The organism is Carboxylicivirga sp. M1479 (genome assembly GCF_007097485.1).
GTDB lineage: Bacteria > Bacteroidota > Bacteroidia > Bacteroidales > Marinilabiliaceae > Carboxylicivirga.
This window is the reverse complement of record NZ_VKDE01000038.1, coordinates 1-57,671: the sequence shown is the minus strand read 5'-3', so window position 1 is coordinate 57,671 and position 57,671 is coordinate 1. Positions and strand designations below refer to the sequence as shown.

The 57,671-nt window shown below is 38.7% G+C and carries 48 protein-coding genes (1 of these 48 running past the window's edge); 26 read left to right on the top strand and 22 right to left on the bottom strand.

Features of this window, described 5'->3' with window-relative positions; genetic code table 11:
• Positions 1-996, top strand: partial view of a DUF5723 family protein gene (locus FNN09_RS18780; RefSeq protein ID WP_143304028.1) — the 3' portion only. The gene continues 384 nt to the left of window position 1, outside the view; the window shows 996 of its 1,380 coding nt (coding positions 385-1,380); its start codon lies off the left edge, out of view; it ends in the stop codon at positions 994-996.
• Positions 997-1,074: 78 nt separating this feature from the next.
• Here the strand turns inward: FNN09_RS18780 and FNN09_RS18775 are convergent, their stop codons facing one another.
• From FNN09_RS18775 to FNN09_RS18745, 7 genes are all read right to left on the bottom strand, one after another.
• Positions 1,075-1,839 carry a hypothetical protein gene (locus tag FNN09_RS18775; RefSeq protein ID WP_143304027.1) on the bottom strand — a complete coding sequence of 255 codons (765 nt, stop codon included), beginning with the start codon at positions 1,837-1,839 and terminating at the stop codon, positions 1,075-1,077.
• Positions 1,840-1,873: 34 nt separating this feature from the next.
• Complete coding sequence (locus FNN09_RS18770) at positions 1,874-2,905, bottom strand: hypothetical protein (RefSeq protein WP_143304026.1); 1,032 nt, start codon at positions 2,903-2,905, stop codon at positions 1,874-1,876.
• A gap of 20 nt (positions 2,906-2,925) precedes the next feature.
• A complete protein-coding gene (locus FNN09_RS18765) occupies positions 2,926-3,978 on the bottom strand; it encodes a BamA/TamA family outer membrane protein (protein ID WP_143304025.1) in 1,053 nt (350 codons plus the stop codon).
• 74 nt (positions 3,979-4,052) lie between these two features.
• On the bottom strand, positions 4,053-4,367 hold the full coding sequence (locus FNN09_RS18760) for a hypothetical protein (RefSeq protein ID WP_143304024.1): 315 nt from the start codon (positions 4,365-4,367) through the stop codon (positions 4,053-4,055).
• Between the two features lie 180 nt (positions 4,368-4,547).
• Positions 4,548-5,375: a BamA/TamA family outer membrane protein gene (locus FNN09_RS18755; protein WP_143304023.1), complete on the bottom strand. Its 828-nt coding sequence runs from the start codon at positions 5,373-5,375 to the stop codon at positions 4,548-4,550.
• A gap of 344 nt (positions 5,376-5,719) precedes the next feature.
• On the bottom strand, positions 5,720-5,908 hold the full coding sequence (locus tag FNN09_RS18750) for a cold-shock protein (RefSeq protein ID WP_143304022.1): 189 nt from the start codon (positions 5,906-5,908) through the stop codon (positions 5,720-5,722).
• A gap of 342 nt (positions 5,909-6,250) precedes the next feature.
• Entirely contained in the window at positions 6,251-7,420 is a 1,170-nt protein-coding gene (locus tag FNN09_RS18745; RefSeq protein ID WP_143304021.1) for an aldo/keto reductase, read from the bottom strand.
• Between the two features lie 167 nt (positions 7,421-7,587).
• Between FNN09_RS18745 and FNN09_RS18740 the strand changes: the two genes are divergently transcribed.
• Together FNN09_RS18740 and FNN09_RS18735 are read left to right on the top strand one after the other, a co-directional pair.
• Positions 7,588-7,896, top strand: coding sequence for a hypothetical protein (locus tag FNN09_RS18740; RefSeq protein WP_143304020.1), 309 nt, complete (start codon positions 7,588-7,590; stop codon positions 7,894-7,896).
• Between the two features lie 121 nt (positions 7,897-8,017).
• Positions 8,018-8,575 (top strand): WcaF family extracellular polysaccharide biosynthesis acetyltransferase, encoded by a 558-nt coding sequence (locus FNN09_RS18735; RefSeq protein ID WP_143304019.1) that lies wholly within the window; start codon positions 8,018-8,020, stop codon positions 8,573-8,575.
• On the opposite strand, the gene FNN09_RS18730 is transcribed toward FNN09_RS18735, so the two are convergent.
• The 3 genes from FNN09_RS18730 to FNN09_RS18720 all read right to left on the bottom strand — a co-directional run bounded on the left by FNN09_RS18730 (position 8,572) and on the right by FNN09_RS18720 (position 11,613).
• Positions 8,572-9,921, bottom strand: coding sequence for a 4Fe-4S dicluster domain-containing protein (locus FNN09_RS18730; protein WP_143304018.1), 1,350 nt, complete (start codon positions 9,919-9,921; stop codon positions 8,572-8,574). The genes FNN09_RS18735 and FNN09_RS18730 overlap by 4 nt on opposite strands.
• Positions 9,922-9,956: 35 nt before the next feature.
• Positions 9,957-10,901: a carbohydrate kinase family protein gene (locus FNN09_RS18725; RefSeq protein WP_143304017.1), complete on the bottom strand. Its 945-nt coding sequence runs from the start codon at positions 10,899-10,901 to the stop codon at positions 9,957-9,959.
• A gap of 97 nt (positions 10,902-10,998) precedes the next feature.
• Complete coding sequence (locus FNN09_RS18720; protein ID WP_143304016.1) at positions 10,999-11,613, bottom strand: YigZ family protein; 615 nt, start codon at positions 11,611-11,613, stop codon at positions 10,999-11,001.
• Between the two features lie 207 nt (positions 11,614-11,820).
• Here FNN09_RS18720 and FNN09_RS18715 point away from each other — a divergent pair, with 207 nt between their 5' ends.
• From FNN09_RS18715 to FNN09_RS18675, 9 genes are all read left to right on the top strand, one after another.
• Positions 11,821-13,053, top strand: coding sequence for a porin (locus FNN09_RS18715; RefSeq protein WP_143304015.1), 1,233 nt, complete (start codon positions 11,821-11,823; stop codon positions 13,051-13,053).
• Between the two features lie 20 nt (positions 13,054-13,073).
• Positions 13,074-13,526 carry a DUF4440 domain-containing protein gene (locus tag FNN09_RS18710; RefSeq protein ID WP_143304014.1) on the top strand — a complete coding sequence of 151 codons (453 nt, stop codon included), beginning with the start codon at positions 13,074-13,076 and terminating at the stop codon, positions 13,524-13,526.
• Positions 13,527-13,916: 390 nt separating this feature from the next.
• The gene (locus FNN09_RS18705) at positions 13,917-14,432 is read left to right on the top strand and encodes an HAD family hydrolase (RefSeq protein WP_143304013.1); all 516 of its coding nucleotides are present in this window, start codon (positions 13,917-13,919) and stop codon (positions 14,430-14,432) included.
• 25 nt (positions 14,433-14,457) lie between these two features.
• Positions 14,458-15,399 (top strand): geranylgeranylglycerol-phosphate geranylgeranyltransferase, encoded by a 942-nt coding sequence (locus FNN09_RS18700; protein ID WP_143304012.1) that lies wholly within the window; start codon positions 14,458-14,460, stop codon positions 15,397-15,399.
• Positions 15,400-15,493: 94 nt separating this feature from the next.
• Positions 15,494-16,066: a Maf family nucleotide pyrophosphatase gene (locus FNN09_RS18695; protein WP_143304011.1), complete on the top strand. Its 573-nt coding sequence runs from the start codon at positions 15,494-15,496 to the stop codon at positions 16,064-16,066.
• A 19-nt stretch (positions 16,067-16,085) separates the two neighbouring features.
• Positions 16,086-18,245, top strand: coding sequence for a S46 family peptidase (locus FNN09_RS18690; RefSeq protein WP_143304010.1), 2,160 nt, complete (start codon positions 16,086-16,088; stop codon positions 18,243-18,245).
• 723 nt (positions 18,246-18,968) lie between these two features.
• The gene (locus tag FNN09_RS18685) at positions 18,969-19,688 is read left to right on the top strand and encodes a hypothetical protein (protein ID WP_143304009.1); all 720 of its coding nucleotides are present in this window, start codon (positions 18,969-18,971) and stop codon (positions 19,686-19,688) included.
• Between the two features lie 229 nt (positions 19,689-19,917).
• On the top strand, positions 19,918-20,436 hold the full coding sequence (locus FNN09_RS18680; protein WP_143304008.1) for a hypothetical protein: 519 nt from the start codon (positions 19,918-19,920) through the stop codon (positions 20,434-20,436).
• A 175-nt stretch (positions 20,437-20,611) separates the two neighbouring features.
• Complete coding sequence (locus FNN09_RS18675) at positions 20,612-21,775, top strand: PD40 domain-containing protein (protein ID WP_185969065.1); 1,164 nt, start codon at positions 20,612-20,614, stop codon at positions 21,773-21,775.
• Between the two features lie 87 nt (positions 21,776-21,862).
• Here the strand turns inward: FNN09_RS18675 and FNN09_RS18670 are convergent, their stop codons facing one another.
• The gene (locus tag FNN09_RS18670; RefSeq protein WP_143304006.1) at positions 21,863-24,835 is read right to left on the bottom strand and encodes a DNA polymerase III subunit alpha; all 2,973 of its coding nucleotides are present in this window, start codon (positions 24,833-24,835) and stop codon (positions 21,863-21,865) included.
• An 83-nt stretch (positions 24,836-24,918) separates the two neighbouring features.
• A complete protein-coding gene (gene dinB / locus FNN09_RS18665; RefSeq protein ID WP_143304005.1) occupies positions 24,919-26,145 on the bottom strand; it encodes a DNA polymerase IV in 1,227 nt (408 codons plus the stop codon).
• Positions 26,146-26,799: 654 nt separating this feature from the next.
• Here dinB and tnpA point away from each other — a divergent pair.
• The 4 genes from tnpA to FNN09_RS18645 all read left to right on the top strand — a co-directional run bounded on the left by tnpA (position 26,800) and on the right by FNN09_RS18645 (position 30,217).
• Positions 26,800-27,240, top strand: coding sequence for an IS200/IS605 family transposase (gene tnpA, locus FNN09_RS18660; protein ID WP_143304004.1), 441 nt, complete (start codon positions 26,800-26,802; stop codon positions 27,238-27,240).
• Between the two features lie 705 nt (positions 27,241-27,945).
• On the top strand, positions 27,946-28,662 hold the full coding sequence (locus tag FNN09_RS18655; protein WP_185969064.1) for a helix-turn-helix domain-containing protein: 717 nt from the start codon (positions 27,946-27,948) through the stop codon (positions 28,660-28,662).
• 65 nt (positions 28,663-28,727) lie between these two features.
• A complete protein-coding gene (locus tag FNN09_RS18650) occupies positions 28,728-29,195 on the top strand; it encodes a hypothetical protein (RefSeq protein WP_143304002.1) in 468 nt (155 codons plus the stop codon).
• A 98-nt stretch (positions 29,196-29,293) separates the two neighbouring features.
• Positions 29,294-30,217, top strand: a complete 924-nt coding sequence (locus tag FNN09_RS18645; protein ID WP_143304001.1) for a DUF6263 family protein — start codon at positions 29,294-29,296, stop codon at positions 30,215-30,217.
• Positions 30,218-30,271: 54 nt separating this feature from the next.
• On the opposite strand, the gene FNN09_RS18640 is transcribed toward FNN09_RS18645, so the two are convergent.
• The 3 genes from FNN09_RS18640 to sfsA form a co-directional block, all read right to left on the bottom strand.
• Entirely contained in the window at positions 30,272-32,191 is a 1,920-nt protein-coding gene (locus tag FNN09_RS18640) for a DUF3857 domain-containing transglutaminase family protein (protein ID WP_143304000.1), read from the bottom strand.
• Positions 32,175-34,055 (bottom strand): hypothetical protein, encoded by a 1,881-nt coding sequence (locus FNN09_RS18635; protein WP_143303999.1) that lies wholly within the window; start codon positions 34,053-34,055, stop codon positions 32,175-32,177. The genes FNN09_RS18640 and FNN09_RS18635 overlap by 17 nt, the downstream gene beginning before the upstream one ends.
• Positions 34,056-34,203: 148 nt before the next feature.
• Positions 34,204-34,902 carry a DNA/RNA nuclease SfsA gene (sfsA, locus tag FNN09_RS18630; RefSeq protein WP_143303998.1) on the bottom strand — a complete coding sequence of 233 codons (699 nt, stop codon included), beginning with the start codon at positions 34,900-34,902 and terminating at the stop codon, positions 34,204-34,206.
• Between the two features lie 79 nt (positions 34,903-34,981).
• Between sfsA and FNN09_RS18625 the strand changes: the two genes are divergently transcribed.
• Positions 34,982-35,245 (top strand): YkgJ family cysteine cluster protein, encoded by a 264-nt coding sequence (locus tag FNN09_RS18625; RefSeq protein ID WP_143303997.1) that lies wholly within the window; start codon positions 34,982-34,984, stop codon positions 35,243-35,245.
• Positions 35,246-35,254: 9 nt separating this feature from the next.
• Here the strand turns inward: FNN09_RS18625 and FNN09_RS18620 are convergent, their stop codons facing one another.
• A complete protein-coding gene (locus FNN09_RS18620; RefSeq protein ID WP_143303996.1) occupies positions 35,255-36,088 on the bottom strand; it encodes a nitroreductase family protein in 834 nt (277 codons plus the stop codon).
• Between the two features lie 384 nt (positions 36,089-36,472).
• On the opposite strand from FNN09_RS18620, the gene FNN09_RS18615 reads away from it, so the two are divergent.
• Entirely contained in the window at positions 36,473-38,431 is a 1,959-nt protein-coding gene (locus FNN09_RS18615; protein ID WP_143303995.1) for an OmpA family protein, read from the top strand.
• A 25-nt stretch (positions 38,432-38,456) separates the two neighbouring features.
• On the opposite strand, the gene FNN09_RS18610 is transcribed toward FNN09_RS18615, so the two are convergent.
• Positions 38,457-38,897 carry a response regulator gene (locus FNN09_RS18610; protein WP_255434179.1) on the bottom strand — a complete coding sequence of 147 codons (441 nt, stop codon included), beginning with the start codon at positions 38,895-38,897 and terminating at the stop codon, positions 38,457-38,459.
• 233 nt (positions 38,898-39,130) lie between these two features.
• Here FNN09_RS18610 and FNN09_RS18605 point away from each other — a divergent pair, with 233 nt between their 5' ends.
• Both FNN09_RS18605 and FNN09_RS18600 read left to right on the top strand, forming a co-directional pair.
• Entirely contained in the window at positions 39,131-41,629 is a 2,499-nt protein-coding gene (locus tag FNN09_RS18605; protein ID WP_185969063.1) for a serine hydrolase, read from the top strand.
• Between the two features lie 252 nt (positions 41,630-41,881).
• Positions 41,882-43,864: a glucosamine-6-phosphate deaminase gene (locus FNN09_RS18600; RefSeq protein ID WP_143303993.1), complete on the top strand. Its 1,983-nt coding sequence runs from the start codon at positions 41,882-41,884 to the stop codon at positions 43,862-43,864.
• 963 nt (positions 43,865-44,827) lie between these two features.
• On the opposite strand, the gene FNN09_RS18595 is transcribed toward FNN09_RS18600, so the two are convergent.
• The 5 genes from FNN09_RS18595 to murB form a co-directional block, all read right to left on the bottom strand.
• A complete protein-coding gene (locus FNN09_RS18595; protein ID WP_143303992.1) occupies positions 44,828-46,024 on the bottom strand; it encodes an FprA family A-type flavoprotein in 1,197 nt (398 codons plus the stop codon).
• A gap of 382 nt (positions 46,025-46,406) precedes the next feature.
• Complete coding sequence (locus FNN09_RS18590; RefSeq protein WP_143303991.1) at positions 46,407-46,856, bottom strand: SPOR domain-containing protein; 450 nt, start codon at positions 46,854-46,856, stop codon at positions 46,407-46,409.
• An 18-nt stretch (positions 46,857-46,874) separates the two neighbouring features.
• Positions 46,875-47,507, bottom strand: coding sequence for a hypothetical protein (locus tag FNN09_RS18585; RefSeq protein WP_143303990.1), 633 nt, complete (start codon positions 47,505-47,507; stop codon positions 46,875-46,877).
• A gap of 223 nt (positions 47,508-47,730) precedes the next feature.
• On the bottom strand, positions 47,731-48,798 hold the full coding sequence (mltG, locus tag FNN09_RS18580) for an endolytic transglycosylase MltG (RefSeq protein ID WP_143303989.1): 1,068 nt from the start codon (positions 48,796-48,798) through the stop codon (positions 47,731-47,733).
• 42 nt (positions 48,799-48,840) lie between these two features.
• Positions 48,841-49,854 (bottom strand): UDP-N-acetylmuramate dehydrogenase, encoded by a 1,014-nt coding sequence (murB, locus tag FNN09_RS18575; RefSeq protein ID WP_143303988.1) that lies wholly within the window; start codon positions 49,852-49,854, stop codon positions 48,841-48,843.
• A 232-nt stretch (positions 49,855-50,086) separates the two neighbouring features.
• On the opposite strand from murB, the gene FNN09_RS18570 reads away from it, so the two are divergent.
• From FNN09_RS18570 to FNN09_RS18545, 6 genes are all read left to right on the top strand, one after another.
• Positions 50,087-50,611, top strand: coding sequence for a hypothetical protein (locus tag FNN09_RS18570; protein ID WP_143303987.1), 525 nt, complete (start codon positions 50,087-50,089; stop codon positions 50,609-50,611).
• Positions 50,612-50,865: 254 nt separating this feature from the next.
• Positions 50,866-51,771 (top strand): 1,4-dihydroxy-2-naphthoate polyprenyltransferase, encoded by a 906-nt coding sequence (locus FNN09_RS18565; protein ID WP_143303986.1) that lies wholly within the window; start codon positions 50,866-50,868, stop codon positions 51,769-51,771.
• Between the two features lie 3 nt (positions 51,772-51,774).
• Positions 51,775-52,818 carry an o-succinylbenzoate synthase gene (locus tag FNN09_RS18560; RefSeq protein ID WP_143303985.1) on the top strand — a complete coding sequence of 348 codons (1,044 nt, stop codon included), beginning with the start codon at positions 51,775-51,777 and terminating at the stop codon, positions 52,816-52,818.
• 7 nt (positions 52,819-52,825) lie between these two features.
• Positions 52,826-53,893 carry an AMP-binding protein gene (locus FNN09_RS18555; protein ID WP_143303984.1) on the top strand — a complete coding sequence of 356 codons (1,068 nt, stop codon included), beginning with the start codon at positions 52,826-52,828 and terminating at the stop codon, positions 53,891-53,893.
• A gap of 164 nt (positions 53,894-54,057) precedes the next feature.
• Positions 54,058-55,830 (top strand): DUF4091 domain-containing protein, encoded by a 1,773-nt coding sequence (locus FNN09_RS18550; protein ID WP_185969062.1) that lies wholly within the window; start codon positions 54,058-54,060, stop codon positions 55,828-55,830.
• A gap of 255 nt (positions 55,831-56,085) precedes the next feature.
• Positions 56,086-57,270 carry an aminopeptidase C gene (locus FNN09_RS18545; RefSeq protein ID WP_143303982.1) on the top strand — a complete coding sequence of 395 codons (1,185 nt, stop codon included), beginning with the start codon at positions 56,086-56,088 and terminating at the stop codon, positions 57,268-57,270.
• The last annotated feature ends 401 nt before the right edge of the window (positions 57,271-57,671 follow it).

Genomic DNA, 57,671 nt, shown 5'->3' with positions numbered 1-57,671 from the left:
GCTAGAGCTAATTACCCGAAAGCCTTATTTGATTTGAGAAATGGTAATTGGAATTACGAGGGTAATGCGCCCATTAACCACGACTTATCGGATATGTACGTGCATGGGGTCGATTATAATGAAATCGCTTTCGGGTGGTCGCGCATTTTGAATTCAAAATTTACGATTGGCGCCCGTGCCAAAATTATTTTAGGTGTTGCTCATGTAGAATCGGAGTATGTAGATGCCAAGTTTATTACGGAAGAAAATAGTTTGGTATCCTTGCAGTCTAGTATGGCTGTGCGTACCAACTTACCACTTGATATTGGATACGATGATGAGGGATATGTGAGCAGTGTTGAGTTAAGTGATTCTTTTGGAGCAGATGATTTTTTATCAACCAAAAATAAAGGATTTGCTTTTGATTTTGGGGTGACGTATCAGGCAACAGAAAAGCTATTGCTGGGAGCTTCGGTAATAGATGTAGGATCTATCTCGTGGACCACTGAAACCACCCAGTTGTCAACGTCGGGGACATTTTTATTCGAAGGTGTAGATGTGTCTGATGAAATAACTGGTGAGGAAGGTGGTGAGGATGATTACTGGGCACAATTAGAGGCGGATTTTAAGGAAGCTTTTAAGGTGGAGGATGCAAATGAAGTCTATTCCACTGGTTTAATGGGGAATTTTAATGTGAGTGCTTTCTATCAATTCCAGCCATGGCTTAATTTTGGTGTTCTATCTAAAAATTATGTAATCGATGAATTATTTTTACCTGAAGCATCCTTTTCGGTCGGACTTTCTCATCGTAAAGTGATATCATCAGCGATTACGTATACCATGAAGAAAAATGCACCTTCCAATCTAGGAACAGGTATCTCTGTTAGGGCAGGAGCCTTTCAGTTTTATGCTGTAACTGATAATTTACTGTCTTTATTTGACCCCGAAAATGCACAGTATGTGAATGGACGTATAGGTATTAACCTAATTTTCGACAAAAAGAAAGAAGAGTTGTAATGCTCTTCTTAATTGAAATTGTTTTCTCAGTTGATTAATTGTTTTTTATGACAAAAAAGAGGTGGTTTTTTGCTGCCATTAAATGATGATAATCTTTTTTAAATTGTAACGTATTTTTTGCCATTGTTTTTGGGTAACAGCTTTTTGAGTTACTTCAATCAATTCAATAAAACTTTGCCTAACAGCTTGGCGATGTTTGCTTTGTTCATTATAAAAAGCGTTGATGTCCGCACGGCTGCAAGTTTGATCTCTTAATATTTTTGTAGAATTGAAATTATTGTTGGCAATGTTATGTAACATGGCAATGTTACTATCCTTGAACTTTTGAAAGAGCTTGTTAATATTTGCCAAGTCCTCTTTGTTGGTATCTCCTTCTTTTAGAATCTTCTCAATATTTTTGAAATGCTTCTGAGCAGTACTAAGCATTTTTATATCAGTTTTCAGCTTTTTACGAACCATCTTGGGTTTAGGGTGGATACTTGGTTCTATAATTAACTGCCATTCCTCAGTAGTTAAAAGCTCCTGTAGTTTTAATCTATTTTCAATCAACATACTTTGAAGCTCTTTCTCTTTGGCATTGTGATTATCCAAATGCTGTTTTATCATTGTAAAATCGCATGGATAATCTTTTAAATCTTTATAGAAGTCTTTTGCTTTCCGTTCACTATTTTTAGTTTCTTTTTCTATTGTTTTCCGACTTGTTTTGATGATTTGGATAATTTCTTTTTTGCGTTCTTTATCATCAACGTGTTGCCTGACTTCCTTTTGTAAGCCTTTGATCATAAATACTTGCTCAGGGCCAGAGAGAAGCATGATGATGAGTGTAATAAGTCCTATTAGCATAGTATCTGGTATTTAGTATTTGAAAAGGTTTGTGTTATAGACCAAATCTATAGTTGGCAGAAAACATAAGGGTTTTTTTCGATTTCAAAAAGCCGTATTCGGTTCGGAATTGGAAATGCCTGTTCAACTGAAAGTTTCCTCCTAGTAACATGTTCCACTTGTACTCCAAAGACTTGTTAAATTGGTATTTAATAACTGTGTCTTCAATGCCTCTGGCTTTATTGTAAAGGGCCTCAATGGTTTCTTGCTCACCCGCAGAAAACTGGTTCCAGTCGTTTGATGTAGTGAGTTCCTGCCACTGCTCCTGCAAGGCTGTTTGGTTAACAGCACCTGCGCTGCGGCCCAGATCGCCCAATACTATTTCACCATCAGTTAAGGCCCCCAATTTATTAAATTGAGCACCAGTCCATACTCCTAAGAACATATCTGGTTTTTTACCAACTTTAAAGTTTTTAATAACGCGGATGCCACTTACATCTACCCGAACAGGTTTGTTCAATAATTCATTTTGCGACCAAGACCAGGAATAATCAACGGCTAAGTTTACTGGTCCGGCAGGTATAATACCCAGTACGTTAAAACCCCAATAGGCACCGTCGGCATCTGAAAAAGTTTCAATGGGAAACAAAGCTTCCAATATGGGTTCGCCAACAGAATTTTTTAAACCCTCAAGTCTAACAGAGGTGGTTCCTTTGTATTGACCATAGTATCCGCCTACTGATAAGAATGGAAATATCCATGTGTCTGCTCTAAAATTGAAGGTTTTAATATCAGCCGACGAAGGCCCAAATATTATGTTATCGGCTAAATCAATAAAATCACCATCATTAATCGCCATTTTAAAGTTTTCTAACAATATATTCTGTTCATTATAAATTGAGTTAACCATGATGCCATGTGGTAGCTGAAATTTATACCCTCGGGTATATGCCTTGTTACCTAAAATGGGCAAGAGGTAAGGGTACTCTTTTCCAATTTGGGTGCTGTCGAACCCTTGTGCATTACTAACGCTTGTAATTGTCGTTAGTATCACTATTATTCCTATTAATTTGGAGAGTGTTTTCATGATCAAATAATTTAGCTTGGTTAAAAGGCTTCGCCTATTCTAAAGTAAATGCCCCAGTCATCTATACCAACAGCTGCCTCCATCCCAATGTTCATATGATTCTTAGGAAATACATTATAACGAAAGCCTGTTCCTATTGATGGTAGTATTTTTCCATTGTTATCGTCAATCTCTGCACCCCAAATTGTAGCCAAACCAGCAAAGCCTACAAAACCAATTTTTTTGTATGGATTCCAACGGTACTCTCCTTGCAGTGTGGCAATACTCTCGCCCCGGTATTCACCTTGTGTATATCCTCTTAAATCATTTCGGCCAACAATAAATTGGCGTTCAAATGCAGTGCTTCCAATGCTAAAGCCAGTCATTAAGCGCCAAGCGAAAACATCTCTTTTATTATTAAAGGGAAAATATTGATTGTGATCAATCTCAATTCGCTGCCCCACAAATTCATTATCTAAAAAATCGGGTGTTGAAGTCCATTGGAAATTATCATTCAGTCCTTCGCTTGGGTAATAAACATTGTTTCGCAAATCCACCGAGAACTTTGTTCCTATTGTATTAAAATACGTCCGTTTGCTGTTAGAATCGTTATCAAACTCTGTATCAGTAACGCTACTGATAATGACCAATCCACCGTATAGCTTTTTATAGATTCGCCGTTGAATCTCCATGTAAGCAAATGCTGCGGTGGTTGTATAGTCTATAGGTATCTCTCCATTTATTTCAGAATAATATTGAAAACCATTGGAAGCCATTCCCGCCGCAAAAACCAAGCGCCAGTTGTTCTGCTTCCAATACATGCGCTGAAAAGCTATAATAACCCAGTTGCCTTCAGTTGAGTATTTGCCCACTAAACCAGTCATTGACGGCGGTGAAATACTATCTTTACTATTTAATTGGTACATAGCCATTGGTACACCCCCAAATTCAAAACCACCTGTTCTGTTATAATTAATGTATGGAACGGGCACAAAATCGACCTTTTTATCTGTACTATCCTTTTTAGATAATGCATTGGCATATGGCAAGGATAGTATCAGAAGTAGAAAGATGAGGATTATTCTTATGGTCATGTATGCTTTTTTAATGTAAAAACTACTATACCCTTATTAACAGATAGTAATGTGGTATTGTTTGTCTTGTTTTTTTAGAAAGCTTCATTAAAATTAAAATAGAAACCAAATGTTTCAAGTCCGAAACCAAAATCTACACGCAAGTTCATACGGGGTTGAACCTCTAGGCGGTAGCCCACTCCTAAACTGGGCAGGTATTGCTCAAACTCGGTGGTGTCGGAGCCAATAGAACCAGCACCCAACCAAGTAGTGAAGCCGTGCTTACTTATGGTGTCATCATTTTTGTAAAACATATGGCGGTATTCGGCAAGTGCGTAATACATGGAGTTATTACGGTAGCGCCCCCAGGTATAACCTCTTAAATCAAACGGGGTTCCTAGTTGTGACATCTCCCCAAACGGAACATCGCCATATCCAAAACGGCCTTTTAACTAGGGAATTCGCTTTTAAGCATATTAACCACCTCCCCACTTCGTGGTACTCCTCCTTGGCAAGGAGGAGAAGGATGAAAAACCGTCCCCTCCTGAATTTTAGGAGGGGTGCCGACAGGCGGGGTGGTATAATTAGTTTTAAAAGCAATTTCCCTGGCCTTTTAACTGAGTTGCTATGGTTCTGCCTTGTTTTTTTATTGTCCAGTATTTCCTGAAGTCGGCAATAATAATCTCATAATTATTATCTCCTCCAAATGCGGTGTTGTAGCTGGTGGCAGAAAACTCTGCGAACATGCCTGACCAGGCATTAACAGGTACATCTCTGCTATCAAACTGAAAGATTAATCCAAAGCCACCATTTAACGGGCGATCTTTATCCTGTTGGTAATATGGATCTTCAGCAACCCCTTTACTTGCTTCACTACCTTGGGTGTAATTGTAATCAATTACCAGGCCGGCAAAATAATTAGGTTTAAACTGCCATAAAATTCTGGGATTTATTTGCCACCATGTGCGCGTATAGGCAGTTGTTGAATCCGATTTTTCGGTATAGCGACCTTCATCATAGCCAACGCCCCAATAGTTATCGGGCATGTGTTTGAAATTAAAGTCGCCATAAATGCGAATTTTGTCTTGCAACCAAAATGATGTTAGCTTGGTGCCAATAAAGTAGGCACCTGAAGTACTTAATCCAAGCATAATTGGGGCAGAACTACGTTGTATTAAACTATCTTTTTTATTGGTCATAAAAGAGGTCATAACGCCACCTGCAAAACTTAGTTTCAGTTCGGGGGTGTAAGCCGGGCCAGCAAGGGGCATTACCATTAGGCTACCATTGGCCTCTTTACGTTCTTTTTTAACTTTTATGCTATCTGCCCATTCCTTTGATAAAAACCGCTGAGCCGATAGATGAGCGCTATTGCTTAATATAATTGCGCAGAGAAAGACGAAGATAGATATTCGCATCTGATTAGGTATTGCTTGGTGTTATAAAGATAACACAATTAACAGTTTAATGTTTTTATGCCAATAGCGAAGCGCTCATGTATTACCTATTATTTTAGCTCCAAAAGGACAGTACGAAAGAAGGCATAGGGGATTTTGCTAGAAAGTAGCACAAGCAGAAGGGGAAGCCTTATGGTAATTAATGATATGATTTGACTCTAAATGTGACAAATCTATTGTCTTGGGGCTTTCATGAAACAATGATGAAGAAGCACGGTGGGGGGTATTGTACTTTTATAGGCAAAAAAAAAGCTCATCAATAATGATGAGCTCCTTTTGGTACAGTAATAAAAAAGTTATATCGATTATACTACTTTTACGTTCACAGCGTTTAAACCTTTTCTTCCTTCTTGAAGATCAAATTCAACTTCGTCACCTTCACGAACTTCGTCGATTAATCCAGTAACGTGTACAAAATGTTCTTTACCGTTTTCCTCAGTAATGAAACCGAAACCTTTTGCATCATTGAAGAATTTTACTTTTCCTTTATTCATCTTAATAATATTGAAATTGTTATTTGTTGATACAAATGTAGATTAATAATCTGAATTACAATCGATATTAATTAAATCCTATAAATTTCAACATTAATTAACACTAAATAAAATCACTGAAGCAGCTGATTTGTAGTCTTTTGGCGTGTTGGAAAAATATTATTTTTTTTTACTCAGGATTGCGATTTTTTTTCATCAGAGAGCTAAAATCAACTATTGAAACACTATAAATTGGCTTAGGGTGAATGATTATTGGAGTATTATTCAACAACATATTTAATCTACTTGAAGAGATAATGCCACAATTATGCATGATTTAATAAAGCTAAAAGAATAGATGCTCTATACGACACTTAACTTCAATGGGTCAATAAGTTTTGGTTCATCCGGGTTTTGATACAGTGCCAAGTGTAGCTCTGATAATAGCTCTTTTAAAGGCAGGTTTGCAGGCACTTTGGAAAAATCAATTTTATTAATTTCTTCAGAAGTAGCAAAAGCGCCAGGTACCCAATGGTTAGGGGTTTTTAATTCTTTGTAGCGATACTTTGCAAAGTCTAATAAATCGTAACATTTCCATAGTTTGCGCCAATGAAGAAGTAAGGGGATGTCTAGATTTGTGCTGTGATCCAAATCGTAAGCATCATACCAACTGTGAGAATCATCCTTAAGCATTAGATCTAATTGATGTTTAGCTGCCTGGTCGTTTGTATTGGTACTCGGAAATATGCCGTTCATCTCATTAAAATGAGCAAGTTCCGTCATGCCAAAAGATAGAGTGTGTACATTAGGATGACTCAAACAAAAGCGTGCATTCCATTGAATAGGTGTAGCATGAGGAATGGCCTTTTTAATTTTTTCAGGTGCTTGGTATAGCTGACCGCCTTTATCGTTGGGCGAGATGATGAATATGCCAAGATCTTTCTTTTGTGCTAGGTCAATGGCTGCTCTATTACGCTGATAAAAGTAATAATAATGGAGGTTGACAAACTCAAACAGGTCGGTGTTGATGGCTTTGGTAATCGTGTCGAGCGAACCATGAGTGCTAAATCCAACATGTTTAATAATGCCCTCTTCCTTCATTTTAAGTAACTCTTCAACCGCACCACCTGTTTGGCAAGCATCCTTAATCAAGCCATTAGTATTGATGCCATGCCATGCATAGAAATCAAAATAATCGGTTTGTAAAGTCGTTAACTGCTCTTCCACCAGGCGCCGTGTATCATCAGCTGTGGCAGGATTACCTTTAGTCATTAAGTAATATGATGAACGGTCGATTTTTAGCTCTTGATTAAAGCTTCGTCCAAAAGCAGTTTCGCTTTTAACATAGCCATGGGCTGTTTCAAAGTGGTTGATGCCATTTTTGATGGCTAAGTCAATCATGTGATTGCAATGATCTTGCGTTTGCCTTGGTATTTCATGGCGAGGATTATCCCATCCTTGCTTAAAGCGCATGCCACCCAATGTGATGGTACTTATTTTTTTATTGGTTTTACCAAATCGCCTGTATTCCATTGCTTCGTTGCTATTGTAAATTGTAAAAGAGATGCAAAACTACTTCAAAAATCAACAAAACAAATCAAACAAAGGTTCATGGTTCCGCGCATTAGTATTTGATGACCTGCTTAACAATGATGATAAAAGATGTTTATTATAATCGAGAATAGTTCTACTTTTGCTGGATGAACAAACAAACAGGTGATTTAGCAGATTTAATTAGAGAGCATGTGCAGGCCTTAGATCCTTATGCAGATGTTATTCTTCTATTTCCCCAAGGAACAGAGATGCACCAAGATATTCAATTGTATATCTTAACACCTGAAAAAGTTGATTTTAGTGTTGAGCAGCAATATTTAGATGCTAAATATAAAGTAGAGCTGGATGCAAGCCAAAGCCTTTCGTTATACGTTTACTCCAAAGAAGATTGGCATAAGCAGTTTGTAGAAACGCCTATTTACAAACAGGTACAACTGGAGGGTATTTACCTGTAGTTTGATAGCATTACTTTTCCCATTTTGAAACTCTCCAAAGCAGGTTCTTTTTTCACTTTCCTAAATTGATATTTGTGTTGGTGTGCGAAAGATATTACTTTCGGAAACAAACGTATTAATTATGAGTAAAACCGACTTATCTCGATACGACAATTCATGGTTTAACACAGGAGGGGGCTTTATCAAGCGCACAGCCTGGTTCGTTATCAATGTCTTGTTTTTTATTAATCCAATAAATCCTATTTCTTCGATTAAAGTAATGCTATTGCGTTTGTTTGGCGCACAAATAGGGAAGGGTGTTGTTATTAAGCCGGGTGTTAATATTAAGTACCCTTGGAAATTAAGTATTGGAGATTACTCTTGGATAGGTGAAAAAGTGTGGATTGATAACCTCGATCAGGTGACCATTGGTCGTCACTGTTGTCTTTCGCAAGAAGCCATGTTGCTGATAGGTAATCATAACTACAAGTTGCCAACCTTTGATTTAATGGTAGCACCAATTACGCTGGAAGATGGCGTTTGGATTGGCGCACGTAGTATCGTTACCGGAGGTGTTACTTGCCAAAGCCATTCGGTATTGGCGATTAATAGTGTGGCGTCCCTTAACCTTCATCAAAATGGAATATACCGCGGTAATCCAGCAGAAAAGGTAAAGGAACGGCTTATTGCTGCTGATTAGTGTTTTAACCAGCCTGGTAATGCTTCTGATTTAGTTTTTCTCCCATAAAAGAAATCATCCATCTTTACTGCCCAATACCTAAAATTAGGAAATTGATTAATGCTCCATCGTACAATATTATGCAGTAAGTTGTTGGGGTGCGAATACGGACATGTGCTCATGCAACGACCGCAATCGGTACCTGCAGTACACCAATAATTAAAACACTTTTCCGAATTGATTTGCCACCTGTTTACATCCTTAATCATCTCTTTTGGCTGATCGGAGATGGCACTGGCAGGGCAATTTGTAGCACATTTCAGGCACTTATCACAAAAATCTTCAAAGCTATTGTTATATGCACGTTCAACAGTATCCAATGGCATGTTGGTTGTTACTACGCCAACGCGCACCCTGGGACCAAGTTTTTCAGTCATCAACAATCCCATTCGGCCAATCTCACCTAAATTAGCATCTCGTGCTACCAAAGGTGCTACCACCTGGTAGTTACCATCGATATGTGCTCTGGCTTCGAAACCACTGTTGCGAATGAACTGGGCTAACTGGGTGGCAATAATACCTGCTTGTAAATATTGAGTGGCCGACTCCATGATGATGGAACTCTTAGGTGCTGGTTTTACCATTTCGTGATCCATCTCCACCGTGAATGCGATGCCAACCGTGTGCTTTTGTTCTATCGGTTTGCCATAACGTTCACCTCTGCCACCCACCGAGTACCAGTGGTAATCTTTCATTTTTGTAAAGCCAACTGATTTAGCTCCCGATTTTTTGGTCCACTCTGTTATAAATTTTTGATAGTCTTTTGGATCAATAGATTTGGCTTGCTCTTTAACATCGCCTTCTACATGTTTATGCAGGCTATCCACAATGTGAAAGATAGCATCGGAAGCTTCGTATGCCAATGGGTTGTAAAAGGTTGAATGTTTACTAAGCAAGCCAGGTAGTTGCCTGAAGTTATCATCATTTTCTTTTAGATCAGGATGTTCCTTGTAAAATGAATCGTATCGTTCGGTATTGGGTTTAATCTCATTGCGCGCAAACATAACCGTTCGTTCATCTATGTTCCCTTTCGGTAAATCTTCTTTAGGGATTGAGAATAGGAGCCTGGGAACGAGCAAATAGGCTCCAAATGCCAGAACAAGGATATCAAAAGCCGCAATCACCCAGTCGAAGTAAGATGAAAGATATTGGGCAGCCAATAGTAATAACAGGCCTGGGAGTAGTAGAATGCAGGCTTTTAAGGCAGCACCTTTTCTCTTTTCGATAATGGATGTGAAAAGCATTAAAAGCATCAGTAAGATGATTCCAATGGCTATGATGGCTAATGTTAATCGGAAGAATTGCATAGTTGTGGTGTGATTTGGGGAGTTATGGTTTGTTTTTAGTGTTTAATCTTTTTAATGTTAGCATTTGCGAATAGTTGCTCAAAATGGGCACGTGAATGATAAGCTACGCTACCGCCTGTAAAAGTGGTGGATAGTGCACCTGATCGACATCCCATTTCAACAGCATTCGTGTTATCTTGCCCATCAATTTTAGCACTTAAAAAGCCGGCAGTAAAAGCATCGCCTGCACCAATACAGTCCTGGGGTTGCTCGTTGATATAGCTATTCATTTGTTTAGTCAGGCCATTTTCAGTGATTGCCACGCCCTGATTGCCATGAGTGCAAACAATGGTATTCGGAAACTTCTGCACGTCTTCAGTTTGCAGCTTATTTCCTTTCAAAAGCAGTTGTAATTCGGTTTTATTAGGGAGGAAAACATCAACATAAGGCAAAAGCTCATTGAGGTCGGTATTCCATTTTTCCTCTACATCCCATTGCGGGTCAAGAGATGTGTGAATGGGGTGCTTTTTTAAGCTCTTGTAAAATGTGGGTAAAACGTTTCTAAAATGTGGTAATACATAGGGGTTCGAAAGGTGAAAGAACGGTGTTGCTTCTAGTAGCTGTGCTGGAATATCGGCAGGGCAGAGTTGCTCCATAGCACCGGCATGCGTGATGTTAGCTCGTTCTTCACCTTTGCTTAATACAGCTGTACATCCTGTGCTAAAACCGGCTTTATCAACCATGTAATCGGTATTAACGCCGGCAGCATTCATTAATTCTTTAAACTGCTTGCCAAAAGTATCCTCGCCAATGGCACCAATATAGGCTACTTTCATGCCCAAAGCCGCCAGATGAGCCGCTGTAATACCAGCTGAGCTGCCAAGTGTTATATTGAATTGCTCTGCCAATACCTCTTCACCAAAGGCAGGCAGGTGGTCAAACCCATTGAATAGTAAATCGATGTTGCAATCACCCGTTACTATTATATCGAACTTTTTCATTTGTTATTTTTTGCTTTCTATTGCCACTACTTGTCCCGATTTATCGGGATGGAACTCGCCAAAATCAATCATGCTCCTGTATGTTTGTTTCATCCGTTTAGATGGTTTTTAAGAAGTCAACAGTGACTGATTCTATTTTCTCTAGTCGTGACTTAATGCGATCAACATCAGCTTGTCGACAGCTCCATTCAATCATACATCTTAGATTAAAATCTTGTTTGATTATATTGGGATTTTCCTCTTTCATTATTTTCATGATGTCATTCATCACGCCATAATCAAAGCTTAGTTGGTACACATCATCAACTGTTTTCTCAACAATGGTCGCATTATTAATGGCATCAATGGTTGCTTCGCGGTAGGCATTAATCAGTCCGCTTGTTCCGAGTTTTGTGCCGCCAAAATAGCGAATAACAACTACCAGGATATTGCTTAATCCATTTGATTTCAATTGGCCATGTATGGGTTTTCCGGCCGTGCCCGATGGTTCACCATCGTCGTTGGCTCTAAATTGTTTGCCCGATGTGCCTAGTTGCCAGGCATAGCAATGGTGTCGGGCGTCGTAATATTCTTTTTTTAGGGCAGCTATTTTTTCTTTAATGGCCTCTTCGTCGTAAACGGGGTAAGCATAGCTAATAAACTTGCTTCCTTTATCTTTGAATATGCCTGTTGACGGGCTGTCTATGGTTTTATACTGATCAGTTTCTTCCATGCGTTTGAGCAATCTCTTTTTCGTGAGTGAAAATAGTAAAAAATCAGGAACTTGATTGATTAGTCACATGACATGTTGTACGACATTTTAGTAAAGCAAATAAGGGGCTTTGTGTATATTTGGTAATTGAAAAATATTATGTAGCATTCGTTGATTTTCACTACATTGATGTCATTAAATAACTAAACGTTAAGTAACAAACCCAAAATGAAGCCCACTATTTTTTTATTGTTATTTGCTTTATGCAGTCATTTAGCAACGGCGCAAGAAGAGTCCTCTTCGATTAAAGTACCCCAATGGTTCGATAAAATTAAGATAAATGGTTATATGCAGTTGCGATATAACGATTTATACAAGACCAATCCAGAGATGGAAAACCCTCAAGGCGATCGTACCTATGGTGGTTATGATGGCTTTTCACTTCGAAGAATGCGTTTTAAGGTAAGTGGTCAGATTCACCCTCGTTTATACTTTTACTTTCAGGCTGATTTTGCCTCTGATGGTAAGAACCTGGGGCAGTTAAGAGATGCTTATTTCGATTATTTCCTTGATCCTGCAGGGCAGTGGAAAGTAAGAGGAGGGCAGAGTAAAATTCCTTTTGGTTTTGAAAACTTACAATCATCGCAAAATAGATTAGCCTTAGATCGAAATGATCCCTTGAACAGTGCCGTAAAAGATGAACGCGATATGAATATTGGTATTCATTATGCGCCTACGCTCATTCGAAATCGCTTTAAAACCATTAAAAGCAAAGGCCTTAAGGGATCTGGAGATTACGGGATGGCTTACGTCATGTTTTATAACGGACAAAGGGGAAATAGCCTTGTTCCTGACGAAAAGAAGTTTCCGCACGTTGCTATGCGTTTTGCCTACCCATTTGAGTTTTCTTCAGGACAATATTTCGAGTTGGGCATACAAGGGTATTTTGGGCACTATGTAATGGCATCGGTATCTGATGGTGTGGTAATCCGTAACGACGATGGCTCATTAACCAACCGTTCGCCTTTTGATGAGCCCTTTGAAGATCGCCGTATTGCCGGCACAGTGTTGTATTACCCACAGCCCTTTGGCTTTCAGGCCGAATATAACATGGGCGTTGGGCCTGAGTTTGCATACGATGAAGGCAGCGGAATTGGTTCCATAGGTAAGGAAAATCTACACGGTGGCTATGCCCAGGTAATGTACCGTATACAGCATAATAAACAAGAGATTATTCCTTTTGTAAAAGGGATGTACTACCAGGGTGGTAAAAAGTTTGAATTAGACGCCCGTAGTTATGATATGAAAGAGTTGGAGATTGGTATTGAGTGGCAGCCCATTAAGGCTTTTGAGATAGTGGCTATTTATACGATTGCCGATCGTCGTTATGAGGACATGGAAATGCCCATTAACCGTCAAACAGGGCAGTTGTTACGTTTGCAGTTTCAGGTAAATTACTAATTTGCATAAAAGAATTAGAAGTGAGGAAAGTATTATTATTAGTCGGCATGAGCATTTTACTTTTTGCTTGTGCTCCAAAGCAGAATGAGCAAGTATTAAGACCAGTAGATGAATTGGTCAGGCAGGATATATTATCGCAAATGGAGGCGTCGAGCCAGTGTTGGAATAAGGGCGATTTTGAAGGTTATATGCAAGTGTATTGGCAATCCGACTCCTTGCAATTTATGGGTTTGAACAACATAACCCATGGATGGCAACAAACATTAGATAACTACAAGCGAGGATACCCAACGGCCGCTCACCGAGGGGTTTTAAGCTATGCATTTAAGCATTTTAATCAGGTAGCTGATGATTGTGTGATAGTAGTAGGTAGTTACCATCTGGAGCGCGAGATGAGTAATGCCGAGGGCAATTTCTCTTTGGTTTGGAAGCGCATTGATGGTCAGTGGAAAATAATACTGGACCACACATAATTAAGGATTGAGACCAATAGCGTTGTAAATGTTTTCATTCAATGTTTGTAAAGTGTTTATTTCAAACGGCCTCAGCCGGTGAGCCAAAAAGCAAGGTTGAAATGACGGTTAAAAATTGATTTCTGTTTGAGGCTTTTGGAGGTACGGAAAAAGGCGAGTTTAATCAATTTCAGTCAATCAGACGTAGTCTTTTTGAGTAAAGCGGGTGTAGCCTTGATGTTTTTTCCTTAGTTTTTGTCATTAAGAACAAAAAGTAAGTCGGGTTTGGGCGAAGCGCCACTTTATTAGGATAATATTGGATTGAGACCTAAAATATATCAGCTGAAAGGCTCTTCATTGTAATGGTGAAGAGCCTTTTTCTTATCTTCGCACTAAAAGCAAAATACAAGCATGAGTAATTTCAAAGAAGACTTAATGAAGGTGAAGGCGTTTGTCTTCGATGTGGATGGCGTCTTATCGTCGCAAATGATTTCCTTGTATCCCAATGGAGAACCAATGCGAACAGCCAATATTAAAGACGGCTTTGCCTTGCAGCTGGCTGTTAAGTTAGGTTATCAGGTGGCCATTATTTCAGGTGGAAATACCGAAGCTGTTAAAAAGCGCTATGAAGGACTGGGGCTTCAGCATGTGCACATGGGCATTAGTGATAAATGGCCATGTTTTGAAAAGTGGATGGCTGAAACGGGTATTGATGCCAGTGAGGTAATGTACATGGGCGACGATTTACCCGATTATCCGGTGATGAAACGCGTTGGTATTCCAGTTTGTCCGGCTGATGCAGTGGAAGAGATAAAGTCGCTTTGTAAATATATTTCTGATAAAAATGGTGGTCAGGGAGCTGTGCGCGATGTGATGGAACAAGTATTAAGGGCACATGGTAAATGGGCTTTAGATTATATTTGGTAAGATTTTAATAAATAAGAACTCAAGAATGGATTATCTCAAGCTAATCAGGTATAAGAACTTGTTGCTGATTGCAACGATGCAATGTTTACTGCGTTATGGTTTGATATTACCCATTCTGAGCCACTATGGTGTCGATCCTGTTTTATCGCACCTACGTTTTGCTTTGGTTGTTTTAGCAACGGTATTATTGGCAGCATCCGGTTATATTATTAACGATTATTTCGATATACGCATTGATCGCATTAATAAGCCTGATAAGGTGTTGCTTGGCAAGCGCATTACAAGGCGTACGGCCCTCTTCTTACACGTGTTATTAACCATTTCGGGCATTCTTATCGGATTATTTATTGCCTACGTGGCACGCAAAGAGAGCTATGCCCTCATGTTTATTGGCGTACCCATACTGCTATGGTACTACAGTACCACTTTTAAACGCCATATTGTTATTGGTAACCTGGTTATTTCCTTTTTAACCGGCATTGTTGTGTTGCTGGTTGTGTCGGTAGAGTTTGCCATGCTCACCAAAATACACGGACAAGCCATTGTACGAACCGAGGCCTGTTCAACAGCCTGGTTTTGGACTACCGGCTTTGCTATTTTTGCTTTTCTGGCCAATTTTATTCGTGAAATAATTAAGGATGCCGAAGATGTAAAAGGAGATAAGGCTGTTGGATGCAAAACTTTACCAATAGCCCTGGGCATACCTTTAGCCAAAGTGTTTGTGCTCATTCTTGAGTTGGTATCACTCATTGTTATGTGGGCTATCTATTTTTATATAGATGATTTTGATACCATTCCGTATGTATTGCCCTATTATATTATTGGGCTCACCTTGCCTCATCTGTTGTTAATATATAAATGGATGAAAGCCCAATCGCCCAAAGAATTTCATCAGGCAAGTAGCATTAGTAAACTCATTATACTTATGGGAGTGCTGTTTATACTGTTGGCGGGTCAGATGTTTTAAAACACTTCTCTTACTGTTCCTTATTTTCTGCTTGCGAAGCGAAATGTTATATATTTGCTTTTCCTTTTAAAACTATTAATTGCATACACTAAATATGCTGAATCATAAAATAATATTGGCCTCTCAATCACCTCGTAGGAATGAATTGTTATCGCAATTACAACTTGCCTTTGAAGTGGTTTTGAAAGAAGAGGTGGATGAGGTATTTCCGGATGATATGGAAGCCTTGAAAGTGCCGGTTTACCTGGCCCAACAAAAGGCAGTTCCCTATCATGAAGATTTAAAGAAGGAGCCCACCATTGTTATCACTGCCGATACCATTGTATTGTGCGATGAGCAAATACTGGGTAAGCCAGCCGATAGAAAAGAAGCCGTAAAGATGCTGCAAATGCTGTCGGGCAAGGAGCACGAAGTAATTACGGGTGTGGCATTAACAGCGGCTGATAAGCAGAAAACCTTTACCGTTTCTACCAAAGTGTTTTTCAAGCAGCTAAGCATCCAGGAAATAGATTTTTACATTGATAATTACCAACCTTTCGATAAAGCGGGTGCCTATGGTATTCAGGAGTGGATTGGTATGATTGGCATTGAGCGCATTGAGGGTTCGTACTTCAATGTGGTGGGCTTGCCTGTGCAAAAGTTATATACTGAATTAAACGAATTTTAAATCCAATAAATCAACAAATATGTATAGGAAACTATTATTGATACTAGTCGCTGCATTGTTATTGCAGCCATTGGCAAAAGCCGATGAGGGTATGTGGATACCGATGTTGTTGAAGAAATACAACATTGAGCGCATGCAAGAGTTGGGCTTTAAGCTAACAGCCGAAGATGTGTACAGCGTTAACGAGGCTTGTTTAAAAGATGCAGTCGTGATATTTGGTCGCGGTTGTACTGGTGAACTGATTTCTGATAAGGGCTTAATTGTTACCAACCACCACTGTGGTTATGGTCAAATTCAATACCATAGCTCTGTTGAAAACGATTACTTAACCAATGGTTTCTGGGCTATGTCGCAGGACGAAGAGTTGGTTAATCCAGGTTTATCGGTAACCTTTTTAAAGCGCATGGACGATGTGACTGAGCGTGTATTGGAAGGCGTAAATGATGATATGGAAACGGCTGAACGTAAAAAAGTAATTGATGCCAACATCAAAGCAATTAAGGAAGAAGCGATTAAAGACACGCATTACAAAGCTGTGTTAAAGCCATTTTTCCAGGGCAACCAGTACTTTTTATTTATTAACGAAGTATTTACCGACGTGCGTTTAGTTGGAGCTCCTCCATCGGCCATTGGTAAATTCGGTGGCGATACCGATAACTGGATGTGGCCCCGTCACACTGGTGATTTCTCTATGTTTCGTATTTATGCCAACAAGGATAATGAGCCTGCCGACTATTCAAAAGACAATGTGCCATATCAGCCAGCACAGCATTTCCCGGTATCATTAAAAGGTGTTAATGAGGGTGATTTTACCATGGTGTTTGGTTACCCGGGTAGCACCTACCAGTATGTACCATCGTACCACTTAGAAATGTTAACCGAAACGGTAAACCCTAAGTTGATTGATGTACGTACGCAGAAGTTAGGCATTATGAACCGCTACCAGGGTGCTGATCCGGCGGTACGTATTAAATATGCAGCTAAAAATGCCCGTATCTCCAATAGCTGGAAGCGTTGGATTGGCGAGAATCGTGGTTTAGAAATTTTAGATGCCATCAACAAAAAGCAGCAGTACGAAGCTGATTTTACGGCTTGGGCCAAGGCGCAGAAGCCTGAGTATGCCGATCTGTTGACCAAGTATAAAGCCATTTATAAAGACTATACGAACTACAACTTAACGTATGGTTACTACCGCGAAATGATTCCGTCGAACGGCATGGAAATAGCTTACTTGGCTAATCAGATGAATGCTTTAAAAGACATTTATACAGCCAAAGAGTTGAATGAGGAAGCAGCACAAAAGTTGAAAGAAAAGTTAACTGAGCGTGTTGAGCTTTTCTTTAAAAACTACTACGAGCCAATAGACATGGAGCTTTCGGTAAAGCTTTTAACCATGTATGCCGAAAACATTGATGCCGCTTTCCAACCAGATGTGTATGCATCGATTAATGGAAAATACAAAGGCAACGTGGCTAAGTACGTTGACTACGTGTTTGGCAAGTCAATTTTTGATGATAAAGCAGCTGTTTTGGCATTTATCAATGAGTTCTCAGCCAAGTCGCTTAAGAAGTTGGAAAAAGATCCGGCTTACCATTTAAACGAGAGCTTTGCTGCGGTTTATAAAGATAAAGTATATCCTCAGCTTAAGAAGTTTAAGCTTCAGTTGAGTGCTTTGGATAAAGACTACATGGCTGCTCAAATGCAATTTAAAGCCGACAAAGTATTTTATCCGGATGCCAACTTTACCTTGCGAGTATCTTACGGTCAGGTAAAAGGTTATACGGCACGCGATGCTGTTGAGTACAAGCACTTCACTACCTTGGAGGGTATTATGGAAAAGGATAATCCAGATATTTATGATTACCGTGTGCCAGCTAAGCTGAAAGAGCTGTATAAAACCAAAGATTATGGTCGTTATGAAGTTGACGGAACAGTACCTGTGTGTTTTGTAGCTACTAACCACACAACAGGTGGTAACTCGGGTAGTCCGGTATTAAACGCCGATGGACACCTGATTGGTATTAACTTTGACCGTGCCTGGGAAGGTGTAATGAGTGACTTGATGTACAACCCGGAGCAGTGTCGTAATATTTCGTTAGACATGCGTTATGTGTTGTTCATTGTTGATAAAATGGCCGGAGCTGGTTATTTATTAGACGAAATGACGATTGTAGAGTAAATACTATCAGATATTATAACAACAGAGGCTGCTTCACACGAGGCAGCCTTTGTTGTATAGTGACTTGCAGACTAGGGAGCACGGATGTCATCTCTATTGCGATATGCATTAAAGAGATGACATCCGTTTTTTCATTACAGGATCGCACCATGCAATAGTGGCTTTTATCAAGGAGGCTTCCTCCAGTGTGATTGAACCATAACTGCTACATTGGCAATTCCATTGGTATGTTTATAAATTTTCTAAAGCATTAACATGATGAAGTATGCTTATGTTTTTATCTTATAACTAGTGTAAAAATAATTATTAACACTAGTTAAAAGATTACTATAACACTAGTTAAAAATGAAAAATGTGCTTTTAGAAAACCATATGGATGCTGTAAGAAATTCATGAATATGCTGAAGAGAAGGGGATCTTGTTTGATTAGTTGCGACGTTTTGGTTCATCTCTGAGTGATTAACTATAATTGCCAACACACGGATGTCATCTCTATTATAGCATGTGTTAAAGAGATGACATCCGTTTTTGGTCTTATTTAATAAAATAATTCTATTTTTAGAGGGACTAACTGGCCAACAATGCCCACAGAACGATGATTCAAAACACGGTAATTCATTAATGAGTGATACATGTGTAGGTACAAGGGTGGAAATACCGTTTTGTAGATAGGGTTAGGGATGAGATGACCGCAAGAAAAATAAAAACTGAATTCAATAATATATGATTAACAAAGAAGATTCTCCCCTTTATAATCTTCCTGTAGGATTAAAAAGGAAAGATTTATTGATCCTTGACTCCATAAGATTCACAATAGAACTGATTGAGGAAAACTATTCTTCTTTGGATAAAGAACTTAAAGGATTATCATATAAGCATGGTAATAAAAAGAAGAACTTAATACCAACATTCAATTTTTGCTGGAGTATTATTGACAATATTCAAAGATTTATAAAGCTTTACAAGCTGCTGCCAACTAACAATAATCACGAGTTAATTAAAGAATTGTCGAAAGTAACTCCTTTGAGAAATACCTTTCAACATATGGATGAAAGAGTAGAGGAATGTTTACTTGAATATGATATGCCGTTTTATGGAACGGTTTCATGGTTAATTAATTTTGGGAAAGATAATTTTCTTCATAAGTTTTATGCACTTAGTGGCCTTTATATTCCAGTTAAGGAAAAGCAATTAAGAATAGAGAAACGTGATCTTCCAATAGATGAATTACATAAGATTACGCTTCAAACCTTCATAAGAAAAGGGCGGAAATCTACGGTGATTTATGAAAAAAAAGAAATTGATTTATCAGAATTGTATGTTAATTTTAAGTCAATTATTCACCAATTAGAAGTGAATTTAAGCGAACAATTTATTAAACAGAAAGCACAAGGTTTGGATTGGAAAAAAAGAAGAGATATCATTATAAAAATTGCTTTTTAAGTATTGAAGTGTCATTAGTTATTTATAGTCGCGAGACTGAAAATACGGTTGAAGTTATAGTGGAGGAATAATTACAGTGCTCACCAATAACTATTCTTAATGCGTGGCGATTTGGAAAAATTGAATATAAAGCATTTAATAAACAAAGTTGCAGTTTGATAGTGAAGTACTTTGAAATACTGTACTCCGCATATTCTCAATGCTAGTCAATAATTTAATATCGTAATACATGAGTTCGAAAAGAATATTAGCTTACACATCATTGTTTCTTATCGTTATTTATTCTGGCATTGGGGTTTACCTAAGGACAGTTGGTTCAGACAGTGTGTTCATTCATAAATTTTTTAATGTCTTATATATTGCTCTTCAATTATTAGGTATCGCTTTTCTAATAATGACAACAAAACTAAAGGAAAACCATAAACGAAAATTGGTATGGCTGGGAGACTTATTGATTATAGCTGGAGCAGGAGTTCTTGTTATGCATCTTCCGACTATATTAGCTTATGCTTTAATTTCAGTTGGGTTAATTATGATTTTAATAGATCAATTAATTAGGCTAAAAATAACAAAGAATGACCTGTTGGTTGAAAGACTGAAAATAGTCTGGTATATATTTTTCTGGACAAGTGTAATTTTTAAGGGACTACATTTAGCAGGGGCTCGAAACCTGTTATTTATTTCGGTTATTGTTTTATGGATTGCCATAACAAGACATGTTTTTAAGAATGGAATCCCAAAATATTAATGAGTAATAAATAAGTACTTGTACAAAAGCAGGCAGAGATTAACTCTTTGGAGAAGAGTAGAGGCTTTTACAACCAACGTTTTGGCTCTGTTTATTATGGAAGTGTTGAAATATCTCACGACACCATTTTAGCGAGACCTTGGCACCATAAAAAACGACATTACAAATGCTAGCTATGATTAAAAGATTTTTACCATTCATATTCATCTTCGGATTGATAGCTTGTAATAAAAGTACTTTAACTATTGACTATTTTGGACAAACAGAACCTGGTACTACTCCGGAAATATTTGCAAAAGATGTTATTTCAATAAAAGGACGGTTTGAACATGGGATTTCATTTGCACCAAATTCACAAGAATTAGCATTTGGAATTTTCAACAAAGGTGACTTTAGTGGTACTATATACTATTCCAATAAAGAAGATAGGAGCTGGACAAAACCTGAAGTGTTAGAGCCACTGGAAAATGAAAGCGTTTTTCTACCATATTTTTCACCTAGTGGCAAATCACTTCTATTTGCACAAAGCAGACCAGATGCAAATAATGGTTTTACCGATATTTGGATGTTAACAAAGCAGAATGGTTTTTGGGAGCAGCCTGAGAAAATAGATAGTCCAATAAGTACATTAACGAGAGAGTCAACAGCCTGCATGAGTATGAATAATACAATTTACTTTTCATCAAACAGAGATGGTAATGGATTAGCTGATTTGTATTGTTCTTCACTCGAAAACAATAATTACATAGATGCTGAACGATTAAATTCAATTTCTTCAGTTCGTGATGAAGAAAGCATTTTTGTCTCAGCGAATGAGAGCTATATTATTTTTAGTAGGTACGCAACAAATGAGAATGGACCTGATTTATTTATTAGTTATAGAGATTATAGCGGCAACTGGATTCAGCCAGAATTATTGGGTTCAAAAATCAATACAAGTGATTGGGAAAGGCGACCATTCGTTTCTATAGATAATAGGTTTTTATTTTTCACTAAGCAGATTTTTAATGACAAAGGATATGCAGAGTCTGATATCTATTGGGTAAATACTCAAAATGTATTCAAGCCATATGTTTTTGAACCAATTCAACCAAAGGTCATAAAGATTGGAAAGGAGTTTAATGTATCAATTCCGACAGATTACTTTAAGGATATTGATAGTGATAAATTGGAAATTAGCCTTAAAAATGAAAAGTTGGATTGGGTTAATTTTGATAAAGAGAAAATGACTTTAACTATGAACCCAAATGTGATTGGGGAATTTAGTTTAATATTTACAGCCGTAGATGAGTATGCAAATGAGACTGAAGATACAGTTAGTATTATAGTGGAGGAATAATTATGGTGCTCAACATCGGCATTACCACTTTTCAGCTAAGCCTACACAGCCACCTTTAACTCTGATTTTCTAACGCATATTACATATTTAACCACCAATGGCCAGCGGCTTTTGCAATCGCGTATTCTCTTCCAGACTTTGATTGTGTAAGCGGTACATCTGATTAACTTCTACACATATAAAACCATATTCCTCCACTACCTTGCCACGTATGAGGTAGCAGCCAGGCCCTCTAAACGGATAGCGCTTAAACGAGTGGGCAAAATGAACGGTATCGAGCCAGTGGCCATCAATATCCAGAAAAGTGCCGAAGGACATGCTTTCGCCAGTGCTGGTGCGTGTGGGTTTACGCGTGATGAGGTAGCCCACAATGGCCACTGTTTTATTAATTAAGCGTGGTAAGTCGGCCGATTTGAGCAAGCTGGGCAGCTGTTTTTCCAATAGTTTAAACGGAGAGCTTAGCGAAAAGCCCAGTAGCTCTAGCTCATCAAATGCATCTTCCAGTTCGTGCTCCCACAGGTCGGGCAGTTCAAACTCCTGCACTTTGGCCTGAAATAATGTAGGCTCGGGTTTGGTCACTTTACTGTGACCCAATATGTGATGCGCATCCCACAGTAATTCCTTTTTTGTTTTGCCCGTAAAACGAAAGGCATCAATGCGTATGAGAATAAGCAATTGTTCCAAAGAGATGGGTACGCGGTTTACAAAATCGGGCAGGTTGGTAAACTCGCCACATAGGCCACGTTCATTGAGCAGGAGTTGTACACTTTTCTTTTCTAGGCCATAGAGCATAAACAAGCCTAAGAACAAATGTTTGCCCTTAATGGTACAGGGCCAGTCGCTGCGGTTAACGCAAGGGGCTTCAATAATAGCGCCGTGCATGCGTGCTTCGTGCAGGTACAGTTCGGCACGGTAAAATCCGCCGCCATTATTGAGGGTAGCCGTCATGTACTCGCGTGGATAATAGGCTTTGAGGTACAGAGCCTGATAGCTTTCTACGGCATAGCTGGCCGAGTGTCCTTTGGCAAAGGCATAGTTGGCAAAGCTTTCAATCTGTCGCCATATATCGGCTATGGTTTGCTCGGCGTAGCCTTTCTGCTGGCAGTTGTTGAAAAACTTCTCACGTACTTTCCAAAATTCATTACGCTGCCTAAACTTCCACGACATGCCACGACGCAGTACATCGGCCTCGTCGAGTGATAGGCCAGCAAGGTAATGGGCCACCTTAATTACATCCTCCTGATACACCATCACACCGTAGGTCTCTTCTAGTATGTTGTACAGCTCTGGCAGGTCTTTTCTGGCTTGCTCGCGTCGCTCAGGGTTCTGAAAACGCAGAATATACTCACGCATCATGCCACTTTTAGCCACGCCTGGGCGAATAATAGAGCTGGCGGCCACCAGGCGCAGGTAATCATCGGCCTTGAGCTTGGTAAGCAGCATACGCATGGCTGGCGACTCCACATAAAAACAGCCAATGGCCATGCCTACTTTCAGCAGCTCTTTAATGCGCTCATCGCGCTTAAAATGGTCGATGTCATCAATGTCAATGTCAACACCAGTATTCTCACGTATAATATCCACCGAGTCCTTTATCTTGCTAAGCCCACGTTGGCTGAGGATATCGAACTTGTGCAAGCCCACATCTTCGGCCACGTACATATCAAACTGGGTTGACGGAAAGCCTTTGGGCAGCAGCTCGGTAGAGGAGTAGCAGGAGATGGGCTCCTCGGAAATGAGAATGCCGCTGGAGTGGATGCTGCAATGGCTGGGAAAACCATCGATAAACTGACTGTACTTAATTACCCATTGGCCGTATTTACTATTGCTGGCAGCTGATGGGTTCTTTTGTAGTGTGACAATCTCATCGTCGGGCACACCAAATACCTTGGCTATCTCGCGAATGGCAGATTTATATTTAAACGTGATGTAGTTACCCAGCAGAACCACGCGGTCGTAACCATAGGTATCAAAAATATAGCGCGTGACGGCATCGCGGTCGGTCCACGAAAAGTCAATGTCAAAATCGGGTGGCGACTGTCGAAAGGGGTTAATGAAACGTTCGAAATACAGATCCAGATCAATGGGGTCTACATTGGTAATGCGTAGGAGGTAGGCCACTAAACTATTGGCACCACTTCCTCGGCCTATGTAGTAGAAATTCTCACTTCGGGCATAATCAATAATATCAAGCGTAAGTAGGAAGTAGGCGCAAAAGCCCAGGTCGCGAATTACCTCCAGCTCCTTGTTCATACGCTGTATTACTTCCTCTCTTTTTTCTGGGAAGCGATAATTCAATCCCTCCTCACAGCGTTTTTTTAATAGTTGAAAGTCCTCTTCTGTTGATTGGGTAAATACTTGCTTGTTTTTGTTGGTGCCAAAATTAAAGTCGATGCTGCACGAGGCCAGCAGTTGCTGTGTGTTTTCAATGATGGTCGGATATTCAGCAAACAATTGCAGTAACTCCTCCTGAGGCATGATGGTGTCTGCTTCAGTGGCTTGTTCTTCCGGCGGAAGCTTGCTTAACAGGGTGTTTTTATCAATGGCGCGTAGTAGGCGGTGGGCGTTGTAGTCGTGCTTGTTGCGAAAGGTACAGCTGTGTTTGATTACTAATTTATCCTGCTTGTTTTTCCAGTGCGAAAAGGGTAGTTGCTTTAAGTCATCGGGCGATACGCCAATAAATTCATTGCTTCGAAGTTCGTCATCGGCATACGAAAAAGGGTAAATAACAAAAGCATTTTTAAAGGCAGGTGCTTGTGCGTCAAAATCAATCTTCTCGTGCAGATGCGGTGTCAGGTATTCGTTAATCTCCTGGTAGCCTTTGTTGTTTTGTGCGATAGCCACGTATTGTTGTTGTACGCCGTTTCTAAAGTCGACACCCACCACAGGCTGTACCTTATGCTGTGCAGCCAGACGGGTAAAGTCAATGCTTGCCGCTGTGTTATTAATATCGGTTAGTGCAAAGCTGGTGTAGCCATGGTGAACCAGTACTTTTATCAGGTCTTCGGTTGATATGGTGCCGTATTTAAAGCTATAGTATGAATGACAGTTTGTTAGCATCTTGTGTTGTTGTTTGTATTAAGTAACTGATTATTGCGGCATGTCTACCTGTGGTTCTTCGTACTCTGAACGTCGGACTCACCCTACCTTATCATTTTTGGACTAGGAGGAATTATCTCTCCGTCAACCTGCCCATTAAACGGGTTCATCTGCTTAACATGTCGTGCCTGCATGCCTTGTGCGCGTTTCACGGCATCTTGTCCGTATCTGCCTCGTAAATTATCCATGGCCTGATAAAGCTTTATCATTTTAAAGGAATCTTCGAATAGTTTAATTTGATAGCTGCCACCAATAAGGTTGCTAAAGCGCACGCCAATCAGGCGTACCAATACACGGCGGTCGTAGGCTTTCTCAAATAAATCCTGCACAACCTCTATTAAGGTATGGTCGAGCGATGTATAGGCAATGCGCTTTTGCTTGGTATGTGTTTGAAAATCGGAGTAGCGCACTTTTACCGAAACGCAGGAGGTGAGTTTATTGCTGCTCCGTAACTGATAAGCCAGGCTTTCTGCCATGCCAAGCAGTATGCTTTTGAGGCGATAAATATCGGTGGTATCCTGCTCAAAGGTGCGTTCTGTTGATATGGACTTACGTTCGCTCCAGGCCACTACGGGCGTGTTATCAATGCCTTGAGCTTTTTTCCAGATGGCAATACCGTTTTTACCCAATACACGTTCCATTAATTCCACAGGCATATCCTGCACAGTACGTACCTTTTCGATACCCATGCGCCGTAGCAAGTGATAGGTTTTATTACCTACCATGGGTATTTTTTTGATGGATAGAGGTGCCAGAAAGGCTTTTTCGTAACCCGTTTCTATTTGTATGTGGTTGTTGGGTTTGGCCTCGCCCGTACCAACTTTAGCCACTGTTTTACTGGTGGATAAGCCGAATGAAATGGGCAGTTTGGTGTCTTTAATAATCTTCTCTCTCAGCTCCTTGGCCCATAGATAAGTGGTTTTGATGTAGCGATCCATGCCTGTTACATCCACGTAAAACTCATCAATGGATGATTTTTCGAATAGGGGTGAGCGTTCGCGTATGATGTCTGTTATTTGGTTTGAAAATGTGCTGTAGGCCTGACTATTGCCTCTAATAACTTTGGCATGGGGGCATAGTTGTCGGGCCATGCGCATGGGCATGGCAGAATGTACGCCGTACACCCGGGCTTCGTAACTGCAGGCAGCTACCACACCTCTGTCAGATGTGCCGCCAATAAGCACAGGAACCCCAATTAATTCTTTATTAATGAGGCGTTCACACGACACAAAAAAGGTATCTAAATCCAGATGTAATATTGATTTATTCATTGTTGTCGATAATTTCGTCATTTTGTTGTTTATAATATAGTCATTTATACTACTTTTGTATAGTGTATAATGGAGTAATTTTGAGCCTAACGACGGAACGTGTTGAGGGATAAGAAGAAAAAATAACGAAGTGTTGGTAGCTGTCTTTATGAAAAGTTCAACCCACTTTGGGGTTGATTATTTTATTTGGGAAGCCATGCATTTCATACATGCTTATTCAAGTAGTATCCCTCCGGGATTATTTGGTAGGGAGTAAAAATGGGTAAGGGCATTTGTTTTTTAGTGTTGTCAAATTAACCCCGAATGGGGTTTTACTTGATTAGTTTTTGCAGTTAACCTGAAGCTTGGTTATTGTGAGGTGATGGTTTGTAAGGTTCAACCCACTTTGGGGTTGGTCATTTTACTTGAGAAACCATGCATTTCATACATGGTTATTTAGGTATCATCCCTCCGGGATTATTTGGTAGTGATTAAAAGGTGGGTGGAGGATCTTTGTTTTAGGAGTGTTATCAAATTAACCCCGAACGGGGTTTTACTTGAATAGCTCCGGATGATAATCCGGAGTGTGGTAGATGTGAACATCAACCCTGGTGGGTTTGAATAATTAATATGAAGATAATAAATTGAAATATAATATATCTAATCGTTTAAGCTATGAGTACTTACACGCAAATATTATATCAGATTGTATTCTCCACCAAAAGAAGAGAAAAGACCTTAATTAACCGTGAGCGCCTATATAAATATATTTGGGGTATTCTACGAGAAAAGAATTGTCATTTATATCGTATAGGAGGAGTTGAAGATCATGTTCATATTGTTGTTGGCCTTCATCCCATGGTGGCACCTGCGTTATTGGTTAAGGATATTAAACTCTCCACTTCAAATTTTATAGTGGAAGAAAAATTATTTCCTCAATTTACGGGGTGGCAGGATGGCTATGGAGCTTTTACTTATCATGTAAGCTCGAAGAATGATTTGATAGAATACGTGAAGAATCAAGAAATACACCATCAGGAGGCAAGCTTTAAAGAGGAATATATAAGCTTGCTGAGTGAGCATGGAATCGCATTTGAGGAAAAGTACTTGTTTTAATGTGGTTCAACCCACTTTGGGGTTGATTGATTTATTTGAGAGGCCATGCATTTCATACATGGTTATTCAAGTGGCATCCCTCCGGGATTATCTGGTAGTGATTAAAAGGTGGGTGGAGGATCTTTGTTTTAGGAGTGTTGTCAAATTAACCTCGAATGGGTGTTTGACACGAATAGCTTTTGAGTTTAATCTAAAGCTTGGCTATATATAGTGATGGTTTGTAAGGTTCAACCTACTTTGGGGTTGATTGATTTATTTGAGTAACCATACATTTCATACATGGTTATTCAAGTGGCATCCCTCCGGGATTATCTGGTTGTGATTAAAAGGTAGGTGGAGGATCTTTGTTTTAAGAGTGTTGTCAAATTAACCTCGAATGGTATTTTGAAACGGATAGCTTTTTTGCTTATCCTAAAGCTTGACCATATACAGTGGGTTTGTAAAGTTCAACCCACTTTGGGGTTGATTGATTTATTTGAGAGGCCATGCATTTCATACATGGTTATTCAAGTGGCATCCCTCCGGGATTATCTGTTGGGAAATAAAAGGTATTTGGAGACTGTTTGTTTTAGGAGTGTTATCAAATTAACCCCGGATGGGGTTTTACTTGAATAGCCTCGGATGATAATCCGGGGTATGGGTGATGTCAACATCAACCCTGACGGGGTTGAACATATTTTTGAAATAGTTATAATATTGAGCAATATGTACTTTGCAGAGAATATTAAATTTTTACGAAAGCGAAAGAAATTATCGCAAAATGATTTGGCTATAAGCCTTGAATTAACGCGTACCACCTTGGCTGGTTACGAAAAGAGTGTGCAGCCACCATTTAAAACACTTATCCGTTTTGCTGAGTACTTTAAAGTGTCTATTGATGCTTTGGTACGTTACAAGTTGGAGGCCTTGTCAGAATTTCAGTTATCGCAGATTGAGGGAGGTTTTGACATTGATGTGACAGGGCAAAAGTTACGCTTACTAACCGTTTCGGTCGATGGCGATGGAAAAGAGAATATTGAGATGGTGCCTGTAAAAGCACAAGCTGGCTATACTTCTGATTACGGCGATACCGAATTTATTTCTGCACTACCTAAGTTTACCTTGCCGTTTTTACCACCCGATAAAACCTACCGTAGTTTCCAAATAAAGGGAGATTCTATGTTGCCGATTCCTGAGGGTGTTTGGGTAACAGGTTCGTATATTCAAAATTGGAAAACGATTAAGGACGGAACACCCTGTGTGATTGTTACACGCGAGGATGGCATTGTTTTTAAAGTGGTGTATAATCTCTTACAAAAGAGCGAGACCTTATTGTTGGTATCGACTAATCGTATTTATAAACCCTATGAGTTATCAGTGAAAAATATTGTGGAAATATGGAAGTTTGAGACCTATAATGGTTTTGATATTGATAATCCATAATGTATAGATGTTAAGCTTTTGAAAAGAATATTATCTTCGCTTCGAAACTTAAAACAAATACAATTATGAGATTTACCTTACTAATCCTTGTAATAGGATTGTGTTATGCTTGTTGCGACGAGCATAAAAGCACCACCGTTTTTCCTGAGCAGTATGTTGGAACATGGCAGTTGGTGTCATCCGATTATCACAGTAAAGATTCTGTAACATCCAACATGGTAGAAGGGCAGGAGATGATTAAGATTCTCACACCCACTCATTTTGCCTTTTTTCTGCACGACTTAGCGCAAGGCAAAGATAGCACTACAGTAGCCTACATGTCTGGAGGTGGCACGGTTGTTTTTAAAGACGATGAGTACACTGAGAATCTGGATTTTTGTACGGCTCGCGAATGGGAGAATCACTCTTTCCATTTTAAATTAGAGTTACGAGGCGATACTTTAATACAACAAGGAGTTGAAGAGTTGGAAGACCTTGGCCTTGGCGATGAAAATCTTCTGCTAATTGAGAAATACATCAGGGTGCAAAAGTAATACTGGCAGTAAGCGTATTGATTCATCTAAGAAAGTAATCCATTCATAAGCTATTTTTTCTTAGCTTCGTAACACTTATAATTTTTAAACCTAATAACATGAAGAGGCTAAATCAGGCATTGCTAATTGTTGCAGTTATTTTATTGTCGTTAAATGTTTCGGCACAAACATCATTACGCTATAAGCTTAAAGTGGGCGAAACCTATCGTTTAAAGCAGATGACAACGCAGGGTATTGAGCAAAACATATCGGGAATGACACAAACGATTAAAAATACCTTTGGAAGTGATATTACTGTTGCTATAAAAGGCAAAACAGGTAATGTTTATTCTGCTGATATGAAATTCGAAAGCATGGTATTTAAAATGGAAAGTGCCATGATGAATATGAGTTACGACTCTAATGATGCTTCGGCCGATGCTACGAATCCGCTCAATAAATCGTTTGATTTAATGGTTGGTCATACGTTTCAGTTGAAATTTGATGACAGAGGTAATATTGAGGAAGTGAAAGGTTTTGAGGAGGTTGCTCAGAAATTAGTAACGGTTTTTGGAGATAATCCACAGCAGGCCGAGATGATGAAATCTACGCTTTCAGGTCAGTTTTCAGATGATAACATGAAGCATACCTTAGCTAATATGTTTATTGTGTACCCCGAGGATAAGGTGAAAGTTGGTACCAAATGGACTACTAAAACAAAGCTAATGCAGCCAATAACAATTAACAATACCTTTAATTATAATGTTGATGTGGTTAGCAAAGAGGCTGTTAAGTTATCTGGTTCGGGTACCATGGCTACTGAAGAAGGTCTTTCGAAAGAGCAAATGGGCATGGTACAGCATTTTGATTTAAATGGAGAGTTGTCGTTTACTGCAGATATAAATGTGAAAACGGGCTGGCCAAATGAAATAAAAATGTTGCAAAAATTGGATGGTAATGTGGCTATTGAATCGCCTCAGTTACCTGCGCCAATGGAGATGCCAATGAAAATCACCAGTGAATCAACTTATACAAGCATGTAGTTACTAGGTAAAATAGTATATATAAAAGCCGGCGTTAGCCGGCTTTTTTGTTGTTTATGCTTTGGGTATTAAAACTGTTTTAGCGTTATCGGCCGAAGATACCTTTTCAAGAAAATCTCTAAAATCATTGAACTCTTCTTTTGGGTATTCGCCTTTGTTTATTTGGAAGTATCGATAGTAAATAATATCTCCATCAACTACTTCAGCAGAGCTTTTATAAATGCCATACTTGGTGTCAAGCTCGGTCTTTTTAGGTAGTGCTTCTACTGATATATCGCTTGGAAGCTGATACTTAATTGTATCGCATTCGCTGTAATTACGCTGTATGCGTACAGGGTTGCGCCTTTTTCGAGCGTAGTTTGGTACGCCATTAAAGCTATTTAATAAGTTGAGTTTTAATAGTTTTCGTTGCCCCATTTGAGAGCAATAATTGGACGCTTCGAGCTGTAAGTTTTTCGTAAAAACAGGTGTCCTGTCGTTGTCATCCTCTAAATGATAGTTTATTAATTTAAAATTTGGAATGTCAATTCTATTGATGATAGTTTTACGTCGGTCCTTCTCATCTCTATGAAGTAAATAGTATTCATCACCATAGTTAGCTCCACTGTACGATATTTTAGCATCAATATCTAAATTGAAGTTATCGGTAAAACTAATGGTGCAGTTGGTATTTTGTCTGTTTTGTTCAGCTGTATAGTGGGGCGTTTTAATAAGTTCACCTCCATTTTCTTTAACAAGCAGTGCGTACCTGTCATCGGTAAAATCACTCATGTATCCCAACGGCGAATCAGAGCTTGTGCACTCTAGCCATATCGTGTCTGTATCGCAAGGGACACATAAAATAACATGGTTAAAGGTGTTGATAGAAAAATCCTTGGGTGCCGAGTAGATATTTTGTCCGGCATAAATGCGAGCGTAATATGATTCAATACCTACGGCTTTTAGTAATGATTTGGTATAATTAGAAAGGGCTTTGCAATCACCATACGAAAGGCGATCAACTGTTTCAGCGGGGAATGGCTGCCAACCACCTACGCCTTCCTGAATGCTTATGTAGCGATTCTTTTTTTGAGAATATTCGTATAGTATTTTAATTTTTTCTTCTTTGCTCTCAGCGTTTGCGGTGAGTTGCTTCAGTTCATTAATGGTCTCCTCCGGCAGTATATCCCTATCTGCAATTAATTTATTCATAAATACACCCATATCGTTCCACGAGTTGAGAGAGCCATTGATTCCATCCATTTTAAAACTAGTGGCTGCCAATCGGGCAGATGGTACATTTTCAAAGATGTTTGGACTAAGAATTTCGTAGTTAGTAGCTGCAACATCACTTGCCATCCATTCGTAAATAGTTTTGTTATCCTCAGATTGGCTCTCTTTCACTTTTATGTTTTTTTCTAAGAACCTTAAGGTGTAACTATTATCTACAATAGCGGTGAGTTTAGAGTGTTGTGTGGAAACGTTATAACCATCAAATGCCACCCAATTGGGCATGAAAAATAAGGTGTTGTATTCTGTAATATACGAGTATTCAATTGTAAATGGATAGGCATAATAATCGGGATCAATATACTTTCTTCTATTATCAGAAAACAAGGTAGAGCCGCTTATGGCGCTAATATCTCTTATTTCATCATTCTTTATTTTTCTAACTTTTTTTCCATTGGCATCATAAATATTGCCAACAATTGATGAAACTTTAAAGAGTTTGTCGTAATTCAGATTTAGTATGGCCATATCTATAGCCCCCTCTTTCAGAATTGTGACAGCATACTTAGTTGTTTCTTTAGCTTTTGTATCCGAAAAAATCTCAAAAACAACATCATTTATTCGAACTACTGCATTGGCATCCTTTGTTAGTTCAGTAGGAATTAGGTCAACTGCATACTGTGGAGCATCTTTCGCTTGTAAAACCTGCGAATGAATGCACATAGCAATAACGATAGTGAATAATTTTTTACAAGCTTGCTGCATCGGTATTTGGTTTTAGGATAATTGGTTCGGCATGTTTTTTAATAATTTGCTCGTATACTGCTTTCAGGTATTCGTACTCTTCAGGCAAAAACATAACTTTATTAATATTGAACTTGTAAATGGTTGTTAGGGTATTTGCCATATGTTGGTGCATTACCTGAACACTAACCGACTTATCAGGAAAGATGATTTTAATTGGTTTTGGAATTTCTGATACAATAAAATCATCTGGAATAGTAATTTTTGATACTAAATATTTATTGCGACAATATGCAAAGTCTACAGGGTATTTTCTTTCTTCTAACTTAAATGGATTGTCGCTTATTTTTTCGAGCAAAAATGGGTTCAGCATAATTATATCATTGATTCGCTCCACTTTATTGCTCAACTTAACGGTGTATTTGTCTTGTAGTGGCTTGTCATTGTCTTCAATATTCTTAATGGTAAAATCCTTTATAATTAAACCACTGTATTTGCCTTCTAGTGAGGTAAGGTAATCTTCATCACCAGCATACTCTTTATAATCCTGTCTGAAATTGTAACCAGCATAACCACTGCGACTGTAATTGATTTCTCCAACAAGATTGAGCTCTTTGTCTAATTTCAAATCATACAAAACGGATTCTTGCTTTTTAAACTGTGGTTTTATATCAACCCATTTACCTTTTTGATTAGTCACCACTCTGCCATTATTATTTAGACAACGCGATGGTAGCATGCCAAAACAGAGTTCCTTTTCAGTGGCGTCAAGCAAGTATTCTTTTTCGTTAATTACAGCACTTACTAAAGTGTAATTAAGTTTTTCGTAGCTTGGATAGAACGGATTGAGTATGCCATTTCTTCTGGTGCTTATAACTACCGGATATGCTTCAATATCGAGCTTTCTAAATAATTGTAGGAGGAGGAAGTTAATATCCGTGCTATTTCCTACTTTTTCTTTAAAAGCCTTATTGAGATTCTCTTGTGACGAAAATATCCAGGCCTCGTTATTCCACTTAATGGATTTAATAGCTTCATAGGCTGCCTTAGCCTTTTCTAATGGTTCTAAATTTTTATTTTCAATTTCTTTTTTAATGTCTGTTATATATAACGAACTACTTTTTAGAGAAGCGCCAAAGCGGTCGTGTTCCATCAGACGATCATTTACAGCCTCCCATGAGGTTGTGAAAGATTCGTAATATCCTGGTACGTTGATACTGAGGATGTCAAACTCAAATTTGGTGATGTAGTTATTCTTAGAGTTCATGTATGACTCAGACTTAAAGGCTGGGATATTTTTAGCGATAAAGCGATTACTTGATGGACTTGTAATCGATTCGTATCCAACCATTTTTTTACGGAAGTTGATGTAGCTAGATTCTTCTAAAATAATTTCGCACCATTTTACAGGTATGCCTCTTTGAAATGCCCATTCTGTAGGTAGTCCACTTGATGACGACTCTATTTCAAACACACTACCAACTTTAACATTTGGTAATGCTACACGGTATCTATAATAACGATCCGATACACGTTCTTTAAATATCGACTCACGTTTAAGTTTGGTCACTTCAATTTCTCCGTCTACCAGGTTATAAGTGCGCCCTCTGAAGGTATCATCTTCTCGACCAGGAAGAACAAACTCAGCATACTTGGTGCCTGCTTTTTTAAAGACTTTAATACGCTCGATACGTGAAAATTTATATTCATTGGCATAGAAACGACCATATTTACATAACACAACAGCAGCAGCTGAGGTATCTGGTTCGTAAACGGTCATAGCCAATTCTTCTTTACTTACCTTGCCAAATTTAATCGGGGGTTTTTCAGCGTGCACTGCAATATATACTGTTGCAAACAGCAGTGTTAATAGTAATTTTTTCATGTGGGTTGGTTTAAATTAACATTATCCTAAAATAATCATAATCCAATACCCTTAGACAAAATAGTGTGTTATTATGTATGTTATGTCCTAATTTAGAATGGTTATATGTGTTATTATTTTATATGAACTATACTGTAACGTATGTGTACTATGCGTTAAGATCAAATGGCAACTCCTTATCAATACTAATTTCATAAGGATTTACTTTTACTCTAATAGGAATTATTTCCACTCCCAATTCAAAGGCCTTCTTTAGAGTTGAGGTATAATCAGGGTCAATATTATTAGCCGTTGCAAATATTTCCACATCACTACGTTGGATGATGTATAGCATTACAGCACGGATGCCTTCTTTTTTTAATTGTATTAATTCTTCAAGATGTTTCTTCCCTCTGGTGGTCACCGCATCTGGAAAACGTGCGTATTTCCCGTCTCTCATGCTTACATTTTTAACTTCAATAAAACATGTTTCATTCGGTTTTTGAGCCATTATGTCTATTCGGCTATTACCAGTTTTAACCTCCCTCTGTAACGATTCATAACCTTTAAGTTGAGGGATTTCTCCATTTACAATAGCGTTGTAGGCTATTAAGTTAGGATGCGATGTATGCACGCCTACCCAGGCTCCATTTATTTTTATCATTTCCCAGGTGAAACGGGTTTTTCGTTTGGGATCTGTGGCTGGAGATAAGTACACCTCGGCACCTTCCTCAATGCAGGTTTTCATGGATCCACTATTGGTACAATGTGCTATAACAATGCTGCCATCGTCAAGCCTAATATCACTCAAAAAGCGTTTGTATCGCTTTATTAAGTAGCCATGTATTAAGGGAGTTGAGAACTTCATAGGCATCATTTCTTTGCTTGCAAAAGTAAATATTCTGCAAATAATGATATACTTTTGTGCCCTTTAAAAAAGTAATTCTATGGAGTGTCGTGATAATTGTGGGGCTTGCTGTATTGTGCCAAGCATTTCATCGGCTTTACCAAAATTGCCAGAGGGCAAGGCTGGTGGAGTTCACTGTCCGCATCTTGACGAAAATTACAGATGCGATATTTTTGAATCGCCTAAACGACCTAAGGTATGTGGAGGTTTTACCCCTGAGCCAGAATTTTGTGGCACCTGTAGAAACGAAGCCATTGAAATATTGGCAAAACTACAAGGCTTAACAAAATGGGACCACCTATAGTTGATGCAACTAATCAGCTATGAAACTAACTTGAGGCATTTTACGCTCAACTTTACTTTTAAATTTTACCGATGGGTAACCAATTAAAATAGCCGCATAAATTTGGTCTTTCTTATCAATGTGTAGAACCTCATTAATCTTTTTGTTCCGCTTAGCTGCATTAACAATATAGCCGTTGATACAGGTACATAAATTAAGTAATTCGGCGTATAAAGTGGCCATGCCTGTCCAAATGCTGGCATCGTGTGTTGGCATTCCAACGGGACTATCCTGACCGTGAATGACAATGAGTGCAGGAGCATTATAACAAATCATATCTTGGTTGCTAATTGATTTGTTAATGAATTTCCGCTTAGACTGTTCCATCTTCTTAACCTTACTTTTACCAAGTAAGACTTTCATTATTGGTACAGTAAAGCTATTTAGCGCATTAAAAGCTTTTGTTAAGGTTGAAATACTGAGGTCATTAACTTCTTTTAATTTGCTTTTGTTGGTAACCACCGTGAACTTTAGACTCTGCAGGTTACTTGCTGTTGGACTAAAGCGCATGTTTTCAATAAACTCTTTGAGCAGTTGGGGTTGTACCGTTTGAGTGCTAAATATGCGGTGTGTTCTGCGTTGTTGCATTAACAGCTCAAAATCGAATGGTTGTATGTTATTTTGTGTTGTGTGTCCGATTGTATTTTTATGGTTGATTGCCTCTTGGGAGCAGATAGCTCCGCAATGATGACATTCAATACAATCCTTACTAATGCTTTTGTCCGCTATGTTTATGCCTGATACAGGACAGATGCGTTCACACTTTTTACACTTAGTACAAGTCTCACTCGTTATCTCAATCATATGCTTTTTGTTGTGGGTGGGCAAATATAAGTATAGCTGATACTATAATAAAACCACTTGGGTGGGCTGACTTTAAATGTCTTTGAATTGAGTTCTTAGTTGGTGGGTAAGTGTTATTAAATGAAGTGTTTACCTGGTTGTTTTGAATTGATATAAATTAATTTTCAAAAAAAGCCATCAATCAATACTATTAAATACGGATGAAGTAGTGAATTATCTTGGGGTGCTATAAAAATAATTGCTTATTTCGCCATCAATAAAAACTAGTTATAACTTGCTCAAAATAGAACAACTCTAAAGGCGTATTTTTTCTGTGTGATTAAATGATGTTTAAAAGTGGTTTAATTTAAAACTAAATAGGGCAAAGTGCGTAAGAACGACCGTATGAAATATCTATTACTTCTATTAGTTAGCCTTTATTGCAGTCAAATCGATGCACAAAAATATAGTGTCAAATCAAAAAAAGCCATTGCTAGTTTTGAATTAGCACAACGCAGCTATGCAGGTTATCGCTACGATGACGCTATTAATCATTTAAATGCTGCTATTAAAAAAGAGAATAGTTTTATAGAAGCCTATTTATTAAAAGCTGACATTTACTTTACGCAGAAGAATTATCTACAAGAGGTCGCATCCTTAGAGAAAGCCTTGGCAATTGATAGCACTTATTTCGTTCCTGCATTGTTTAATATGGGTGTGGCCATGTACAATACTAAGCAGTATGATGAGGTTGCTTTTTGGATGACTACATTCATGCAGCACAATAAGAACAAAAGAACTAAGCTAAATCCTGAGTTTTGGATGGAAAAAGCACAGTTTGCCATGGAAGCAGTTGTTAATCCTATTTTTATTGAGCCTGTTAATATGGGGGATAATATCAATAGCGATTTGGATGAATACTGGCCAAGCTTAAGTGCAGATGGCGAAACAATGATATTCACGGTTCTGGTGCCAAAGGATCCACTGGCAGATGACCTTTCGGGTATGGTAAAGAACGCACAGAATTTTAGAGAAGACTTTTATATATCACTTAAAGATAATGGGCAATGGAAGATGCGCGAATCTGTTGTGTCTCTTAATACCAATGGAAATGAGGGAGCTCAGGCTTTGAGTGCTGATGGTAATTGGATGTTTTTTACGGCTTGTGGTCGAAAAGGCGGAAAAGGAAGTTGTGATATTTGGTTTTCAAAACGCATAGCCAATGGATGGAGTCAGCCAACTAACCTGGGTGCGCCAGTGAACACTCCTTTTTGGGAGTCGCAGCCAAGTTTTTCGGCCGATGGTAAAACCCTTTATTTCGTGAGTAGCCGACCATCTGGAGAGGGTAAAAAAGATATTTGGAGAGCTAGCATAACTGGTTTTAAAGCCGATGGAACGCCGTTTTTCGGCAAAGCTGAGAACTTGGGGCCTAATGTCAATTCATTTGGGGATGAAAACTCTCCATTTATCCACCACGACAATCAAACATTGTATTTTTCATCGGATGGATGGGCTGGAATGGGAGCCATGGACCTGTTTTATTCTCAAAGGAATGAGCAAGGACAATGGCAAAGGCCTAGTAACCTTGGTTATCCTTTAAATACCGAGAATGATGAGATTGGACTGGTTATCAATGCTCAGGGCGACTTGGGGTATTTTTCATCCGATGGTTTAGACGAGGGAAAAGATAAAGATTTATATCAGTTTACTTTGCCTAAATCAATACGTCCAAAGCCAGTTACCTATGTAAAAGGGCGGGTGTTTGATAAGGAGACCAATGATGTGCTGTTGGCTGATATTCGTATAAATAAAATGCCTGATGGAGAATTGTCGGCAAGGGTCAGCACGGCGCCACATTCGGGAGAGTTCCTGTTTTGTTTACCAGCTGGTGATGCTTATGCACTTAATATTCAAAAAGAAGGCTATCTTTTTTATTCCGATAACTTTGATGTTGCCAGTAATGCCAGTATTAATAAGCCCCAGCAGCTCAATGTTTATTTGAGAAAGATTAAGGAAGGGGAAAAGTTTGTGCTTCGTAATGTGTTTTTTGAATCAGACTCCTATCAATTGAACTCAGCTTCGGATACAGAGCTGAATTACGTGTTGCGTTTATTGCGTTTAAACCCAAATGTAAAAGTTGAAATAGGCGGACATACCGATAATACTGGTTCCAAGTCCTACAACGATGCCTTATCGGGTAACAGAGCGAAAGCGGTTTATGAGTTTTTACTTGCTAATGGAGCGCAGGCAGCGCAGCTTAGTTATAAAGGATATGGTTTTACGCAGCCTATTGAAAGTAATAATACTGAAGAAGGAAAGTCTAAAAACCGACGAACTGAGTTGAAAGTGGTGAAAATAGAGTAAAAAAAAACTGCCCGAGGGCAGTTTCTTATTTGTTTAAATATTTTGAGAGCGTATCCATTAGAATTTGCAATCGAATAGGTTTTGCCAAATAATCATCACATCCAGCTTCCATACATTTTTCGCGTTCTCCCGACATAACGTGGGCAGTTTGTGCAATGATAGGAATCTCTTTGTTAATCGCCTTTATTTCACGAGTAGCGGTATACCCATCCATAATTGGCAATTGCAAATCCATTAAAACCAAATCAATAACATTGGCTTTGAATAACTCTATAGCTTCTTTACCGTCCTTAGCCCACAGGATTTTTGCATTGGTCTTGCGCAACGCGGCATCAAAAAATATTTTGTTGGTATCAACATCCTCAACCACCAAAATAACCTTTGCTCCCCAATCCTGAACTAGCGAATTGTTAATTGAATCACTTACACTCATTTCTTTATACGATGGGTTAATATCCTTTTTCAACGACTAAAAGTAGCTGATGTTTCCCTATTATCCAAACTGTTCAAAAAAAACTGATAGCTCAAAGCTTGTTCTATCTCTTGCCATTTGTGCTTTGTTAGGCATTCTTAATTTAATTTTGGCATGAATTTAGCTTTGGGCATAACCAATTTTATTTATTTTCGTTTAGCAGAGTATTGGGGTAATAATTTATGATGAGGGAGTTTTTAGTTACATTATTGTTATTTGCTTGCTTAATGTCATCACAGGCAATAAGTAGGGCCGACACCACCATACATCAACTATCTGTTGAAGAAAAGGTGGCAATGCTTTTTGTGCTTCCTCAAGCCGAGCTAAATAAAGATAGTGTGCACCTTGGTAATACCCGATTTGATAGCTATTGGGCCTATGATACGCGTTTCACTCGTCTTGACTCATTATCGGTACCACGTCCCAGTGCTGAAACTTACCGATCTATTAGCGATAAAGCGTTTGTAAAAGAATACAAGAGGAATCTATTTCAACATTATACAAACTTAGGTTACGATGGTATTATAACACCGCACGACGAAGAAAATATTGCACGTTTGTATTTGGGTGATAGCTCTGTTTATAAAAATTCGTATATCCAGGTTATTGATTTTCCCTGTGATTTGTTAGATGAGCTATTAGCCAACTCAAAAGCAAAGGACTCTCTTGAGATAAAAGACAAAAGCCTGCAGTCTGTCACAGATTTAAAAGCAATGCAAATTTGGGAGCCAGCAAAGCCTTTAACTATCTCTTTTCAGGATATTTTAAAAAGAGACTTACTCTTTTGGGATGATAAGTGGACACAGTGCAGAACGCAACTAACTGAAGCTGTACTGAATGGATTTGTGCCTGAAAAAGATTTGGATGTACGCATCGAAAAGCTACTCAATTATCAAATAATGCGTGCTGATACTTTGGATGCTTTAACTAATGTAGCAGAACTGAAAGAACTGCGTTATCAAGCCTATGAGAAATCAATTGCCATTTATCAGCAAGAAGATTTATTACCCATTCAAAGAGTAGATACCTTAAAGTATTTCATCCAAAATAATACAGAAAGTAAAAGTGCGGCCTTTAATGAGCATGTTAAGTTTTATCATCCTACAAAGGTTGCCAATATAGATCAGGCTAATTTGCAGTTTGTGGTTTGCGATCAAGAAGATCGGCTTTTGCAGGTGTTTGATGAGCTAAAAACGGATACGCTCCATGATGGCAGGGCTAATGTGTTGGTTTATGCTGGTTCAATAAGCAAAGAAACACTATCTAGTGCATGTAATTATTTTGATGCCTTTGTTTTGATGCCACAGCAGATGCAATATACGTGGTCACTCTTGGCTCAGGCCAGCTATGCGGGTCTTCCTGTTAGCGGTAAGTCAAAGCACGATCGGTTTTTGTGTGATAATAATTATAAAAGGCTAGGAACTTTACAATCTCGTTTAGGCTTTAATAAGTCGTTTGCCTCGTCCATGTTGGCTGATTCATTATTTAAGATTGATAGCATTGTTTATGATGCCATAAAGAAGAAAGCAACGCCTGGTGCTCAGCTTCTGGTGGTTAAAGGGGGCAATGTTGTTGTACAAAAGAGTTATGGTCATCATACCTATAGTAAAAAGCAGCGGGTTGCTAACAGTGATTTGTACGATGTGGCCTCCATTACTAAACTGGCGGTTACTTTTCCTTTGGTTATGCAATTGTACGAAGAGGAAGTATTGGATTTGGAAGCTACGCTCAATCAATATATTCCTCATATTGACACAACGGATAAGGCCGATATTACCATACGGGAGTTACTGCTTCACCAGAGTGGCTTACCCAGCTATATTCCTTTTCACTACAAGGCACTGGATCGAAATTCCTTAAACAAGCGATCGTTGTATAGCAGGCATTATTCGTGGTTACATAACATTAGGGTCGATACGCGTTTGTATCAGAATAAATATGCTCGCTATAGAAAAGATGTTTTTAGTAAAACCGAGAGTGATCGTTATAACAGGCAGTTGACCAACACCATGTTCATGCATGAGCATTATGTTGATTCCATGTACCATTTCATTTATAACGCCAATTTACGGGAGGGTAAGAATTATCGTTACAGCGACTTAGGTTATTATTTATTGCAGAGGATTATAGAATCTGAAGAGCAGCAGAGGCTCGATTCGATTTTTTATCATCGCATAAGTCAACCTTTGGGAGCCAACAAAATGCTATACAAACCTTTAGAAAACTATGCAACACGTGAAATAGTTCCCACCGAAAAGGATTTAGGTTTTAGACGAGTATTGCTAGATGGTTATGTGCATGATCAGGGGGCTGCCATGTTGGGTGGAGTAGCTGCTCATGCAGGTTTATTTGCTAACGCAGGCGATTTAGCTAAGCTGGGGCAAATGTTATTGAATGAAGGATCGTACGGAGGAGTACAATATATAAAGCCACGTACCATTGGTAAGTTTACAAAAACCTATAACCATGGTAATAGGCGAGGTTTGGGTGTTGATAAACCGCGCTTAGAACCCGACGAGAACAGTCATGTATCGCATAAGGCATCGCCAGCTTCTTTTGGCCACACTGGTTTTACGGGTACCATTTTATGGATTGATCCAGAACATGATCTGATGTATATTTTTCTTTCCAACAGGATTCATCCACGTTCGTTTAATAAAAAACTCATAGAAATGAATGTGCGGACCAAGATTCAGGATGTTGTATACAATACTTTAGTTGATTAAAAAGAATGACGGTATAAATCATCCATTTCGATGCTTACCTTAACTGTTTTAGTCATAACTTGGGTTTGGGCGAAGCACCAATTTAATTATGGATAACATGGCTAAAAGTAATTAAACAATCATGTGAAGCTTTCGATAGCTTTTAAATTATTCAAAAAAGGTTACTAAAACTTTCTGTTTTATTTATTTTTAATCATTATAAATTGTAAATTTGCAGCTATCTAAAACCAGAAATGTCAATTTAACGTAGTTATGATAGAAAAATTCAATCAGAAAATTTCTCCAGCTGGGAAATTCAAGAATGAAGGTTATCACGATGATCCTTACCTTCGAGCATTAATTACTAAGCACGAAAAAGTATCCACAAAAATTTATGGTTCTTCTACTGAAGGTTCAAAAGCTGTTGCTTCTGAAATTGCTTCAATTATTAAAATTAAAGAATTAGAAGGAGGTAAATGTGTACTAGGATTGGCTGTTGGTTCAGCACCAAGTGAAGTTTACTCTGAGCTTATTCGTATGCATAAAGAAGAGGGGCTTAGTTTTGAGCACGTTATTGTGTTTAATGTAATGGAGTATTACCCTATTACACCTGATGCTTTACAAAGCTTTAACCGTAATATTCGCGAGAAGTTTTTCAATTACATTGATATACCTGAAGAGAACATTAACTATTTAGATAGTACGATTCCTCAGGAGAAGATTTACGAATTCTGCCATTCTTTTGAAGAGAAAATTCAAAAGGTTGGTGGTATAGATATGCAGATACTTGGTATTGGTAGAACAGGCCACATTGGTTTGAACGAGCCAGGTTCATCGGCCAACTCTTTAACGCGCATTGTTCCTTTAGATAACATTACCAGAACAGAGGCTGCCTCTGATTTCTTTGGAATGGACAACTCTCCGCGTAAGGCTATTACCATGGGTGTTAAAACCATTTTAAATGCCAAACGTGTTAGAGTATTAGTATGGGGCGAGGGGAAAGCTGCTATACTTAAAAAGACCATTGAAGGTGGTGTAACAGAAGAAATACCTGCTTCGTTTTTACAGAATCACGAGAATTGTAAAATGATTGTTGATGAGGCGGCTGCTGCAGACCTTGTGCGTGTTCAAACACCTTGGTTAATTGATAGTGTAGAGTGGGACGATCGTTTAATTAAGAAGGCTGTTCTTTGGTTGTGTCAAAAGGTGCAAAAGCCAATTCTTAAGTTGCGCGATCGCGATTACAATGATAACGGAATGGGAGATATTATTGCTGAAAGAGGTTCGGCCTATCAAACCAATATTCGTATTTTTAATGAGTTGCAACACACCATTACTGGGTGGCCAGGTGGTAAACCCAATGCCGATGATACCAATCGTCCAGAGCGTCAGTCACCTGAGAAGAAGCGTGTGATCATCTTTAGTCCACACCCCGATGATGATGTAATATCGATGGGAGGTACCATGTTACGCTTGGTTGACCAAGGACATGAGGTGCATGTGGCTTACCAGGTATCGGGTAGTATTGCTGTATCGGATGATGATGTGTTGCGTTACCTTGATTTTATTGGTGATTACACCACAGGCTTAACCGAAGACGATAAGAAGATTAAGGCAGAGCACGATAAGGTTCGCAAATTCTTAGCCAATAAGAAACCAGACCAGGTTGATTTACCTGAGGTTCGTCGTATTAAAGGATTAATACGTGTGGGTGAAGCTAAAGCGGGATGTCGTTATGCCAATGTAAAGGATGAGAATGTTCATTTCTTGAACTTACCTTTTTATGAGTCGGGTAGTGTTGAAAAACACCCAATGGGTAAGGCCGATGTTAAGATTGTAGCTGACTTAATTAAAGAGGTTAAGCCACATCAAATATTTGCAGCAGGTGATTTATCTGACCCACATGGTACACACCGTGTTTGTTTAGATGCTATTTTCCAGGCGGTTGATGTATTAAAGAAAGAAGCATGGATGAAAGACTGCTGGGTATGGTTATACCGCGGTGCTTGGCATGAGTGGGAGATGCATAACATCGAAATGGCTGTGCCAATCAGTCCTGATGAGTTAATGCGCAAGCGTAACGCTATTTTTAAGCACCAATCGCAGAAAGATGGAGCAATGTTCTTAGGTGGCGACAACAGAGAGTTTTGGCAGCGTGCTGAAGACCGTAACAGAGGTACAGCACAAACCTATAACGAACTTGGAATGGCCGAATACGAAGCTTTTGAAGCTTTTGTACGATACGAATTTTTATAAGCCAACAGATAAAAATACTGATGAGCCCGGAGATAATCTTCGGGCTTTTCTTTTTGGTACTAACGTCACTTGTTGATGATTTATGTTCTAATAAAACGGAGTCAAGGCTTCAAGAATAGAGTAGTGGTGTCAATTGGCAACAGGTGATTGGAGCAATAATAGGCGTAGTGCTTCTACAAAACCATATGCATGCGAACAAATATCTTGATAATTGTTGCTTGGAAGCCATCTTGCTCAGTATGGAATATACTTTCTCAAATTTATATAGATCTAATGCCTGTATAGAAGGGCGTCAATCTAAGTTATATGACACTAATCTTAAAATAATAGACTCTAATCATCGAATAATAGACCCTATGCATAGATTATAGGGGCTGCATTTTTAATGATGGCGTAACGAGGGTTGAATAGTGAACTCGTTGTGCTAAAGAAAGCAGGCTTCAGGTCAAATGTACGATGGTAATGATTACCTAACCGTGTTGGCTGATGAAATGAGAGGTAGGGAACATCCATTAAAGTACACGGTAAACGCATTTAAACTTACAAGGCTCCATGTTACGCATCCGACATCAGCAACGTAGCTTGGGCCCCACTTTTCGTTGATTTTGAATAGACAGAAAGCTGTATGACCGTAGGGAGTTCTTTCTGTCTCAAAACAAAGAAACTAGTGGGTAAGCGAGTGGTGCAGTCGGCGGGCTTCTTTGTTTACTTTCTTCGGCTGAAGGAAGAAAGTAAAAGCCCTTGCGGCTAGAGCAAAATCAAGTTCTTTTCTCTTTAAGAGAAAAGTTACGCGTTAAATATTTTTAAATGCGATTGCCCTGCATTAAAGTGCCTCTGTTACAGAATTTAAGACTGTCGTCGTGAAAAAACAGAAGCAACTTAAGTGATCAATACTATTTATTGAGGCAAAAAAAAAGGGCAACCATTACTGATTGCCCTTTGATAATAATTTTATGCAGCTGATTATCTGTCAGCTTTTAGTCTTTCAGCCATGGCAACACCTAGCTGCCAGCAAGCTTCGTACTTATCTTCTTTTAAAGCATGTTTTTCTTCAACAGGCTCGCCTACTTCTTCCCACTTAAGACTTTCGCCAATTTCGCGAAGCTTTTTAACCGAAGCGCCAGCCCAGGTAAATGAACCTAATACGCCAAAGTAATGGTTAGTAATACCCATGTGGTGTACTTTATTAGCTAAAGCTTCCATGTTAGGGTGTAGCTCGTTACTGTATGTAGGGCTTCCTAAAATAATACCTTTGAATTTGAAAATATCAGAGATAACATATGATGGATGCGTTTTACTTACATCGTAAACACGAACATTTTTAATGCCACTTTCACTAATCGCACGAGCAGTAACCTCTGCCATCTCTTCGGTATTACCATACATTGAGGCATAAGCAACAACAACGCCCTCTTCACCTTCGTACTGGCTCCACTGATCGTACATTTCAATCATGCGAGCAATGTTTTCGCGATAGATAGGACCATGCGATGGGGCTACCATCTTAAGATCTAAGCCACCAAGCTTCTGCAATGCTTTTTTAACAGGATTACCGTACTTTCCAACAATGTTAGAGTAGTAACGACGCATCTCATCGGTATAATGCTCAAAGTCCAGCTCGTCGTCAAAAATACCACCGTCTAAAGTGCCGAAGCTACCAAAGGCATCAGAAGAGAAAAGGATTTGATTCTTTTCCTCAAAGCAAACCATTGACTCTGGCCAGTGAACCATCGGCACTGTATAGAAAGTTAGCTTGTTCTTACCCAAATCAATTGAATCACCCTCTTTTACGATTTCGAAATTACCGCTAATGCCATAATAACCTTCTATCATTGGAACAGTCTTTTTGTTACCAATAATCTTCATCTCGGGATATAGCTCGGTTAAAATGCGAATGGCACCAGAGTGATCGGGCTCCATATGGTTTACCACCAAATAATCTACCTGGCGACCATTGAGTATTGCTCTCACTTTGGCAATCCACTTCTCAAAATGACCTGCTTCAACAGTGTCAACAATGGCTACCTTTTCGTCGGCAATAACATATGAGTTATAAGATACGCCACGGTCGAGTGGCCACATGTTTTCAAATAAGCTAGTGCGACGATCGTTAACACCTACGTAAAAAATATCTTCAGAAAGATTTACCGGTCTGTACATTTTTGTCTGGATTATATTGTATGTTATATATTTCGGTATTTGAATGCGCAAAAATAGGAAAAAGTTGGCGAGTAGAAAGAATAAAAGTCATCATATGTGATGATTAAATATGATATAGCGCAATTGTGTTGGCGCTGAAAAGCCTGTCCATTCTTTTAAATGAGAGAGCACATGCTTAAAATCCTTTGCTTTATTCCATTCAAATATTAAAATGCACTGGTATAATGCCGATACATATTCATAGTGCTTTTAGGAGTGACGCGAACGAAAGGCGCATTTTGAATCGTAATCGGTATTACTTGAAAAGAGGCTCAACCAAAACGTTTTATAAAACAAAAGCCGACACAGAAGCGTCGGCTTTTAAAAGATATCAATTTACGTGTTAAGCTTTGCTTATAAGCAGCCAAACATCGTTGTATTGTTCAAATTTATTACGGATTGAGCCAATTTTAGTACGTGCTGGCATCTCTTCGTTATAGGCTGATACAGAAACACGGTAAAGGCCATTTTCGTTTTCGAGCAACACTGGCATAAAACCCTCCTGAGTAAGTTGCTTTTTGTATTTGTGGGCATTTTCTAATACTCTAAAAGAGCCAATAATCACATAATACTTCGCTATTTCAGCATCCGTTTTATCTACAATGGTTACTTTTTCTTCTTTAACTACAATCTCTTGCTTAGGCTTTGGGTCTTCTTTAACTACAGGTGTTGATTCTTCTGCCACATAAGGGCTTTCGCTATCGGCAAAGCTCGACGAACCACCATTAAGTGAAGCACATGAAACAATCAATCCGGTTAAAAGGGCTAATGTTAAGAATCTGAATACTTGCATGAGTGTTGATTTAAATTATTATCGATTTACAAAGCTTATGGCTTCATAAAATTGTTTGCGCTTGCGAAAATACTTCCAATTTTCTTCTGTTGCTACTTCCTCAAGATAATCTTCAAAAATATTGCTAAAGATATTGGCAAAAGTAAAGTGCTCGGAATGCAAATACTCTTGTGAGTGAATATCTTTTATCCGTTTCATATATTTATTAATGATATCACTTTTAACCAAGGAGCTTTTAAACTCACCTGTTTCTAGTCCTTTGTCTAGATTATTCGACAGATGCTGTTCTATTAAGTCAAACTTTTTTATTTGGCAGGCATCGTATAAAGCTGAATCTAGTGTTTTTATAAACACATATTTAGCTGGCGATAACTGTTCGAAGCGTTCGTATATTTCTTGTCCGCTAATCACCATGCTATCTATGGCACTTTCGTTGCTGTACTTCTCAAGATCCAGTACTTCTTTTAGCTCTATGCTTTTTAGTTCTAGTATTTGCTCTAATAGGGCAGTGGGCGTGGGTGCCCATTTGCAAATTTCGTTAAGTTGGCATCCAATGGCATTACAAACTTCCAGTAAATTGATTTTGGTGGGACTTTGTTGATGTAAGTAGTCTCGTACCTTAATGAGTAGTTGTCTTCTTGTTGCATCCATAAATCAAAAGTTTAACTAGTGTGAGTCATTGCTGGTCATCAAAATAAACAATTTCAATTAAAAAACCACTTTTTAGCCGTAAGCATCAGGGAAATTGCTTTTAAAACCCATTATACCAACCTGCCTGTCGGCATCCCTCCTAAAATTCCGGAGGGGACGGTTTTTCATCCCTCTCCACCTTGCCCAAGAGGAGTACCACAAAGTGGGGAGGTGGTTAAAATGCTTAACGATAGATACGATTGGAGTTTAAAGCCCTTTGAAATTTGGCAGCATTGGCATTGTGCTGCTTCAATGTTTTCGCAAAGTTATGATATCCCGAGAAATCTTCTTTAGCACACATGTACAGGTATTTATGCTGCGTGTGATTAAGAACTGCCTCAAGACCCGTTACGGATGGAACCCGAATAGGGCCGGGAGGTAGACCAGCATGTAAATAGGTATTGTACGGCGAGGGTGTTTTTAAATCTTTGGTTAAAACACGCTGTATGCTAAAGTCGCCAATGGCATATTTAACGGTAGGATCGGCTTGTAAGCGCATGTTTTTATTCAAGCGATTGATGTACAAGCCTGCCACATCTGGCTTTTCATCGGTTTTAATGGTTTCTTCATCAACAATAGCCGCCAAAGCACTTACCTCTTTAGGTTCTAGTCCTATTTGTTTGGCTTGTTCAAGTCGTTTGGAAGTCCAAAACTTAAGGTACTCTTTGTGCATACGCTTTATAAACGCTTCGGGCGAGGTGTTCCACCAAAACTCGTAGGTGTTTGGTATAAACAATCCAGGTGCCGATGCTTTGTCAAAACCATAGTTTTTAAATGATGCTTCATCATTAAGGGTTTTGAGCAAAGTTAGGCTGTCGCATTCGAGGTAGATGCTAACCGCACCAGCTAACTCAGCCATGGTGCGTATGTTGTTAAAGGTAACCCGTACAGGACTTTGGTTGCCCGAGCGTAAGGTATTGACCAAATCATTGTTGGTCCAGTTGTGCTTCAATTTGTAGCGACCTGGTTTTACTGTTGTGAAGCTTTTTTGCTTGGCCACCCATTTAAAGCCATCAACATCAGATAGGTATCCGCCATCTTCAAGGGCAATAAGCACATCTTCAAAGTCTGAGCCAGTTGGAATTAGAAAGAGTTCTTTACCTTGTTCAACTACCACGCAGGGAGCATAAATGCGTTTATAATAAGATTGACCAACATATGCCGCCACCAATATTAGTAGGAGGCTGATGTATACTAATCGGATAAATATTTTATTGGTTTTTTTCTTTTTTGTGTTCTGTTTAATAGACATGCTAATCGATTAAAATGATTGTAATTGTGTTACCCTTGCAAATTAAATAATATTCACTTCTGGCTCAATGGTAATATTAAACTTCTTACTAATGTCGTTAATAATGCACTTCGATAGTTGAATAACGTCATTGCCCGAAGCATTGCCTTTATTGATAAGCACTAAAGCTTGCTTGTCATGTACCGCCGCATCGCCCATTGCTTTGCCTTTCCATCCTGCTTGTTCAATTAACCAACCTGCAGGTACTTTCACATGCTCTGCATCAATAGGATAATGTGGTATTTGTTCGTATTGTTTTTTTAGTGTTTCGTAGGCGTCCAATTTTATAATTGGGTTTTTAAAAAAAGAACCTGCATTACCCAATACTTCAGGCTCAGGGAGCTTGCTCTTACGTATATTGGTAATGGTTTCACGCACATTTTTCAGTGTGATGGGGCCATTGCTTTCTACCTGTTGCTTAACTGGACCATAGTTGAGTGTGAAATGTTCTTTCTTACTCAATTTAAAAACAACCGAAGTAATGAGTGTTTTGTTTTTGAGCTTACCTTTAAAAATGCTTTGTCGATAAGCAAACTGGCACTCCTGGTTGCTCAGTTCAAAAGGCTCCACGCGATCAATAAAATATCCCTTAACACTTGTAATACAATCCTTGGCCTCAACACCATAGGCACCTATATTTTGCACAGGTGATGCTCCCACATGACCTGGTATATACGATAGGTTTTCTAATCCATACCAATTTTTCTCAACGCAGTACTTTACCAGGTCGTCCCAAACCACGCCAGCGCCAGCTTCTAGGTACACAAATTGATCCGTTTCGTCAGTTATATGCATTTGCTTTAACAATGGATGAATAAGCAAGCCGTTAAAATCCTGACTAAACAGCAAATTACTGCCACCACCCAAAATGAGGTAGGGTTGAGCGTTGCTTTGAAGATAGTGAAGTGCTTCTTTAACAGACTCTATGTTGGTGCAAGTGATTAATTCTTTTGCAATAGTATTAAATCCAAAGGTGTTATAAGGCTTTAGCCCGATGTTATGCGCTATGTTATTCATGTTATCGTGGTTGAGCAGGCAAAGATAAAAGAATATTGGATAGCCATAGACGGTAAGTACTGCAAGAAGATCTTTAGCTTCTTAAATGTTAAAGCAGATGCCGTTTTGTATGACGGACCATATTGAAATACTGACGAATACCAATTGGCCTGGATACTTTCTTTCACATCTTTTTTATTTTATTCATTATTAATGGTATGCCAATTGATTATACCCTGCAAAAGAATTAGTTATGATGACTGAAGAAGTATGGGATTTAATGATAAGTACCTATGAGTACGAAAGGAGAAGGACTAGGCAGCACTTTGAGGAGGTTTGTAAACGAAGTTCTTATCAATTAATGGAATTAAGAACCAACAGTAGCTTACAAGGCTTTATTGGCTTTTGGGATTTGGGCAAATGGGTAGTTATTGAACACATGGCCGTAGCCAAGGGCGAACAGTCTGAAAAGGTAATCCCGATATTGTTACAGCGTTTGTTGAGTGAAGTGCATCAGAAAGCAATAGTGGTGGCCGAAACCGATTTGATATTGGATGAGGTGCAGAAAATTAATTGTCAACTGTATAAAAATACGGGCTTTATTGAGAATCCTTACGTTTATATTCAGCCCTCGTATCATAAAGGAATGGCTTCTTTCCCCCAACGTTTATTAAGTTACCCAAGTAGTATTTCATATGAGCAATTCAAAGATCTTAGAAGTTTGCTCTATCGATTTGTATATGGTAAAAAGAAACTAATGGGAGCAATAGCAAAATAGTTGGTAGCATGATTGCTAGTTTTTTGACTAGTTCTGTGTGATAAAAGCATCGCGCAGCAGATGACCTGCTACAATTACTCTTTTGTATTTGGGAAGTACTGAATTGAATAAACAAGTATATAGGTATAGGCGCTTGTTATGTGCCGCTAGTTCTTGAACTGCTTCAGTTTCGATTCATTTGTACTTTTGATTTAGGGGTGTTTTCTATTCTTTTGTTTAAATGCAATTGTATACTTTTGTGATAAAATAATTTTATGACAAAAGTAAAGGCTTGGGTAAGTGCTTTTCGTTTACGCACTTTACCATTGGCACTGTCATCCATTATTATGGGTGGCTTTTTAGCTCATTTTTATGGTGCTTTTAATTGGTCCATTTTAGTAAGTTCAGCGCTTACTACCTTATTTCTTCAAGTGCTTTCTAATTTAGCTAATGATTATGGCGATACTGTTAACGGAGCCGATCACGAGGGGCGTGAGGGACCGCAGAGGATGGTTCAGACTGGAGCTATTGGCCTAAGCGCAATGAAAAAGGCTATTGTTGTGTTCGCCATTCTATCTCTTTTATCAGGTATCATATTAATCTATTTAGCCTTTCGTAAGGTCAGCGATTACCAAAGCATATTATTCTTTTTAATTGGCTTGGCTGCCATTGGTGCCGCCATGAAATACACGATGGGTAAAAATCCATACGGCTACAAAGGGCAGGGCGATATATTTGTATTTATATTCTTTGGTTTGGTTGGTGTGGCAGGTTCTTTTTATCTCTATACTCAAACCATCAATCTTTTGGTGCTATTGCCAGCAAGTTCAGTGGGTTTACTAAGTGCAGGTGTACTGAATTTAAACAACATGCGCGATGTAAAAAGCGATCAGGAAGCTGGTAAGCATACCCTTGTTGTAAAGCTCGGTATTTCTAATGCTAAAAAGTACCATTTGGTATTGGTGCTTGTTGCCATTGTTACTACTGTAGTGTTTGTTAGCATGCATCAATTCACACCAATCAGTTTCTTTTTTATAGTGTCGCTACCTTTTTTTGCCAGGCATTTAGTAGTTGTTCATAAGGCATCTAAGGCCGATGATTTTGACCCTGAATTAAAGAAACTAGCGCTTTCAACATTGCTTTTTGTATTTTTATTTGGTTTTGGATTAATGATGAGCTAAGGCATGATAGAAGCTAAATACATAAAGCGTGATCTTATTTTTAAGGAGGCAGGCGGCACATCCAGAGGTACCCTTTATACCAAGCCCAGTTGGTTCATACAACTGCGTAATGAGCATGGTAAAATAGGAATTGGCGAGTGTTCTCTTATTCCTGGTTTAAGCATTGATGACTTACCAAGTCTGGATGATAAAATCAAAGACGTGTGTCTTCATATTAATGATTACATCCATACTTACAGAGAGACATTAAAGGCGTTTCCTGCTCTTCAAACAGCTATTGAAACAGCATTGCTCGGGATGGGTAATGCCAATGCTTTTGAGATATATAAAAGTGATTTTACCGTTGGTATAGAAAGTATCGTAATCAACGGCTTAATCTGGATGGGCGATGCAGAAACGATGCTTCAGCGCATTGACGAAAAGTTGAAGCAAGGATTTACCTGCTTAAAGTTAAAGGTAGGAGCCATTGATTTTGATCAGGAACTTAGTTTATTAAGTCACATACGCAATAAGTATTCAAGTGAACAATTGGAGCTGAGAGTAGATGCCAATGGCGCCTTTGAGCCAGCAGATGCATTGAATAAACTCAATGCATTAGCAGAATTTCAGCTGCACTCCATTGAGCAACCTATTAAGGCAGGCCAAATAAACAAAATGAAAGAACTTTGTCGAACGAGTCCTATCCCCATTGCTTTGGATGAGGAGTTAATAGAAATTCATTCTGTAGAAGATAAAGTGAAGCTTTTGGACGAAATTCGACCTCAGTACATCATTCTTAAACCAAGTTTGCTAGGTGGTTTTGTCGCAGCAGATGAATGGATTGAGGTGGCAGAGCGCAATAAAGTGAAATGGTGGGCTACTTCCGCTTTAGAGTCTAATGTGGGGCTTAATGCAATTGCGCAGTGGACCTACACAAAAAACAACCCATTACGACAAGGGCTTGGTACAGGGCAGGTTTTTACCAATAATATTAGTTCGCCATTGATATTAAAGGGCGAGCAATTGTATTACGATAGCTCGCAAAAATGGGACTCTCCTTTTGAATAATCATACCATGTCAGACAAAACTGAATATACAGCTTATTTATCCCTTACCTTAAACGGAAAACACTTTAAGGGCAGAAACGGCTTGGACTTACTCATTAAGCAATGTGAAAAATCAGAGGAGCATGAGCATCGGTTAATAGCCCAGTTTATACTTGAATGGATCAATGATTCAGATTTTATCACCTTACAAACCTCGGGGAGTACAGGTCAGGCGAAACTAATAAAAGTTAAAAAAAGCGCCATGCTGGCTTCGGCAAAGCGTACCATTCGTTTTTTTAACTTACAAGCGAATCAAACAGCGCTTCTTTGTTTATCGGCACAATATATTGCTGGTAAAATGATGCTTGTAAGAGCCATAGTTGGAGGATTTAACCTTATTACATCAAGTGTTTCTTCTGATCCTTTAATGGGGCTGAATCAAACCATCGATTTTGTCGCAATGGTGCCGCTGCAACTCAGTACTATTGTGCAAAATAATATTGATGATTTGTCTCGCGTTAAAAAGATTTTAGTTGGAGGAAGTGCCTTAAGTACTTCTTTGCGTGATAAGCTGATGCAGATTGGTTGTGAGGTATGGGAGAGTTATGGCATGACAGAAACGGTTTCGCATATTGCTGTTCGTTCAATTGGAGAACATGCTTTTCGTGTTTTAGATGGCATTCAAATATCAAAAAATGATCAGGGATGTTTAGTGATTCATCCGTCTGATGTAAACGAAACAATGCTGATAACAACAGATTTAATAGAGTTGTATTCCGATTTTGATTTTAGTTTGCTTGGTCGTTTAGATAATATTATTAATTCGGGCGGCGTTAAAGTGGTGCCTGAAGAAGTGGAAAAAAAGTTACAAGCATACATTAGTAATGAATTTGTTATTTCGTGGAAATCCGATTTGAAGTTGGGGCAGAAAGTGGTTTTAGTGCTTGAGTCAGGCTCAGTGTGTGATGTAGAATTGAGTCAGCTAAGTTGTTTATCCAAATATCAAATTCCCAAAGAAATGATTTATGTCGATGAATTCCCACGAACAGATACAGGTAAAGTGAAGCGTAAGAAATTACAAGAACTCATTTCATAATGGCTCATAGCCTACAGCAATATGTTATATTTGCCACATTAATCACGAATAAGTTCAATAAAATGAAGCGATCATGTATACTCAATCTTCTCAGTCACACGCGGGCGGAAGAATTGAAGTTATCTGGGAGTTTTATGTGGCAAAAGAATACAAATTTTAGACAGATGAAAATTTACTTCATAATTAGCCTTTGCTTTTCATCCTTTTTGCTCTCATCGTGTTATAACCAACGTCCTGAGATACAATATTCAACTTTTGAAGAAGCTTTGGATCCCGAAGCCAAGAATGTTGAAGCATGGGAGGCTACAGGAAGAGGTTTGCACTTATCTTTTGGCTCCGTTAATACCAAATACAGAAAAGGTCGTGTTCCAATGTTAACCGTTGTAAAAGACCAATCATTACAGGTTTGGAAAGGAGAACGAGCTTCCGTTCAGGCCGTTTTATGGACAGTTACCGATGTTGACCAAGTCGAGTGTGTTTGGAGCGATTTTATTTCATCAACTGGCGATACGCTTTCTAATGATATGGTTGAAACGAGTTATGTGCGTTACGTTATGAGTGACGCTGACTTTGTTAACGATCAATCCGATGTAAAAGCCTGGCGCGACTCTTGTATTTTGCCTGATATGCTGGATCAGTTGCCGACGATAGATATGGATGCTCAAACGGTTAGGCCTCTTTGGTTTACCATTAATGTACCGTCAGATGCGCCTGCGGGAAATTATAAGGCATCTTTAAAAACATATTCTCGTAAAAATCCTCCGCAAGAATTAAGGTTAACACTAACGGTATTAAATAAGCAGTTGCCAGCACCTAAAAAATGGCGCTTTCAAACCAATATGAGTATTAATCCGTTTGCCATTGCTAATTGGCATCAGGTTGAGCCATGGAGCAATGAGCACTTTGAAGTACTTGAACCGTATGTTGAATTGTTGAAAAAAGCAGGGCAGAAGAATATTACTGCCTCAGTATTTAATCAAGGAGTTAGTGGCGAAACTAAACCTTTAATTAAATGGATGAGGAAGAAGAATGGACAAGTAGTGGGGGATTTTACCACCCTGGATGTCTGGATAAAGTTTTTTAAACATCATGATATAAACTCACAGATTGATTGTTATGCTTATCGCCCTGAGGGTGTTAATACGATAAGTATTTATAATGAGCAAGACGGTCACTTGAGCCTGATTGACTTAAGTTTAAAGGAGCATTATTCTCTAATCAAGAGTTGCTACTTGCAGTTGATTAATCATTTAAAGGAAACAAATGAGTTTGGTAAAGCGGTTTTTGTTATTGATAGTGGTAACAATGAGGATGTTGCTTTGATAAAGGGAATGATTCAGTCAATTGATGCCAATATAAAATTAGAATTAGTTGCTCACGAGTGGGCTAGTGGTTTGTTTGATGATGTATATGCTACAAATGTGCCAGCGCAATTCAGTAATCTAAAAGAGTGGTTTAAATTTCGCCATCAGCAAGGCTTTGAAACCACCTACCATTTAAGTTTTGAAAATGAGATTCCTAATGTTTTTCTTCATTCTCCTTCGGCCGAAGCGGCTTGGTTGGGTTGGTATGCTGCTGCGCAAGGGCTTGATGGTATACATGTTGAGGGTTTAAATACTTGGGGAGCTAATCCTTTGACTGAAGCAAGGTTATCAAAGTATTCATCGGGCAGTAATTATTTGATCTATCCAAAGGCCCGCAGTTCTATTCGTTTCGAACTTCTTATTGAGGGTATTCAGGATTTTGAAAAGATACAAATTCTGAAAGAGGAATACTTAGAAACGGAAAGCGAGATAAACAGAAAGCAACTGGAGTTAATTGATGAGCTCTTGAGCGATTTTGTTATTGATCGCATCCCTCGTGAAGATGCGGCTCATATGGTTGATAATGGTAAAGCTTTATTAAAGCAATTGTCTCAGCAAAGTAATCTGGAGTAGAAATTTGTAGTCAGATGAAACGAGCTATGCGAATAGCTTCATGCACAGGAGTAAGGTTAATTTTGGCAAGTTTCATATGGCCAATGAATAGAATTTTAAGACATATGAATAATATCATTTAACGCTTCATTCAACTTTGTTTTATTTGTATCAAAATGAATAATCCTGAGTGGATTAATTTTTGAAATGCTTGTTTTGAGTTGAAGCAAGGTTAAACATTGTAATTATTAATTGACGAAGATAAACTTATTGCACATGAAATTATTATCAACACTATTGCTGAGCATTTTCTGTTTAACAGTGTTTGCTCAAGAAGAAACGGAAGGTTATAAATTTGAAACCGTTTATGATTTAGAGGCTACATGCGTTAAAGACCAACACCGTTCAGGTACTTGCTGGAGCTTTTCGGCATTAGGTTTTTTCGAATCAGAAATGATTCGTATCGGTAAAGATCCTGCTAACCTTTCTGAAATGTTTGTGGTGCGTCACTGCTATGCTGACAAGGCCGTTAAATACGTTCGTTTACATGGTTCTTTAAATTTTGCCGGAGGTGGCGCATTTCAAGATGCTGTGTATGTGATGAAGAAATATGGTATGGTACCTGAAGAAGCTTATACGGGCTTGCAGTATGGTGAAGAATCACATGTACATGGTGAAATGGATGCTGTTTTAAAAGGTTATGTTGATGCTGTAATTACCAATAAGAATAAGAAGCTATCAACCGCTTGGAAAAATGGTTTTGATGGAGTTTTAGATGCTTATTTAGGAGCTGAGCCAACATCATTTGAGGTAAATGGAAAAAGCTATACACCTCAAACATACATGAAGGAGCAAGTTGGCTTAGATATGGATGATTATATCCAGGTGTCTTCTTATAGCCACCACCCAACTTACGAGAAGTTTGTTATTGAAGTGCCTGATAATTGGTTATGGGGAGAAGTATACAATGTAACTATCGACGACTTAATGACTATTTTTGAGCATTCTCTTGAGAATGGATATTCAATAGGATGGGCTGCTGATATTAGTGAGAAAGGTTTCTCGCATACAAAAGGGATGGCTATTGTACCAGAAAGTGACTCCAAAGAAATGTCAGGATCAGAGCGTTCAAAATGGGAAACAATGACACGTGCTGATCGCAACAAAATGCTTTATAGTTTTGATAAGCCAGTAAAGGAAAAAGAGATTACAGCTGAAATGCGTCAGGAAGCTTTCGATAACTACCAAACGACTGATGACCATGGAATGCAAATTACAGGAATGGTAACAGATCAAAATGGTACGAAATATTTCAAGGTTAAAAACTCTTGGAATACAAATAACAAATATGATGGATATTTTTATGCATCAGAAGCTTTTGTTAAGTATAAAACAATGTCAATCATGATTAATAAAAATGCTTTGACAAAAGATTTAAAGAAAAAGCTAAGCATAAAATAGAGCTTATTTAAATTGATATAGATGAAAGGGTGGCGCAAGTCATCCTTTTTTTATTTCTTTAGGTTCATATTAAATACTACCCTTATGAAACGAGCCATGAGAATAACTTCTTACACAGGAGTATGATTGGTTTTGGTGAGTTCCATATGGCAAATGAAAGTAAAATATAATCATATGAAACGAGCCATGCGAATTGCTTCACACACAGGAGTAAGATTAATTTTGGCGAGTTCTATGTGACAATAAAAAACAAAATATAATCACATGAAACACCCATGGCAAGTAAATTTGGCACACAGGGGGATGATTATTGGAGGTAATTCGGAACTTAGTGAATAAAAGAAGGCATGGCTACGACAAATAACAACATAGAGTTTGAGCAAGTCATTGAACGAGGCTGC

Excerpts from the sequence above, each read along its gene's own strand:
- FNN09_RS18775 (WP_143304027.1), bottom strand. The coding sequence starts at position 1,839 with ATGCTAATAGGACTTATTACACTCATCATCATGCTTCTCTCTGGCCCT.
- FNN09_RS18770 (WP_143304026.1), bottom strand. The coding sequence starts at position 2,905 with ATGAAAACACTCTCCAAATTAATAGGAATAATAGTGATACTAACGACA.
- FNN09_RS18765 (WP_143304025.1), bottom strand. The coding sequence starts at position 3,978 with ATGACCATAAGAATAATCCTCATCTTTCTACTTCTGATACTATCCTTG.
- FNN09_RS18760 (WP_143304024.1), bottom strand. The coding sequence starts at position 4,367 with ATGTCACAACTAGGAACCCCGTTTGATTTAAGAGGTTATACCTGGGGG.
- FNN09_RS18755 (WP_143304023.1), bottom strand. The coding sequence starts at position 5,375 with ATGCGAATATCTATCTTCGTCTTTCTCTGCGCAATTATATTAAGCAAT.
- FNN09_RS18750 (WP_143304022.1), bottom strand. The coding sequence starts at position 5,908 with ATGAATAAAGGAAAAGTAAAATTCTTCAATGATGCAAAAGGTTTCGGT.
- FNN09_RS18745 (WP_143304021.1), bottom strand. The coding sequence starts at position 7,420 with ATGGAATACAGGCGATTTGGTAAAACCAATAAAAAAATAAGTACCATC.
- FNN09_RS18740 (WP_143304020.1), top strand. The coding sequence starts at position 7,588 with ATGAACAAACAAACAGGTGATTTAGCAGATTTAATTAGAGAGCATGTG.
- FNN09_RS18735 (WP_143304019.1), top strand. The coding sequence starts at position 8,018 with ATGAGTAAAACCGACTTATCTCGATACGACAATTCATGGTTTAACACA.
- FNN09_RS18730 (WP_143304018.1), bottom strand. The coding sequence starts at position 9,921 with ATGCAATTCTTCCGATTAACATTAGCCATCATAGCCATTGGAATCATC.
- FNN09_RS18725 (WP_143304017.1), bottom strand. The coding sequence starts at position 10,901 with ATGAAAAAGTTCGATATAATAGTAACGGGTGATTGCAACATCGATTTA.
- FNN09_RS18720 (WP_143304016.1), bottom strand. The coding sequence starts at position 11,613 with ATGGAAGAAACTGATCAGTATAAAACCATAGACAGCCCGTCAACAGGC.
- FNN09_RS18715 (WP_143304015.1), top strand. The coding sequence starts at position 11,821 with ATGAAGCCCACTATTTTTTTATTGTTATTTGCTTTATGCAGTCATTTA.
- FNN09_RS18705 (WP_143304013.1), top strand. The coding sequence starts at position 13,917 with ATGAGTAATTTCAAAGAAGACTTAATGAAGGTGAAGGCGTTTGTCTTC.
- FNN09_RS18700 (WP_143304012.1), top strand. The coding sequence starts at position 14,458 with ATGGATTATCTCAAGCTAATCAGGTATAAGAACTTGTTGCTGATTGCA.
- FNN09_RS18695 (WP_143304011.1), top strand. The coding sequence starts at position 15,494 with ATGCTGAATCATAAAATAATATTGGCCTCTCAATCACCTCGTAGGAAT.
- FNN09_RS18690 (WP_143304010.1), top strand. The coding sequence starts at position 16,086 with ATGTATAGGAAACTATTATTGATACTAGTCGCTGCATTGTTATTGCAG.
- FNN09_RS18685 (WP_143304009.1), top strand. The coding sequence starts at position 18,969 with ATGATTAACAAAGAAGATTCTCCCCTTTATAATCTTCCTGTAGGATTA.
- FNN09_RS18680 (WP_143304008.1), top strand. The coding sequence starts at position 19,918 with ATGAGTTCGAAAAGAATATTAGCTTACACATCATTGTTTCTTATCGTT.
- FNN09_RS18675 (WP_185969065.1), top strand. The coding sequence starts at position 20,612 with ATGATTAAAAGATTTTTACCATTCATATTCATCTTCGGATTGATAGCT.
- FNN09_RS18670 (WP_143304006.1), bottom strand. The coding sequence starts at position 24,835 with ATGCTAACAAACTGTCATTCATACTATAGCTTTAAATACGGCACCATA.
- dinB (WP_143304005.1), bottom strand. The coding sequence starts at position 26,145 with ATGAATAAATCAATATTACATCTGGATTTAGATACCTTTTTTGTGTCG.
- tnpA (WP_143304004.1), top strand. The coding sequence starts at position 26,800 with ATGAGTACTTACACGCAAATATTATATCAGATTGTATTCTCCACCAAA.
- FNN09_RS18655 (WP_185969064.1), top strand. The coding sequence starts at position 27,946 with ATGTACTTTGCAGAGAATATTAAATTTTTACGAAAGCGAAAGAAATTA.
- FNN09_RS18650 (WP_143304002.1), top strand. The coding sequence starts at position 28,728 with ATGAGATTTACCTTACTAATCCTTGTAATAGGATTGTGTTATGCTTGT.
- FNN09_RS18645 (WP_143304001.1), top strand. The coding sequence starts at position 29,294 with ATGAAGAGGCTAAATCAGGCATTGCTAATTGTTGCAGTTATTTTATTG.
- FNN09_RS18640 (WP_143304000.1), bottom strand. The coding sequence starts at position 32,191 with ATGCAGCAAGCTTGTAAAAAATTATTCACTATCGTTATTGCTATGTGC.
- FNN09_RS18635 (WP_143303999.1), bottom strand. The coding sequence starts at position 34,055 with ATGAAAAAATTACTATTAACACTGCTGTTTGCAACAGTATATATTGCA.
- sfsA (WP_143303998.1), bottom strand. The coding sequence starts at position 34,902 with ATGAAGTTCTCAACTCCCTTAATACATGGCTACTTAATAAAGCGATAC.
- FNN09_RS18625 (WP_143303997.1), top strand. The coding sequence starts at position 34,982 with ATGGAGTGTCGTGATAATTGTGGGGCTTGCTGTATTGTGCCAAGCATT.
- FNN09_RS18620 (WP_143303996.1), bottom strand. The coding sequence starts at position 36,088 with ATGATTGAGATAACGAGTGAGACTTGTACTAAGTGTAAAAAGTGTGAA.
- FNN09_RS18615 (WP_143303995.1), top strand. The coding sequence starts at position 36,473 with ATGAAATATCTATTACTTCTATTAGTTAGCCTTTATTGCAGTCAAATC.
- FNN09_RS18605 (WP_185969063.1), top strand. The coding sequence starts at position 39,131 with ATGTCATCACAGGCAATAAGTAGGGCCGACACCACCATACATCAACTA.
- FNN09_RS18600 (WP_143303993.1), top strand. The coding sequence starts at position 41,882 with ATGATAGAAAAATTCAATCAGAAAATTTCTCCAGCTGGGAAATTCAAG.
- FNN09_RS18595 (WP_143303992.1), bottom strand. The coding sequence starts at position 46,024 with ATGTACAGACCGGTAAATCTTTCTGAAGATATTTTTTACGTAGGTGTT.
- FNN09_RS18590 (WP_143303991.1), bottom strand. The coding sequence starts at position 46,856 with ATGCAAGTATTCAGATTCTTAACATTAGCCCTTTTAACCGGATTGATT.
- FNN09_RS18585 (WP_143303990.1), bottom strand. The coding sequence starts at position 47,507 with ATGGATGCAACAAGAAGACAACTACTCATTAAGGTACGAGACTACTTA.
- mltG (WP_143303989.1), bottom strand. The coding sequence starts at position 48,798 with ATGTCTATTAAACAGAACACAAAAAAGAAAAAAACCAATAAAATATTT.
- murB (WP_143303988.1), bottom strand. The coding sequence starts at position 49,854 with ATGAATAACATAGCGCATAACATCGGGCTAAAGCCTTATAACACCTTT.
- FNN09_RS18570 (WP_143303987.1), top strand. The coding sequence starts at position 50,087 with ATGATGACTGAAGAAGTATGGGATTTAATGATAAGTACCTATGAGTAC.
- FNN09_RS18565 (WP_143303986.1), top strand. The coding sequence starts at position 50,866 with ATGACAAAAGTAAAGGCTTGGGTAAGTGCTTTTCGTTTACGCACTTTA.
- FNN09_RS18560 (WP_143303985.1), top strand. The coding sequence starts at position 51,775 with ATGATAGAAGCTAAATACATAAAGCGTGATCTTATTTTTAAGGAGGCA.
- FNN09_RS18555 (WP_143303984.1), top strand. The coding sequence starts at position 52,826 with ATGTCAGACAAAACTGAATATACAGCTTATTTATCCCTTACCTTAAAC.
- FNN09_RS18550 (WP_185969062.1), top strand. The coding sequence starts at position 54,058 with ATGAAAATTTACTTCATAATTAGCCTTTGCTTTTCATCCTTTTTGCTC.
- FNN09_RS18545 (WP_143303982.1), top strand. The coding sequence starts at position 56,086 with ATGAAATTATTATCAACACTATTGCTGAGCATTTTCTGTTTAACAGTG.